Annotated in this window: 36 protein-coding genes and 1 riboswitch; of the genes, 6 read left to right on the top strand and 30 right to left on the bottom strand. The window is 37.8% G+C overall.

Translation table 11 applies throughout. From position 1 onward, the window contains the following. Positions 1-76 precede the first annotated feature (76 nt). Positions 77-679 carry a dihydrofolate reductase family protein gene (locus tag DLJ74_RS06720; RefSeq protein ID WP_109983890.1) on the bottom strand — a complete coding sequence of 201 codons (603 nt, stop codon included), beginning with the start codon at positions 677-679 and terminating at the stop codon, positions 77-79. A gap of 129 nt (positions 680-808) precedes the next feature. Further along, a complete protein-coding gene (locus DLJ74_RS06725; RefSeq protein ID WP_054861512.1) occupies positions 809-1513 on the bottom strand; it encodes a hypothetical protein in 705 nt (234 codons plus the stop codon). A 204-nt stretch (positions 1514-1717) separates the two neighbouring features. Beyond that, positions 1718-1818, top strand: a riboswitch (SAM riboswitch). Positions 1819-1890: 72 nt separating this feature from the next. On the opposite strand from DLJ74_RS06725, the gene DLJ74_RS06730 reads away from it, so the two are divergent. After that, complete coding sequence (locus DLJ74_RS06730) at positions 1891-2655, top strand: SDR family NAD(P)-dependent oxidoreductase (protein WP_054788909.1); 765 nt, start codon at positions 1891-1893, stop codon at positions 2653-2655. After that, positions 2651-3976: a Na+/H+ antiporter NhaC family protein gene (locus DLJ74_RS06735; RefSeq protein ID WP_281269907.1), complete on the top strand. Its 1326-nt coding sequence runs from the start codon at positions 2651-2653 to the stop codon at positions 3974-3976. The genes DLJ74_RS06730 and DLJ74_RS06735 overlap by 5 nt, the downstream gene beginning before the upstream one ends. 43 nt (positions 3977-4019) lie before the next feature. On the opposite strand, the gene abc-f is transcribed toward DLJ74_RS06735, so the two are convergent. The 4 genes from abc-f to DLJ74_RS06745 form a co-directional block, all read right to left on the bottom strand. Beyond that, positions 4020-5654 (bottom strand): ribosomal protection-like ABC-F family protein, encoded by a 1635-nt coding sequence (gene abc-f, locus DLJ74_RS06740; protein WP_109983892.1) that lies wholly within the window; start codon positions 5652-5654, stop codon positions 4020-4022. A 173-nt stretch (positions 5655-5827) separates the two neighbouring features. Next, positions 5828-5944 carry an RAxF-45 family protein gene (locus DLJ74_RS20890; RefSeq protein WP_281269905.1) on the bottom strand — a complete coding sequence of 39 codons (117 nt, stop codon included), beginning with the start codon at positions 5942-5944 and terminating at the stop codon, positions 5828-5830. A gap of 141 nt (positions 5945-6085) precedes the next feature. Then, a complete protein-coding gene (locus tag DLJ74_RS20390) occupies positions 6086-6244 on the bottom strand; it encodes a hypothetical protein (RefSeq protein WP_181397454.1) in 159 nt (52 codons plus the stop codon). Between the two features lie 121 nt (positions 6245-6365). After that, entirely contained in the window at positions 6366-7961 is a 1596-nt protein-coding gene (locus DLJ74_RS06745; RefSeq protein WP_109983893.1) for a xylulokinase, read from the bottom strand. A gap of 333 nt (positions 7962-8294) precedes the next feature. Here DLJ74_RS06745 and DLJ74_RS06750 point away from each other — a divergent pair, with 333 nt between their 5' ends. Further along, entirely contained in the window at positions 8295-9209 is a 915-nt protein-coding gene (locus DLJ74_RS06750; protein WP_109983894.1) for an iron-hydroxamate ABC transporter substrate-binding protein, read from the top strand. A 542-nt stretch (positions 9210-9751) separates the two neighbouring features. After that, positions 9752-10903 carry an AI-2E family transporter gene (locus DLJ74_RS06755; RefSeq protein ID WP_109983895.1) on the top strand — a complete coding sequence of 384 codons (1152 nt, stop codon included), beginning with the start codon at positions 9752-9754 and terminating at the stop codon, positions 10901-10903. Positions 10904-10947: 44 nt separating this feature from the next. Here the strand turns inward: DLJ74_RS06755 and DLJ74_RS06760 are convergent, their stop codons facing one another. Beyond that, positions 10948-11295 carry an ASCH domain-containing protein gene (locus DLJ74_RS06760; RefSeq protein WP_054788915.1) on the bottom strand — a complete coding sequence of 116 codons (348 nt, stop codon included), beginning with the start codon at positions 11293-11295 and terminating at the stop codon, positions 10948-10950. Between the two features lie 377 nt (positions 11296-11672). On the opposite strand from DLJ74_RS06760, the gene DLJ74_RS06765 reads away from it, so the two are divergent. Continuing rightward, on the top strand, positions 11673-12557 hold the full coding sequence (locus tag DLJ74_RS06765; RefSeq protein ID WP_109983896.1) for a glycine betaine ABC transporter substrate-binding protein: 885 nt from the start codon (positions 11673-11675) through the stop codon (positions 12555-12557). A 250-nt stretch (positions 12558-12807) separates the two neighbouring features. On the opposite strand, the gene betA is transcribed toward DLJ74_RS06765, so the two are convergent. Both betA and betB read right to left on the bottom strand, forming a co-directional pair. Beyond that, positions 12808-14493: a choline dehydrogenase gene (gene betA, locus DLJ74_RS06770; protein WP_109983897.1), complete on the bottom strand. Its 1686-nt coding sequence runs from the start codon at positions 14491-14493 to the stop codon at positions 12808-12810. Between the two features lie 93 nt (positions 14494-14586). Further along, the gene (gene betB / locus DLJ74_RS06775) at positions 14587-16053 is read right to left on the bottom strand and encodes a betaine-aldehyde dehydrogenase (protein ID WP_109983898.1); all 1467 of its coding nucleotides are present in this window, start codon (positions 16051-16053) and stop codon (positions 14587-14589) included. A gap of 212 nt (positions 16054-16265) precedes the next feature. Here betB and cudC point away from each other — a divergent pair, with 212 nt between their 5' ends. After that, complete coding sequence (gene cudC / locus DLJ74_RS06780; protein ID WP_425454568.1) at positions 16266-16853, top strand: choline uptake/conversion transcriptional regulator CudC; 588 nt, start codon at positions 16266-16268, stop codon at positions 16851-16853. Positions 16854-16915: 62 nt separating this feature from the next. On the opposite strand, the gene DLJ74_RS06785 is transcribed toward cudC, so the two are convergent. From DLJ74_RS06785 to DLJ74_RS20625, 21 genes are all read right to left on the bottom strand, one after another. Next, positions 16916-17893 carry a tRNA dihydrouridine synthase gene (locus tag DLJ74_RS06785; protein ID WP_109983916.1) on the bottom strand — a complete coding sequence of 326 codons (978 nt, stop codon included), beginning with the start codon at positions 17891-17893 and terminating at the stop codon, positions 16916-16918. 456 nt (positions 17894-18349) lie between these two features. Further along, positions 18350-18955: a TetR/AcrR family transcriptional regulator gene (locus DLJ74_RS06790; RefSeq protein ID WP_109983899.1), complete on the bottom strand. Its 606-nt coding sequence runs from the start codon at positions 18953-18955 to the stop codon at positions 18350-18352. A gap of 33 nt (positions 18956-18988) precedes the next feature. Beyond that, a complete protein-coding gene (locus tag DLJ74_RS06795) occupies positions 18989-19609 on the bottom strand; it encodes a GNAT family N-acetyltransferase (RefSeq protein WP_109983900.1) in 621 nt (206 codons plus the stop codon). A gap of 635 nt (positions 19610-20244) precedes the next feature. After that, the gene (locus tag DLJ74_RS06800; protein WP_109983901.1) at positions 20245-20457 is read right to left on the bottom strand and encodes a polysaccharide deacetylase family protein; all 213 of its coding nucleotides are present in this window, start codon (positions 20455-20457) and stop codon (positions 20245-20247) included. A 125-nt stretch (positions 20458-20582) separates the two neighbouring features. Then, entirely contained in the window at positions 20583-23027 is a 2445-nt protein-coding gene (locus DLJ74_RS06805; protein WP_109983902.1) for a glycoside hydrolase family 38 N-terminal domain-containing protein, read from the bottom strand. A gap of 18 nt (positions 23028-23045) precedes the next feature. Beyond that, entirely contained in the window at positions 23046-23936 is an 891-nt protein-coding gene (locus tag DLJ74_RS06810; RefSeq protein ID WP_245902290.1) for an ROK family protein, read from the bottom strand. A 27-nt stretch (positions 23937-23963) separates the two neighbouring features. After that, positions 23964-25685 carry a class I mannose-6-phosphate isomerase gene (locus tag DLJ74_RS06815; RefSeq protein WP_109983904.1) on the bottom strand — a complete coding sequence of 574 codons (1722 nt, stop codon included), beginning with the start codon at positions 25683-25685 and terminating at the stop codon, positions 23964-23966. A gap of 112 nt (positions 25686-25797) precedes the next feature. Continuing rightward, positions 25798-26526 (bottom strand): GntR family transcriptional regulator, encoded by a 729-nt coding sequence (locus DLJ74_RS06820; protein ID WP_054861526.1) that lies wholly within the window; start codon positions 26524-26526, stop codon positions 25798-25800. 134 nt (positions 26527-26660) lie between these two features. Beyond that, entirely contained in the window at positions 26661-26822 is a 162-nt protein-coding gene (locus tag DLJ74_RS21015) for a fibronectin type III-like domain-contianing protein (RefSeq protein WP_425454569.1), read from the bottom strand. 784 nt (positions 26823-27606) lie between these two features. Next, positions 27607-28998, bottom strand: coding sequence for a 23S rRNA (uracil(1939)-C(5))-methyltransferase RlmD (gene rlmD, locus DLJ74_RS06825; protein ID WP_109983906.1), 1392 nt, complete (start codon positions 28996-28998; stop codon positions 27607-27609). A gap of 223 nt (positions 28999-29221) precedes the next feature. Next, a complete protein-coding gene (locus DLJ74_RS06830; protein ID WP_109983907.1) occupies positions 29222-30139 on the bottom strand; it encodes a diacylglycerol kinase in 918 nt (305 codons plus the stop codon). Between the two features lie 232 nt (positions 30140-30371). Continuing rightward, the gene (gene gatB, locus DLJ74_RS06835) at positions 30372-31805 is read right to left on the bottom strand and encodes an Asp-tRNA(Asn)/Glu-tRNA(Gln) amidotransferase subunit GatB (protein ID WP_054861528.1); all 1434 of its coding nucleotides are present in this window, start codon (positions 31803-31805) and stop codon (positions 30372-30374) included. Further along, positions 31802-33274, bottom strand: coding sequence for an Asp-tRNA(Asn)/Glu-tRNA(Gln) amidotransferase subunit GatA (gene gatA / locus DLJ74_RS06840; protein ID WP_054861529.1), 1473 nt, complete (start codon positions 33272-33274; stop codon positions 31802-31804). Before gatA ends, gatB begins: the two co-directional genes overlap by 4 nt. Before the next feature lie 12 nt (positions 33275-33286). Continuing rightward, on the bottom strand, positions 33287-33577 hold the full coding sequence (gene gatC / locus DLJ74_RS06845; protein ID WP_109983908.1) for an Asp-tRNA(Asn)/Glu-tRNA(Gln) amidotransferase subunit GatC: 291 nt from the start codon (positions 33575-33577) through the stop codon (positions 33287-33289). Positions 33578-33727: 150 nt separating this feature from the next. Beyond that, the gene (locus DLJ74_RS06850) at positions 33728-34879 is read right to left on the bottom strand and encodes a CamS family sex pheromone protein (protein ID WP_109983909.1); all 1152 of its coding nucleotides are present in this window, start codon (positions 34877-34879) and stop codon (positions 33728-33730) included. Then, positions 34880-36892, bottom strand: a complete 2013-nt coding sequence (ligA, locus tag DLJ74_RS06855) for an NAD-dependent DNA ligase LigA (RefSeq protein ID WP_109983910.1) — start codon at positions 36890-36892, stop codon at positions 34880-34882. Positions 36893-36908: 16 nt separating this feature from the next. Beyond that, the gene (gene pcrA / locus DLJ74_RS06860; protein ID WP_245902289.1) at positions 36909-39137 is read right to left on the bottom strand and encodes a DNA helicase PcrA; all 2229 of its coding nucleotides are present in this window, start codon (positions 39135-39137) and stop codon (positions 36909-36911) included. Between the two features lie 31 nt (positions 39138-39168). Further along, positions 39169-39852 (bottom strand): heptaprenylglyceryl phosphate synthase, encoded by a 684-nt coding sequence (gene pcrB / locus DLJ74_RS06865; protein ID WP_109983912.1) that lies wholly within the window; start codon positions 39850-39852, stop codon positions 39169-39171. A gap of 163 nt (positions 39853-40015) precedes the next feature. Beyond that, positions 40016-40615 (bottom strand): YdhK family protein, encoded by a 600-nt coding sequence (locus tag DLJ74_RS06870; protein ID WP_425454570.1) that lies wholly within the window; start codon positions 40613-40615, stop codon positions 40016-40018. Between the two features lie 24 nt (positions 40616-40639). After that, positions 40640-41164, bottom strand: a complete 525-nt coding sequence (locus DLJ74_RS06875) for a CueP family metal-binding protein (protein ID WP_109983913.1) — start codon at positions 41162-41164, stop codon at positions 40640-40642. Positions 41165-41280: 116 nt separating this feature from the next. Then, on the bottom strand, positions 41281-41626 hold a 346-nt coding region (locus tag DLJ74_RS20625; RefSeq protein WP_219987220.1), incomplete at its 5' end, for a hypothetical protein.

The following is a 41626-nucleotide window of genomic DNA, read 5'->3' on the forward strand; positions in this document are numbered from 1 at the left end:
AGCCATGCATGGAAACCATACATGGCACAAAATATTTTGTTTATTTACCTGTCTACTTGACAGGGGGCAGTTCAAATTAATACAAGAGACTGTATTTTAGATGAGTCACATTATCAGCAGCAATCGTTTCTATATTTTTAAGCTTTACTTTGCTATTTTGCTCAAATAAGCGAATTCCTCCACCAAGCAGAACTGGCGATACATGTAGTAGCATTTCATCCAATAGACCTTCTTGAATACATTGCTGTGCAATATGTGCGGTCCCGATACTAATATTTTTATCCTGCGCTGCTTTCTTCGCTTGCTCAACTGCACTTTTTATCCCATCTGTAACGAAGGTGAACGTTGTATTCTCTTCTATATAACTATCTGGTTTTTGATGTGTTACAACAAAGATAGGAATACCTTGAATTGGATGACTTCCACCCCATCCTTTTACAATATCGAAGGTTCTCCTCCCAACTATCATCGCGCCTGTATTAGCTACCGTATTGTCAAAAACTTTTTTATTTGTACTAGAAAGCTTGAAGAAATCGTTATAACTGCTTGATTCATTACCATCAAATAACCAATTTTGAATAAACTCTCCACCATCACCTAATGGCTGGATCTGACTATCATTTTGACCACTAATATAACCATCCAGAGACATCGAGATATCTAAAACAACTTTGCCCATTATCCTCCACCTTTCAAACAAAACTTTATCTTTAGCTTAACATATATTCCGAGGAGAAATTTCTTGTATCTTGCTAATAGTGACAGAGTTAGCTAAACAATAAAAAAGCAAGAGGTGTACTCCTGCTTTTTAAAATGCTGAAAAATCAATTCCATTCAATAAATGTGTAGCAACAATTAAGACTAATAGGTAGCCCGCAATTGTCCAGTACAAATCAAATTTCGGTTTTCTCATATGTACAAGGTAAAGATAAATATGAATTACCCCATAGAGCATTAAGGCAAAAACATATGTAACGACAAACAAATCTACCATTAAAAATCCGAAAAATAAAATCACTAAACAAAAAACTAATGTAAAAGGAATATTCACAATCGCATATTTCGTTAACAATTCTTTATGATCCATTTTACGATCTCCGAAATACATTAAAAGTAAGTAAAGAGAAAAATAGCCGATTGCAAAGGTAATCATCCAAGATAAGATGCTCGTTATGATAAACATTACGCCCACATCTGCAAATAAGCTGAGCATTCCCTCAAATCCAAATTTATAGAAAAGAAAATAACAAATACCTATCAATAATGATAATGATAATAAAATTAGTGCACTCGTTTCCATACGGATTGTTCGAGTAGAGCTCACGATAGCATGTGGTCTTAAAATCGCATCCTTCAGAATACCCTTTGTCTCTTTTACACTTTCTCCAAAATCAAAATTTATGGAGGAATTGTTCTCTTTTTTCTCCTCATTTGAAACAAATCGTTCCTTTTCTGTTTCCTGTTCCTCTGCTACTTCCGTTTGTTGTAAATCTTCGGTGTTATGCTTCTCCATTCCATCACCTCTTAAAATAATATATTATATCACTCTTATAACCTACCATTAAATTGTCATTCATTCAATATTTTTCCCATCGTTTAGTAGCAGAGAGAATGATTAACGAAAGAATGGCAAATTTTACAGGTGTAATTCCTAGTGAAACACTTGACTATAACTTGTTTCTAGTTGTAAACTAAAGAGCATTAACTTTCCTATATGTTCTTATCTAGAGAGGGGGAGGGACTGGCCCTATGAATCCTCGGCAACAACTCTTAAGAGTAATGTGCCAATTCCAGTAGCAAATAGCTAACAGATAAGAAGAGACATTCATCTTACTTCACCCTCTTCTTGCTTTTGAAGAGGGTTTTTTATTATAGAAAAGAGGTTATTCTATGCTCAAAGTTGATTTATCTGGAAAGGTCGCCATCGTTACAGGTGGAGCAAACGGTATTGGAAAGTCTATTGTTCAGGCTCTTTTATCATCTAACGCAAAGGTTGCCGCTATTGATATTCAAGAAACCAAGCAGACAGATGATGAAAATTTATTCTATTTCCAGGCAGATGTCTCTAACAAAAATGATGTCCATAATATGATAAAACAGGTTATTCATCATTTTGGAAAAATAGATATCCTAGTGAACAATGCTGGCATTTCGACAATGGATTACTTTACGGAGATAAAAGAAGAAGATTGGGATAAAACAATGGATATAAATGCTAAAGGTGTGCAATTATGTAGCCAAGTCGTTGCGAATAAACTGAAGGATCAAGGCTTTGGAGGTAAAATTATCAATATTGCTTCACAGGCTGGAAAAAACGGCTATCGCCTAATGGGGAGCTATGTTGCCTCTAAGCATGCAGTCATTGGGCTTACTAAAGTGATGGCTCTCGAGCTTGCGCAAGACCAAATTAATGTGAATGCCGTCTGTCCTGGTATTATTGAAACGGACATGAAACGTAAAGAACGAGTGATTGGTGGTAATTTGAGGGGTTTGAATGAAGAAGCAATTAGAGAAGAGGACTTTTCACAGGTGCCACTTGGAAGAACAGGAACTCCTGAAGATGTCGCATATGTGGTGGTCTTTTTAGCCTCAAAATATTCGAATTACATGACAGGACAAGCAATTAACATAACTGGTGGCATGACCATGCATTAACCTATATAAACAGGAGGAATACAACATGACTCAACAGACTAAAGGGAAGGCCTCGGCATTATTCCCCTTACTCATATTTATATTGTTATTTATCGGCACAGGAGTGTTGACAAAGGATTTTTCTAATATGCCACTGAATGTGGCGGTCATTATTGCGGCAGCTGTTGCCATTTTCATGAATCGCAAAGTAAAACTAGCTAAAAAAATTGAAATCTTCACAAAGGGGGCTGGGCATGAAAATATTATGCTAATGTGCATCATTTTTGTGCTTGCAGGTGCCTTTTCGGAAGTAGCAAAAGGTATGGGCGCAGTTGATGCGACCGTGAACCTTGGGCTTTCCCTCCTACCTGCAAACCTTTTAATGGTAGGATTATTTTTAATTGGTTGTTTTATCTCCATTACAATGGGGACATCGATGGGAACTGTCGTCGCACTTACTCCTATTGGAATTGGTATTGCTGATCAAACGGATATTCCTATGGCATTAGCAATGGCTACTGTGATTGGTGGGGCTATGTTTGGTGATAATCTATCGATGATTTCGGATACTACGATCGCTTCCGCACGAACCCAAAACACTTCGATGAGCGATAAGTTTAAAACAAACTTTTTTATCGTTCTTCCCGGCGCATTGATTACTGCACTTATATTATGGTTCATTACTTCAGGAAGTCATATCAATCAATTGGAGGACTATTCTTATAATCTTGTGAAAGTTATACCTTATCTTGCTGTATTAATCGTAGCCATCTTAGGAGTGAATGTGGTAATTGTGTTAATCGGTGGGATTATCCTTGCTGGTGCGATTGGTATCATAGATGGTTCCTACACTGGTACAACTCTGCTCCAGGCTGCATCACAAGGCGTATTGAATATGGAGGATATTGCAATTGTAGCATTGTTTATCGGAGGAATAATCGGAATTATTCAATACAATGGAGGGATAGATTATTTACTTCATGTAGTTTCTAACAAGATCAAATCGAAAAAAGGGGCTGAATTTGGTATCGCTGGGCTTGTTAGTGTAGCAGATATTAGTACTGCCAATAACACGATTTCCATTATAATGACGGGGCCGTTAGCAAAAGATATTGCAAGCAAGTATAATGTTGACCCAAGAAAATCGGCAAGTATTCTTGATATCTTCGCCGCTTGTTGGCAAGGGATCGTACCATATGGTGGCCAAATGCTGGCAGTGGCAGGACTTGCTTCGATATCACCTATAAGTATTATGCCTTATTCCTTTTATCCAGTATTGCTTGGAATTTGTGGAATTACTGCCATTTTGTTTGGATTCCCTCGTAGAAAAGTTAAACAGTAAATTTAGCCGCATGAAGTCTTTACTCATGCGGCATTTATTTTTGCTAAGTTCTTTTCTCACTCATTTTTTGCTTAGCCCAGTCATAGTTTCCTTCCCATACATGTACACGCCCATCTTCGATCCAGAAAATCCTATCAAATAATTTATTTAGAAAGTAACGATCATGGGATATTGCAAGAATGGTGCCTTCGTATTGTTCAAGCGTTTCCTCTAATACTTCCAATGAATCTATATCTAAATGGTTCGTAGGCTCATCTAAGATCAATAAATTGGTATCCTGATACATAAGCTGGGCCAATCTCAACCTCATTTTTTCTCCACCACTTAGCTGGGAAACCTTTTTAAATACACTGTAGCCGTAGAATAGAAATTTTGCTAATATCTGTCTTGCCTCCGCTTCTGTTACTTTCACTTCGTCACGAAAGACATCGATTGCCGTTCTGTCTACCATTTTAGAAAAAGTATGCTGTGACAGGTAGCCAATCTTCACATTACTCCCGATCCTTACCTCTCCTTTGTCTGCTTTAAGATGTCCTAAGATTAACTTTAATAACGTAGTTTTTCCTGTTCCATTATTTCCGACGATTGCGGTTCTTTGTTGATACTGAACATGGAGATTGACATCTTGAAAAAGCTGGTTATCAAAAAATGCTTTCGAAACTGCCTTCAGCTGTATCACATCCTTACCACTTCTACTTCCTGCATCGATTTTCAAGTTCATTTTCTTCCGATTTAACACAGGGCGATCCAATTTTTCCATTCTTTCTAATGCTTTTTCCATATTTCTAGCTCTTTTATGGAGACCTTCATTTGGAGGTTTTGCCCTATTCGCCCATTCTCTTAGTCTTTTTATCGTTTCTTTCATTTTCTTCCTTTTCTTTTGCTGTTCTTCATATGCATGAAATTCACGAAGTAAACGAGCTTCTTTTTCCGTTACATAATCAGAATAATTGGTGTCAAAGCTCTCTAGGTCGCCATTCTCGACATGGACAATTCTATTCACCGTTTCATCTAAAAAATACCGATCATGGGATACAATCACCACGGTTCCAGTGAAATTCTTTATATAATTTCCAAGCCATTCTATCGCTGAAACATCTAAATGATTAGTAGGTTCATCCAATAACAATAAATCTGATTCTTTTAATAATATATAGGCCAACCCAGCCTTCGTTTTCTCGCCACCACTAAGTGCCCCTACCGTCTGATCTAATATTCCCTCAATATTTAACCCTTTTGCCACTTTATCGATTTCACTATCGATGGCGTACCCTCCTTTGGATAAATATTGGTCTTGAAATACTCCATATTGCTCGACAAGCTTCTGTAAATCTTTCTCATCCATTTCTTGACTCATACTTTTTTCTAAGTTCCCTATCTTCTTTTCTAATTCAATCAATTCAGAAAAAGCTGTCCGTAAAGCTTCCCTTACAGCTATATCTGGTTGAAACATAGAAAATTGAGCAAGGTAGCCAATTCGTGATCCTTTTTTCCAATGGATTTGTCCTTGGTTTGGTAGTTCCTCGCCTGCCAGTAATTTTAGAAGGGTTGATTTTCCACTACCGTTCGGCCCAACCAGCCCTACTCTTTCCTTTTCATTTAATTCCAATGATATATTTTCAAAAATCATATGACCGCCATACATCTTCGTCACTTGATTGATACTACATGCAATCACGATGTCTATCCTCCTGTTCCTATTTTCCCAACAAAAAAAGCCATAGGACATCCCATGGCTTTTTAAAAGCATTGACGACGCATTAATTTAAAAGAGAGCACGAAAAAGACCACTCCCTAGCGTCATCTATATATAATGTGGGTAAGAGATGTTTTCACTGTTTTTGTTACTATTTAGTTGTTAAAAAAGGACATACGTATCCCGTTAACAACTAAAACAGCAAATTTTGCACGGCAAAAATATAGGAATTCAGTCCAAAATCCGTGCACAAAAACAGTATCATTCAACACCTCTATCCACCTCCGCTTCGACTTAAGTTGCTACTATTTTAATATGAATAGCTTATTATTTCAAGCCTTTCTTATTTTGGTTATGAAAAGGTTGGCCAGATGAAAAAGGAGTCTATCCATCCCCTGAATAGACTCCTAATTTTATCTTTGATGGATAATTTGCTTGAGTTCCGCTTGTTCTTTTCGCAGCTCTTTTACTTCCTGCTCCAATAAACCAATCTTATCCGTTAGTGGTTGAAGAGCTTCCTCAAGCATTGATTTCAAACGTAATGCTTTATCATTATTCGGTGATTCCGTCATAGTTGAATCCTCCTCAAGTGTAGACTTTGTGCGTTTCCTTTATCTTTATTTTACCATACAATAAAGGTACTCCCCCACACTTGAAATAAATTCAATTATTTTTCACAATTGGATTTATTCATTAAAGGTTCTCTACTGCTGCTCTTTCTATTGTAAGACCTTTCTTGTATCGTTCCATAAATTGTTCAAATCCTTTAACATCTTTTGGATTAGGGGACAGTGTTTTCACTACCTGACCTGCAAATACCTTGTCATTTAGAAATTCTTCTAGGGATTGATTATCTTCTTTATTGAGCATATAAGAACCAAGTAAGGCAATTCCCCATGCACCACCTTCTCCGGCCGTTTCCATCACGGAAACTGGAACATTAAGTGCAGCCGCTAGCACACTTTGGCCAACACCCTCTGTTTTAAACAAGCCACCATGGCCAAGAATTTCATCTAGTTTTACGCCTTCTTCCTTAAGAAGAATATCCATTCCTATCTTCATTGCACCAAAGGCCGTAAATAACTGAACACGCATGAAATTAGCAAGATTGAAATTACTATCAGAAGAACGAGCAAACAACGGGCGTCCCTCTTCAAAATGGGTCATATGCTCTCCTGATAGATAGCCATAAGATAGAAGTCCGCCACCATCGGCATCACCTTGGAGAGCTTGATTAAATAAAGCACCGTATAATTGATTTTTATCTAATTTGTTCCCCATAACGCTTGAGAATTCTTCGAATAGACTAACCCATGCATTCAAGTCTGAGGAACAGTTATTAGAATGAGCCATCGCCACCAAATTACCTGTAGGTGTAGTAACGAGATCAATTTCAGGGTGTACTCTAGATAATTCCTTCTCTAAAACAACCATAGCAAATGCAGAGGTACCGGCCGACACGTTTCCAGTGCGTTTGGCTATACTATTCGTAGCAACCATACCTGTTCCAGCATCCCCTTCAGGAGGACATAGAGGAATTCCTGCTTCTAATTCACCACTTATATCGAGTAGCTTTGCTCCCTCATCAGTCAGTACACCCGCATTTTCCCCAGCAACTAATACCCTAGGTAAAAGCTCCTCAAGCTTCCAAGGTAGATTTCTAGATTCAATTAAGCTATTAAATTGTTGTATCATTTCTTGATTATAATTTTTCGCCTCTAAATCAATAGGAAAAACACCAGACGCTTCACCAATACCAAGTACTTTCTGACCTGTTAGCTTCCAATGAACATAACCCGCTAACGTTGTTTGAAAATGTATATCCGATAGGTGATCTTCTTGATTCAAAATGGCTTGATAAAGATGAGCAATACTCCATCTTTGTGGAATATTATAGTTAAAAAGTTCTGTTAATGCTGTGGAAGCCTCTTCGGTTATATTATTTCGCCAAGTGCGGAAAGGTACAAGAAGTTCTCCATCCCTACCGAACACCATGTAGCCGTGCATCATCGCACTAAAGCCAATAGCTCCAATCTTTTTTAGAGAAATTCCGTATTGCTGCTTTACACTTCGTGCCATCTTTTGATAGCTATCTTGTATCCCCTTCCAAATTTCTTCAACACTGTATGTCCACATATTGTCTATATAACTATTTTCCCAATCATGGCTCCCGGAAGCAATTGTCTCATTATCCTTTCCGATAAGAACTGCTTTAATTCTAGTAGACCCAAGCTCGATTCCAAGCACCGTCTTGCCTGATTGAATAGCATTTTTCACTTCTTGACTCATACTGTTTCCCCCAATAGATAAGTTTATTAGTAGATGACCAAAACAAAGATTCTCTTATTATTCGAAAACTCGTCTGTACAACTAATGCAATACTATTAAATAGCCGTTTTTAATCGTATTCGTTTAGTGATAGTTTTCTAAAATATATATTTCTATCATATCATCATGGGTATGTAGCGTCAATCTGCATTTGTCCGTACGTGTTCAAAAATCGCTATTTAATGTGAATTAGGTCTATAAAGTATATTGACATTCCTCTTATTTATGATTAGTATATTTTATGAAGCAATTGAAAATGATTATCATTACTAATTCGAAAAGGAGCCGATCATATTGAAAAAGCTTTTTATACCAATTATAGTTTTATTGACCCTGTCCCTTGGTGCGTGCAGTGGCACAGAGTCTGCCAATACAAGTAATGCATCTGACACAACTAAAGAGACCATTACATATGAATCTGAAACTGGCCCCGTTGAAGTTCCAGATGAACCGAAACGTATTGTGGCACTCACAAATGGTCCAAATGTTCTTTCCTTAGATGGTAATATTGTAGGGATTGATCAATGGACAAAAAATAATCCTCTCTTTCAAGAAAAATTAGAAGGTGTGGAAGTCGTTTCTGAAGAAAATCTTGAGAAAATTCTTGAGCTTGAACCTGATCTCATCATCGCCGGTGCTCAGACTAAAAATATAGACAAGCTGAATGAAATGGCACCAACCGTTGTTTATACTTGGGGTAAATTAGACTATTTAGCTCAACAAATGGAAATCGGAAAACTCTTAAACAAAGAAAAAGAAGCGAATGAATGGGTAGAGAATTTCAAGGACCGTGCTAGTAAAATTGGGGAACAAATCAAGGACAAAATCGGAGAAGATGCCACTGTTTCTGTCATAGAAAGTGGTAATAAAGAATTTTATGTTTTTGGAGATAATTATGCTCGTGGTACAGAAATATTATACCAGGCTATGGGATTAAACATGCCAGAAAAGGTAAAAGAAATGGCACTAGAGTCTGGAGTTCATACATTCTCTACTGAACTACTACCTGAATTTGCAGGTGACTATATTATTCTGAGCAGGGATCCAGAAAAGGAGAATTCGTTCTTAGAAACGGAAACTTGGAAAAACATACCTGCTGTTCAAAATGATCATGTCTATGCAATTGATACAAAAGCTTCTACTTACAGTGATCCTATTACACTAGAATATTTGTTAGAGTTTTTTGAAAAATCCTTCCTTACTAATTAATAGCTTAAGAGTGTTAGGTTCGAGAAATTAATAATAGGATTTGGAGGCTGGGACGAAAGAGTAAGTAAAGAAAGGAAAATCCGAACGTTAATATTTCTGCACGGATACCGCTCCGTCAAAATACTCCGCTTTCCGGGGGCACGGCTTCAGCTCGTGCTGTTCCCACAGGAGTCTCCGTATTTTGACTACGCTAAAGCAGAATAATGTTCGGATTATAGCGCTTGCTGTTTAGTTATGTCCTAGCCCCTTTCTTTTATTCTATTGTTGTAAGTTTTGTAGTTCCTCTAGACTGACAATCCGAGTACTACTTTTCACATCTTCTGGTACGGTAAACCTCGTTAATTTTTCCTATCCATTCTATAGTAGCATCCATATCAATCAGCATGTCACATCTTCTATAAGGTATCGATCACCTTTTTTGTTTAAAATCTTAAAGTTATCAATAGGAAATATAGCAATATTATGGTACATTACTAATGGAAAGACATCGAGATGGCATGTTAGCAAGGTTATATTGTATGATAAGGAGCTGGAGACAGAGAATGGAATCATCAAATAGATTTTTAAAATTTATTGGTGGAAAAAATATTTTTTACATATTAGGTATCTTCATACTTATTGGAATAATGATCTATATTTATACAAAAATTTCGTTTATTTTCTATCCATTGGAGGTTATTTTATCTACGATTGTCCCTCCTGTGATTCTCGCTTTTATTGCCTACTATTTGTTGAATCCGATTGTTAACCTACTGGAACAATTTCGTATCAAGCGTATTTGGGGAATTGTAATACTCATTCTCGGAATTAGTGGGGCTTTAACAGGTATTATTTTGTTAACCGCACCAGCTATCGAGGCTCAGGTGAAGGATTTAGTCCAATCCTTTCCAAATTATTTAAAACAATTTGGGGAAAGCTTTACGAATTGGGTACAAAATTCGTTTTTAGGGCCTTATTATGATGAAGGCTATCAATGGTTAATGGATCGTTTAAGCGAGCTGCCACAGTTAATCGGCACTTATATTTCTGACGGTTTTCAAGGCGTGCAAAATGTTGCAAGCAAAGTAACTAGTACAGTTGTGGCCATTGTCACCTTCCCAATTATTTTATTTTTCTTATTAAAAGATGGAGAAAAATTCAAAAACTTTATGATCAAGGTGTTTCCGCCGAAGTTCCGAGATGATACGAAACAAATTCTAAGTAATATGGATACACAAGTTGGTTCTTACATTCAAGGTCAAATCATCGTAGCTACAGTTATTGGGATTCTATTATTCATTGGTTACTTAATTATTGGATTAGATTATGCCTTTACACTAGCTATTGTTGCCGCGATTACGAGCGTAGTTCCTTATTTAGGCCCAACCATCGCGATCATCCCTGCTGTTATTATTGCGATTGTAGACTCGCCATTTATGCTACTAAAGCTAGCGATTGTTTGGATTGCTGTTCAATTTCTAGAAGGAAACTTTGTTTCACCGAACATTATGGGCAAAACCATGCAAATCCATCCATTAACCATTATCCTAGTATTATTGATTGCTGGGAATTTATTTGGAGTCATCGGGGTAATACTAGGTATTCCAGGTTACGCTATTTTAAAGGTTCTTGGCTCGTATCTGTTCTACAAATTCAAGAAGCGATATAACCAATACTATGGCGAAGACCGTGGCCGCTACGATCTAGAGGATTAAGAAAAAAAGCATCTGCTTTTCAGATGCTTTTTTATGTTGTGTGATCATTCCTCAAGTTCACTAAACTCATGTACCCAAACTTCCATTTTGGGCAGCCAAGGCATCCCTGGATGCATGGATAAAATTGATTCCTTATAGGCTTCTAGGCTTTTATAGCCTTCACGCTGCGCATCCTCATCGCTCAATTCTCCAAGAGTTTGTTTATATACGTTATCTATCCGATACTTCTTGTTGTTTAATTCCATAATCTCACCGATATCTGCATATCGTCCATTACGTCTTGTTGCCGTCTTTCTACCCATTAATACTTTTTCCACATCTGCTGGAATGGTAACTAATTTATCAATTGTACAGGTTTTAGGTGGCAATGATGGATTATATTTTTGTTTCATTTTATAACACCTTTCCTTTCTCCTTCTATTTTAGCCTTAAATAGAAAGTTCAGCAATTTTCAAGTGTATGGTTAAGGGAAACGAGCATCATCTAAAAGCTCCTAAAATCACTATTTTGAATTCCTTGCTTTTATAAGAATTAACTAAAATCACGTAATACCTCTTGACATTTAATCTGAACACGTTAAGATAAAAGTATAAAGAACGTTTAAAAAAAATTTAACAAATTTACCAATTAAAATAGACGTGCTTACTAATTAGATTGGCCTATTGTTCTTTTGAGCAGAATGTTATTCGGTATAATGATTAAAATATTTCTAAACAATTTATCAATTTGAAATATTTTTAATAAATATATAGAAAAGGAGTTATTTTCAATGAAGAAATCAAAAAAAGCACTCAGTATTATTTTAACACTTTTCGTGATTACTATACTGACAGCATGTGGAGACACTAAGGGTGATTCAGAAAATGGATCAAGTGGAAAAAAGGAAGAAATAACAATTGGGCAAATTAACTGGGCAGAGAATATCGCCGTAACAAATATGTGGAAAGCAATTTTAGAAGATAAGGGCTATAATGTGAAATTAAATGTATTGGATATGGGCATTATGATGGAAGCCTTAGAAAATGCTGAATTGGATGTTAATTTAGAAGTGTGGCTACCTGTCCAAGATGCCAATTATTACGAGAAATATAAGGATACGGTTAATTTTTCTGAGAATACTTGGTTTGACAATGCTAAAGTAGGGTTAGTAGTGCCAAGTTATTTAAATGAAGTGAATAGTATAGAAGATTTAAACGACCATAAAGAACTGTTCGATGGTGAGATTGTTGGCTTTGATCCTGGTGCAGGAACAATGGAAGTGACAAACGAAGTTATTCAAGATTATCATCTTGAGTTTGAACTTTTACCAAGCTCAGAGCCTTCCATGTTAGTTAAGATAAGAGATGCTGTCGAAAACGAAGAACCGATCGTAGCACCGCTTTGGACGCCACATTCCGTCTTCTCCAAATATGATTTAAAATTCTTGGAAGACCCACAAAACACTTACGGAGGAGTAGAGAAAATTCATCATGCTACTAGAGATGGATTTAATGAAGATTATCCAGAGGTTAGTGAATGGTTTAATAATTGGAAGATGAATGATGAACAAATCGGACAACTTATCGACTATGTGGAAAGTGCCGATAAACCACTTGATGGTGCGAAGAAATGGATCGATGAGAATCAAGAATTAGTCAATGAATGGGTAAAGTAAAGGTCAGTGAGGTTCTCACATCTTTAAACAAATGCTTAGCGGCTGTTATGCTTTATCTTTTCGAGGCTTGAGGCAGAGCCTTTTACGGACATTGATTACTATAAATATAAAAATTTTATTCATATCATGCAGAGGATGTCGTCCTCTGCATTTCTTTATATCCTCTTAAAAGTAGATAGGTATTCTAATAAAAAAGCATCTAATTGCACTACATTTGCAACTAGATGCTTCTTTTTAGTAATTTATTATTTTAGTTCGTTATGGTACCTGCATGAGCGGGATCTAAACCATGACGGTAATAGCTAGCATAAATAGGCTGTAACGGCTGTTTACCAAGAATTAAGTCTGCTGCTTTCTCTGCTAGCATTAACACTGGTGCATGAATATTACCATTCGTAACATAAGGCATTGCAGAGGCATCAGCTACTCGTACATTATCAAGCCCATGAACCTTCATCGTATTAGGATCTACAACAGCCATCGGGTCTGATTCTGGACCCATTTTTGCCGTACATGATGGGTGAAGTGCAGTTTCAGCATCCCTAGCCACCCAATTCAGTATCTCTTCATCCGTCTGGACGGAAGGACCAGGGGAAATCTCTCCTGAATTATATGGTGCCATAGCGGGTTGGGACAGAATCTCCCGAGAAACTCGTATTGCTTCAATCCACTCACGTCGATCCTGCTCAGTAGAAAGGTAATTAAAGACCATGCTTGGATGTTCTTTCGGGTCATTTGACCGAATCTTTAAGGATCCTCGTGCATCAGAATACATAGGTCCTACATGTACTTGGAATCCATGATCTGTGTCTGCCTTTTGTCCATCATACCTTACTGCTACGGGAAGGAAATGAAACATCAAGTTTGGATAATCAACGTCATTATTCGAACGTACAAAACCTCCACCTTCAAAATGGTTAGTTGCCGCTGGACCTTTACGACCGAATATCCATTGTAAGCCGACCCAAGGCATTCTCCATTTCTTTAAGTTAGGCTGTTCAGATACTGGTTTAGGACAAGCATGTTGAATATATACTTCAAGATGATCCTGGAGGTTCTCCCCCACACCAGGAAGATTAATTTTCGGTTTGACTCCAACTGAACGTAGATGTTCTGCATCGCCTACACCTGATAGCTGAAGTAGCTGTGGCGTGTTAATCGCACCACCTGCTAAAATCACTTCTCCCGCTTTTACATGATGGATCTTTCCATTGCGTCGATAGGTTACACCTTCAGCTTTGTTCCCATTTATTTCAATATTGGTCACGAAGGCACGTGTTCTTATTGTAAGGTTCTTACGATTCTTAATCGGATGTAAATAAGCACGAGAAGCTGACAACCGTCTCCCTTTATACACATGCTTATCAAACGGGCCAAACCCTTCTTGACGATAACCATTGACATCCTTAGTCCTGGAATAGCCAGCCTCAACAGCTGCGTCAAAGAAGGCTTGAAATAATGGATTAGTTGCTGGTCCTCGTTCCAATTTGATCGGGCCATCATGTCCACGAAGCTCATCATCTGCATCTGCTGCTAGAGCATTTTCCAATCGTTTAAAATAAGGAAGACAGTGGGCAAAGTCCCATGTTTCCATACCGGTGTCTGCTCCCCATCGTTCATAGTCCTTCGGATTTCCACGTTGGTAGATCATTCCATTAATAGAGCTTGAGCCTCCAAGCACTTTTCCGCGTGCATGCTTGACGCGCCTTCCATTCATATATGGTTCAGGATCGGATGCGTATTTCCAGTCGTATAAGCTTTTTCCAGCTGGGAATGGAAGTGCTGCTGGCATTTGAATTAATAGATCCCATGGATAGTCACTACGTCCTGCTTCTAATATAAGAACACTGTTTGTTCCATCCTCACTTAAGCGATTACCGAGTACAGAACCTGCACTACCTCCACCGATGATTACATAGTCAAATGTTTCGTTCATTTCACGAACCTCCTTAAGATATTGCTTAGCAACAATAATTGGGCAAGGATATCGTACTACTTGCCCAAAGTCTCCCCTACGTTTATAGTAAAATCACTTAAACCAATGAAGCGGTGTTGGTTTAAGGTTGCGATAAATGTGTTTCGTTTCTGTATACTCTTCTAATCCAAGCTTCCCTAATTCTCGCCCTATACCTGACTGTTTATATCCACCCCATGGGGCTTGAGCAAAATATGGATGGAAATCATTAATCCACACGGTTCCCATCCGTAATGCAGCTGCAACACGCTCTGCTTTATCAACATCCTTGGTCCATACTGCACCAGCTAACCCGTAAATCGTGTCATTAGCAAGTCGCACTGCCTCGTCTTCATCTTTAAAGCGTTCAACCGTTAAAACAGGACCAAATACTTCCTCCTGTACGATGCGCATAGTAGAATGACAGTTCGTTAATATTGTAGGCAAATAGAAAAAGCCGTTTTGCAGTTCAGGTTCTTCAGGACGTGAGCCTCCAACTAACACATTTGCTCCTTCCTGCTTTCCGATGTCCACGTATTTTTCTACTTTCGCTCGATGCTCTTCGGATATTAATGGTCCAGATTGAGTTTCTCCATTAAATCCATTTCCTAATTTAATTCGTTTTGTCCTTTCAGCAAGTGCTTCAACAAAACGGTCATGTATAGAATCTTCTACTAGCAACCTAGCACCAGCTGAGCAAACTTGTCCTGCATGAAAGAATACAGCATTCATAGCCTGATCAACTGCTGTGTCAAAGTCAGCATCCGCAAAAACAATATTCGGGTTTTTCCCTCCAAGTTCAAGCGCAATTTTTTTTACATTTTCGCTTGCAACCTGCATGATTTTCTTCCCTGTAGAGATTCCCCCAGTGAAAGATATAAGATCAACATCATTGCTCACGGCTAGTTCGTTACCAACTGTATTCCCTTTACCGAGGACAAGATTGACTACCCCTTTTGGAAAACCTACTTCCTCCATTAGTTCTGTCACTTTAATGGTAGTTAAAGGAGTGATTTCACTTGGCTTGATGACAATCGTATTGCCCACAGCAAGTGCAGGAGCTATCTTCCAAGCTACTTGTAAGAGTGGGTAGTTCCATGGTGTGATTTGACCACAAACTCCGACAGGTTCTCGAACAACCTTACTCTGGCTATTCGGAATCGGTGAATCAATGATTTCACCACCATCTTTATCCGCTAAACCAGCAAAATAGCGGAAAACTTCCACGATATCGTCCATATCTGCACGACTTTCTGTGATGGTTTTTCCCGTATCCAGTGATTCTAATTCTGCTAGTTCTTCTTTATCCCTTTCAATCAAACTTGCAATTTCAAGTACTTTTTTCCCACGTTCATTTGCAGGTGTATATTTCCAATCGCCATAATCAAAGGCTTCTCGAGCAGCTGATATAGCTAATTTTGCATCTTCCTCGTTTCCTTCTGTTACTGTTGCAATAATTTCTTGATTAAACGGGTTGATGATGCTTCTCTTCTCCCCGGAGCGAGCTTCTGTCCATTCCCCGTTGATGAACATTTTTTTCATAAAGTTGCCCCCTTTATTAATTTTGTTAAATTATTTCTTAACGTATTTAACAAGTTAAATATATCATATTCGTTTTTCATTGTAAACAAACCACTATTTTTAGTAAAATTAATTTTGATTTTCACGAAAGATGCGTTATAGTTAAAATTAAAGTAATTAAAATTAAATTTAACTATTTTAATTTATATAATAAGAAGAAATGAGGGTTAACATTGGAAGATAAGTATGGTGCAAAACAGCAGAAGGCAGAAGAATTGCTAGAGGATGCAGAACGTGAAGTCATTAACTCCATTGCCGAAACAATGGATCTCTATGGTGTCACACCATCTATCGGAAGACTTTACGCAACGATGTATTTCAAACATGACCCATTGACTCTCGATGATATGAAAAATGATCTTGGCATGAGTAAACCAAGCATGAGTACTGCTGTAAGAAAGCTACAGGATATCAACATTGTAAAGAAAGTCTGGAAAAAAGGTTCTCGTAAGGACTTATTTATGGCTGAAAAAGATTTCTTTCAATATTTCTCTAACTTTTTCGGGGATAAATGGGAAAGAGAAGCTAAATTAAATCTATCCTCTATTAATGATGCAATCAAAAAATTACAAGAAGTACTTCATGATGAGGAAGTTAATGAAAAATTAAAGCAGCGGGCACAACAAGATTTGCAACAACTTGAGGAATACAAAAGCTATTGCCACTGGTTAGAGCGACTTGCTCATTCCATTGAGACTGGTGAGATTTTTGAATTTTTGCCGATGAAAGAAGCTAATCGCGAAGATCACAATGAATCTTAATTTAATTTCAAAAAAACAGTCTCCCATTTAGAGACTGTTTTTTATTGAGACAAGGTATATTTTCACAAAGTCTCATCCATATTCTTTTGTTCAAAATCATCAAGCAGTTCACGCACTTCATCCGTTGATTCTGTGCTCATCAACTGATTTCTTAATTCACTTGCACCTCGAAATCCACGAACATATATCTTAAAAAAGCGACGAAGAGGCTTGAACAAACGAGGTTCTAATTTCGAATACTCATCAAAGAGATCCAAGTGCAGTCTCAAAAGATCGAGCAATTCTTTACTACTATGGTCCCGCTGTTGCAGCTCAAAGGCAAATGGATTGGTAAAAACACCACGTCCAATCATCACCCCATCCACCTCGTACTGATGAGCAAGCTTCAAGCCTGTCTGACGGTCGGGTATATCTCCATTAATAGTTAAAAGTGTATCTGGTGCCACCTTGTCACGAAGTTTCTTAATTTCTGGAATAAGCTCCCAATGTGCGTCTACTTTGCTCATTTCCTTTTTTGTACGGAGATGAATGGATAGATTCACAATGTCTTGTTTCAATAGGTGTGTCAACCAATCCTTCCATTCCTCTACATAGGTGTAACCAAGCCTAGTTTTTACACTTACAGGTAACCCTCCTGCCTTTGCTGCTTGTATGAGCTCTGCTGCAACTTCAGGACGACGGATAAGGCCACACCCCTTGCCATTCCCTGCCACATTAGGTGCAGGACAGCCCATATTGATATCAATCCCTCGAAAACCTTGCTTCGCCATCCCAATACTCATTTCTCGAAAGTATTCAGGCTTATCTCCCCATATGTGGGCTACAATTGGTTGTTCATCTTCTGTAAAAGTCAAACGCCCACGAACGCTTTGATTACCCTCTGGGTGACAATAACTCTCCGTATTTGTAAACTCTGTAAAAAATACATCAGGTCTACCTGCTTCACTTACTACATGGCGAAACACGACATCTGTCACGTCCTCCATTGGTGCTAATATAAAAAACGGTCGTGGTAATTCACGCCAAAAATTATCTTTCATATTTAAAATTCCAATCCTCTCATCTTGGGGTAACAGGCCAAATACTTGTCCAACATAAATGTCTCTGTTAACACTTTTTAACATTAAAAATTACCTTTTACTACTTCATTCCAATAAAAATCTCAGTTGGTTTTCTAAACCACCTTATGGAGTAAAAGGAAAAAAGAAAATCACTTGGAACGAAAAGATTCCAAAATCACCAAAGACTATTTTATCCGAATCAAGGTCCAAATATCAAGGGTTTGATATATTAGTAACTTGAACTTTATTGTTAACAAAAATCAACGGTCGAATTATTCGACAGCTAGAACAATCTACGTTTCGTTCCTATTAATCGTTTTTCTAATAGGTTATTCTTTTTGTACAACCGTAATGGAGAGAAGAAAAAACCGAGTTTTAGTTAGATAGTAGAATAATGAGTTCTAGAGTTAAGAGAAATATTTTTCTGTCAATTTTTTATAAGTCCTCCTTAACTATAGCGGATGTGACTAAGTTTAAGCTCGGTGTAATAAATTGTTCGCCTAATAATAATTTCATCATCGCTAACCCTTGTATTGAAGCAAAATAGTAATAAGCCATTTCTGTAGCATTTCCATTTTTAAACTGACCTAGTTTCTGACCTTTTTCAATAAGAACCGCGGTTTGTTTTATCATAGCTTCACTTTTCTTTTTCAGTTGTTGAACTTGATGTGATGAATTATCCATTGTAAAAGACTGGTTCATAATCATAAGAAAGTTTGCGAATTCATCATCCTTCTTAAAATCATTTAAAATTTCAAAAGTAAATTCTCGGAAAACTTCATTTGGAGACAAGTCGCTCTTAAACCGCCCTATAATGCGTTCAATGCCTGCAGTAGCATAGGAAACAAGATCATTAAATAGATCATCTTTCGTCTTGTAATGACGATATAATAGACCGATGCTGATGCCAGCACTTTTTGCAATATCTTGAATTCCAGTTGCCGCAAAGCCTTTTTTGGCAAATAGTTTAATAGCAGCAGAATGTATTTTTTCTTTAGTAGCCAATCTCATTGCTTCAAATTGTTCTTTTGTTCTAGGCAAGCGTTCTCCCTCCTCTAACAAGAAATTCTATCTTTATTTTTTCATGTACCTTAATGATAATAGGTTGTTGATACCGTTTCTCTTCGCTATCTTTACTGGTATAGGCTTTTTCTTGTATTCTTCAAATCCTAACTTCTCATACAGATGCATTGCTGGGATATTCGTGTCAGCAACCTCTTCTATTAAATAATCATTATAAGGTGTGTTTTGAATAATATACTGAATAATTTGTGAAGCTATGCCCTTACCTCTGAAATCAGAAGCTGTTCCAACAAACTCGATAGAACCTGTGTTGGCTGGAAAATCCTCATAAGGGGATTCAAATTCCTTTTTAAGAAAGATACTTGCCATGCTCCCCTTAATAAAACCTAAATGCTTTCTCAACTCCTTTTTATTTAATCGTACGGATAGTCTGCTTCCATCTGTACATGCAGTCATTCCGGCGACTTTCTTATCCACTATAGCCACATAAAATTGGTCTAAAACAAACATATGTGCAAAAGCCTTCGAAAGGATGCTTTTATCCTTTGAAAAATAACCAAGCCATTGTGCAAATCCCTCAGCAAATATTTGGCTCATCTGAGTTCTTACATCAATATCTTTATCTATTTTACCAGCTTTAGTAATCGTTAGCTTATAATCTCTAGTTAGCATTTGGATCCTCCTTTTATAATGAATGAATATATTTTCATTATAAAATTTATAATAAAAATGTCAAATATAACTACACCGAGAATGTTACTTTGAAACCAAAATAAACATTCCTTAAAACACATACCTCGAGCCCGGCTTCCAGCATTTCTATGCCCTTTGCCGCCTGTTTTTCACTTTTTTCCGTTTTAAAATAAAGTTTTCAGGTCAAGGGATGGACGTGAAACAGACCCAGAAATCGGAACAGTTATTTTCACAAAAATCGGGTCTGAAATGGAATTATTTATTTTTACTGAGAGATGTTTATTTTAGTTAGAAAAATCCAATTCCAACCAAGACATACATTAGATATGTGTTGCATTGTGTTAGTGAGGAAAGTTCATCCCTGTATCTGAATCAATTTCTAATACTCTACCCATCACTTGGCTAACAAGTGTTTTTCGTATTTTCTTAAATTTAGTTTTTTTAAGCAGTTTCATTACCATATCGTATATAGATGGAAACTATTTTTCCCTTTCTTCATTCAACTCATCTTAAGATGGGATTTCTCCAGAACTGGACATATACTACGGCGTATTACCATGAATCGGGGGAATGGGGGAATTTCTCGCTTTTATTTCGCTTGTTTACATCATTCTCTAAAACAAAATTGAGATCGAGAGGCTGCATTCAAACAGCTCTCGATCCATTAATTCGGTATGGAAAGTTACAGGGAGGCCATGCCACTTAATTGTTCCTGCTTTAATTGCTGATCTCAATCGTTCTTTTGCTTCTTCAAATACATCAGGATGATTTAAATAATGTGCAATGAGCCATGGAACCTGTGTTGTCCATGTGAACTTGTCTGGCAAGTCCTACCCTATCTCAATCGCTCTTGGGATAAAATCATAGAGATAGGTATCCATTACTTTCTCGACAAGGTCAGTAAAACCAAGATCTAAGTGTGTCTTAAACACGACATGCAATTTTTTCATCATCAAGCTCCTTCCCTACTAGGGTTAACCGGGAATGCAAGCAGGCCTTGATTTAATTGTTGACACTTTTCCAATAATCGTTTTGGATTCTGCTGCTCAGAAACAAGATATAATTGATAGTCAAACTCATAGAAACCTGATAAATCAACCTTGAAATTTGTTTCCCAGAAATTATTCATAATCCAAGAATAAACGGGTTGTCGATTCTTGTCATGCTGCTGATCATTTGCTAATTCAATAGGATGATGTGCTAAAGAATCTAAGGTAATCAGTGGTGTATCTTTGATTGCTATTAGAAGTGAACTGTCTGTTCCTGTAAAGGCAAGCCCATTCTGTAAGCAGAAAAACTCCGTATTAGTTCCTGGCAGTTGATCAATTGCCGGTCGAAGCACTGCACCAGTCTTTTCAATAAATAGTTCACCATCTTTGTCCGCACTAAATGGCAGTGGAATATAAAGATTTTCCGGTGCCCACTCATTCTGCTTTTGAATTCTAACCGTTACAGCAATTTTCGGCAGTTCTTTATAGACCTTAAGGATCACCGTGTACATCTGTGTACCTTCTAGTTCAAAATCCATTTGAACGGCAGTAAATAAATCTCCGTCTTTAGTTATATCGATATGTTTTAGACTAGCAGTATAACGATCTGCCAATCTCCCTTTACGATTTCGTCCCATCAATCTTCTTTCAGTACAGGCATCCGTTGTAATTGGTGTCTTCTCATATACTCCTGTAAAAGGTGCATATAGTGCTTCTGGATGGATCAATTCTCTTTTATTTTTCTTATCTCGTAAGGATGTAATTCCTGATTGCTGATCAAAAGCTAATCGATAGTGTTTGGTTTCTACTACATGAGTATCCGGTACACCTTCATAACCCGGATAAGGAGCAATATCTTCTACTCTGTCAGTGCCAATATGTGCATGGTTAGCGTGTCGTGGATTCTTTGGTGCTTCACCTTTCACTAATTTCAACAGCTTCTCTTCCTTTGTCGCTAAAGAAATGGCAAATTCAATGACATCACCATTTGGTATTGGTGTAAACTGGGCAGCAAGTTTCTCATTTGTTTCACAATCGATCACATCAATATAATTGTCTCGATCCCATGCTAAATACCTGCCATCGATATGTTCCCAATGTTTTATCGGTACAGTAGCATAATCTGTCACTGGATAATCATGGGGATTGACTACTTTAAAATACTTTACCCGATCAATTGTTGGTGGCACTTCTCCCAAGTGACCAAGTATCTGATCCAAATGTTGTGAAATAAGGCGATTGGCGTTAATAGCATAGGCTGCCTTACGATAGTCTAAATCATTCACAAGCGTATTCCACGGTTCACTGACGGAAGAGGCATAACCCCATGTATGCTCTGCATATAACATCAATTGATACTCCGCTTCTTGCAAAAGAGATTCACGCCCCCATTTACCTTGTGGATCTAGTTTCTGTGATAAGTGATACTTCTGTTGAGCATCCCGATAGATCTTAGTTGGGGCAGGGGTGGAGCCAACTCCATCTGACCACCAGTCTGTCCAGTCACCTGCATACACTGGAAGATCAAGCTCCTGTTTACGTAGAAAATCAAAGAACTGATGTAGAGTAGTTAATTCAATCTCCACTTGACCGCCATGCTTATCATTCCATTTATGAATCATTTCAATTAGCCGAGGATTAGGTGGTGAATTATCGGTTACAATCCCTGAAATCATATTAGGAACAAAATCGAAGGGATAGTCTTCTGCTTCCAGGTTCTCCAAATATTCGAAAATACGCTGCTCTGCAATGGCCATTTGATCATCTGATGTAACTATCTCTGTCCCATTATCTATGCGATAGCTATTTGGAATCAACATAAAATCATTACCAATTTGATAATGGTCACCATTCCAAACTAAAATCTTGTTTCCATTTGGTGTTTCCCACCAGAAGGGGATCTGTTTCTTATAGAGCGGGAACATGCCATGATGAGTATGTAAACAGGAATAGAGATTTACAATGCTGTTCTGATGCATTGTTTCTGCATATCCCCATGAAAATCCATTGATATCTGCTGTCATAGCTGAATCCAAATCAAGCTGATGTTCATTAGAGAATTTTCTTCCTTTTTTAAACATAGCATCTAAAATGTCATTATCGACAAGGTCAGTCATATTCAAATAGGTTAAAGAGATATCAATCTGACCTGACTGTACATATTGGATAAATTTCTGTTTGTCACTATCACTACTTTGCTCAAAGAACCGCTCAACCTGCCAATAGTTTTCACATGTCCATTTATACCCTTTCCATTCCGGTCTAGAGCCATTCTCACTCGCTTCTAATATATCAAGGACCGATTTGATATATTCTACATGGTGACGTTCAATCTTTTCTTGTCGATCGGTATAGCCAATATCAGTGTGCGAATGATGGATCAGTTGTAATTTCCACTTTTTCTTCATCTTTCATCCTCCTATTATTTACAGTTGCTTTAATTGGTGACATAAACCTTTATATGTACTCCTTGAACCATACGGGCTTGCGATCATATCCAGTGATTTTTGATAATCCATACCTGCTTCAATACCTTTTTCCATCCAGGTAAAACTCTTCGAAATTTGTCCACCGAAGACGATACAATCTGGCGCAAAGGCATGTACATAAGGGTGGAGTGCTATTCCAACCATTACTCCAAATTGGTGAAACACCTGCTGGGCTTCATTAGAGCCAGCAGCTGCTGCCTTTGATACGCTTAATCCATCCCAATCTTCCAACGAAAATTGCTGAGCAATGCTAGCTAGACCATTAGCCGATAAGTAATTCTCAATTACACCATCTAAGAAGGGCTGTTGATAAAGCATACCACTGTCTGGCAAACCATACTGACTGCGAACTACTCGCCCCTGCTCAATAAAAGTGGAACCAAATCCTGTCCCAAGAGTAAGGCAGATCATTTTCTCTGCTTGCTTGGCAACACCTTCCTGATACTCTCCGATGGCAAAAGCAACCGCATCATTTTCAAAGCAAATTGGAAACCCACTTGTGTATCTTTGAGATAGCAGCCATTGTTGAACAAAGTTAGCTATATTTACTTGATAGAGCGACTCAAACTTCCCTAATCCTTGCATTAAACTAACCCCATGGAAATAATCAAATGGACCAGGGAAGGCAAAGCCAATTCCTTGTATCGAGCCTTTGAAGTTCTGTAATTGTTCCTCCAAAATTACTGTAAAATGTTTGAGAATCTCTTGTTTGCTAGATTGTGCCTTAGATGGGTAATGATAATCTTCTGGATAGAAACATTGATAATTTTGATCTAGTATATTCACCTTTATTTCGGTACCGCCTATGTCTAAACATAGATAAAACATTTGAGACACTATTCCCCCTCCTATGATTTAGCGCACAAATGCCTTAATTGTCATTAATTGTTTACCTATACTCCTGCCATACGGCTGGATCGTATATTGTTTCACTGATTCCGGAATAATAAAGGTTTCTCCATAGTGCACCACAAACGGATCAAAACTGTGATCAAGGCTCTCAATAATTGCCTCTTCCCCTTCGACCAAATTCAACATATTGACGCTGCCATGAGTTTGATGCAAAACCTTGCCAGTAAAGGTATGTCTTCTCGTTTCAATAAATTCCGTTTTATGAAGCCCTGTACGTTCTTCCTGCCATTCTGGATATTCAGCGATAAGCTCCATTTGATTGCATAATTCTTGTTCTACCCAGTCTTGATCACGTGATATCACAATATTAGGCTCTCCATGATTTAAATGGACAGGACGAGGCAAGCCATCTAAACCAAGCCGACCCCAATCCCAAAGTTTAAAGGTAAAACGATTAGGAGTAGCACTTATTTCTAATACCACGGTGTTCGCACCCGCACTATGAATAGTTCCTGCTGGAATGGAATAATGATCATGTTTTTTCACTGGACGCTGATAAATATATTGTTCATCAGGAAAACGCTCACCGCTTGAAGCTGAATGTTGCAACGCTTTCATTAATTCTTTTTTATTGGTACCATTTTTAACCCCTAAATAGAGTGAGGCCTGATCCTTCGCCTCTATAATGTAATAACTCTCATCTTGCGTATAGGTCATGCCAAATGTCTTCTGTACATACTCTACTAATGGATGCACTTGCAGGCTGAGATTACCGCCCCCTACTGTATCCAAGTAATTAAAACGGATTGGAAATTCTTTGCCTAATTGATCATAGACTCGTTCGCCCAATAAAGCTGCAGGTTGATAGAATACAAGATTATTAGCTGGGATTTCCATCTGAATTGTATTTGTTGCCAGCAATAAGCTGTTCTCCTCTGGAACACCATCAAAACTCCATGCCAAATTGTCCTTATACTGTTCCACTTCAAAGGTTTCCTGCATCCAGTTACCACCCCAGACTCCAGGATCAAAGAATGGCACTAAACGAAAAGGCTGTCTGGCAATCTGCTCTAATGCTTCAAAATAAGCCGTTGCCTCTAACATTACAGGTTGATTAGCTTGATGAGTGTCCAGGAAATAATCAATCGAATTAAACAATTGCTGTTTGAGCCTGTCCGCCACACGCCACTCAAAGAAGTAACCACGTTTGATCATACGTAAAGGATCTTCTCCAGCATTATTGGCTTGCCAATTACTATAGGTGCCAGATTGATATCTTTTTTGAATTTCCCATCTGGACAGATCTGCATAGATCAATAGATCAGCTGGGTAGAGCAAAGAAGCTCCAACTCCATATACCACCACAGATTGATTACTTGCCAAAACAGTTTGGATTTTTTGTTGTAATATCTCTTGTTGTTTTCCATCTATAAAGTCTTGCAATTGATGATGACTAACTACACCAAAAATTCGATCTTCTGTTAAGTTTTCTTCAATCATGGTTGTGACTTTTTCCACCGTATAGAACTGTTCTGTAGCTTGTATAATTAACCCCGGTTCTAGCGGTGCTATTAACCGCTCTAGAATTTCCTCTTCATTTATAGCAGGATAACATTCCACAGCTATAACATTACTCTTGGTTCGTCGTATTTCTGTCTGAATTGCTGAATATCCATTAAACCCTCCTTGTACTTTTACTCTTGTTTTTGGAAAAGCATCATACATAACATACCTCCTTTATTGTTCTTTTGTCATAACATTATAGCACAAGAAATGGCGCTAAATTGTCTTTTTCAAAGAGCGCTGTCTCTAGGGTTGAAGGGCTTTGTTATATAATTCAGCTTTGATGGAAGTCTAAATAATAACGATATTTCTTACCTATATAGAAGCATTCTGTATATTCATAAAAGTTTTCTGTAATTTGTGAAGTAAAGCGGACACGTTTTAATACTGGTTCTGATTCTTTGATTTTTAACTTTCGCTGAACTTCCCGATTCGGTGAGACAGCCTCCACATACTCTCGTTCTTGGTTAACGATAATATTTTTTGTACGTAAATAAGCATAAAAAGAAGTATAGTAATCTCTCGGGTCTATTGAATAATCACGATCATAAGCAATATAGGTAATAAAAAAGGCAAATACAGCGTCCTCGTCTCCTCTAACACGTTTCAAGATCAATATCTGACTGCCTGTTTCAATATTAAGAAACTTTGCGATTCGTTTATCTGCATTAGCTAACTGAATTTCAACATCTACTGTTTTTGCATATTTTCCTCTCTCTTGTAATTCTTGGGTAAAACCTTTAATAACTGTAAAATGGTCTTCTTCCTGAAAAGCTTCTTTAACAAATGTACCTTTTGAACGAATGCGAACAAGCATATCTTCCTTCATTAGCTCATCGATTGCCTTACGTATAGTAATTCGACTGACATGATACATCGAACAAAGCTCCATTTCAGTTGGTATCCGCTCTCCCTCGGGCCACTTTTCTGTTTGAATATTTAAACGCATATCATCTGCAATTTGAGCGTATAAGGGATATGCATCTTGACTTTTTACCTTCATGCTTAACCTGCTTTCTTTTGCTAACATTCTTAAAGACAGTGTCCGTTTTTTTAGTAAAAAAGTCAAGAATTATTCGAGTCAAGGGCATGTTTAATTTATATATATCCTGAATTGTTTAACGTGGTGCTAATCATTCATAATATCATCATTATGATAAATCTATTGGATGATTCGACAGCCATTAACCTTACGTTCCCATGTTCAACTGTCTGGTTCATGTCTAAATTCCAAATAGATAATTTTTCAAAACCTAGTTGTAACCTCACCCTCTTAGTTTTTCCGGCAGGTAGTGGCACCTAGCTCTTTTTTCCTCAAATCGTTGCACTCTATTTAATTTACGAAACCTTTATTATCATTTGTAAGGAAAATACTAAAATTCTAATTTTTTAAGAAATGTATTTGTCTGCTACTGTTAATAGTACATTTTGATATATATTCTCCATTTGATTGTGATAAAGTCCAAATATCACAATCATCTAAATCAAATTTCCATCCATACTCTAAAGTTGGTTCAGAGTCTAAAGCAAGAAATCAAAATCATACGCTACACGACCTTTAGCTAATTTGATAATAATATTTTCAAATCTCTCTTTATCAAAATACAAAACTTTTCCCTTTCCCCTTGCAAGCCCCATTCCACCGTATCAGTTAAAATAAAGTTTTGCTACGGAACCCCCATTATTAGACTTTTTCGGATCAAAAATGACCGTTTTTCGGACCTTTTTCGGCTGTTTTTTCACGTTTTTTTCGGAGTTGGAATAAAGTTTTGGTAATAGAATGAAAAAATAGGAGAGAAAAGATAGTGGAGTTAAGAGGGATAGAATAAAGAGAAAAATAGTGGATGAGTATTGATTTGTTATTGAATTGAATCATGGATGAGATATTGAAAAAACACAGTAATGACAAGAAATAACGGAGATAAGAATGATCGAATAAGATTCTTTCCTCCTCCCTCTTTACTCTATTATGGGCATGAAAAAACTCGGGCTCCATTTGAGGAAAACCCGAGAAATTATTAGATTTCTTATTGGAAAAGCAAATGTTTATTCTTACAGAATTGGTGGTGAAATTAGCAAGAGTTTATTTTTGATCTACAAAATCCAATTCCAACCAAACCACACATTCGATATGTGTCGTCTGCGGAAACATATCCACAGGCTGCACTTCCTTCGTCTCATAACCACCCTCATCCAAGATCTTTAAGTCTCTTGCCAATGTGGATGGATTACAGGACACATATACAATTCTTTTTGGCTTCATGTCAATCATTGCTTGCAAAAAGGATTCATCACAGCCCTTTCTTGGAGGATCGACAACAATGACATCAGGACGTAATCCTTGAGCTTTCCACCATGGCATAACCTTTTCGGCTTGCCCTACAAAAAATTCGGCATTTTCTATCTGATTTAGTTTTGCATTTTCCTTCGCATCTGAGATCGCTTCAGGCACCACTTCTACTCCATAGACCTTTTTCGCATTTTTCGCTAGAAACAAGGAGATGGTACCTATTCCGCAGTATGCATCAATTACTGTCTCTTTTCCTGTTAAAGCTGCATATTCTAATGCTTTGTCATATAATTTTTTCGTTTGGACAGGATTGACTTGGTAGAAGGATTTGGCGGAGATAGCAAAACGAATACCACCGATTTCGTCATAGATATAAGGGTCTCCCCAAAGCACCTTTGATTTCTTACCTAAGATGACATTCGTCCGTTCAGGGTTGATATTTTGCACGACTGACTTTACTTCTGGATATGTTTTCACTATCTCATCTACAAGCTTTTCTAATGCCGGTATTTTTTCCTTCTTCGTTATAAGAACAATCATCGTTTGTTTAGTTTCTTGACCAGAACGAACCATAATATGTCGTAATAGACCACGATTTTTTTCTTCATCATAGGCAGAGATCCCCAGCCTGTTGGCAATCTCTCTTACAGCATCAATCATTCGATCATTGACTTCATCGGTAATGATACACCGTTCCATATCATCGATAATATCATGGCTTCTTTTGCGATAAAATCCTGTAATAAGCTCGCCATTTTGCGATCCAACAGGAATTTGCACTTTATTCCGATAACGCCATGGATCCTCCATTCCGATTGTTGGATGGATAGGAATATCCACTATATGCCCAATCTTTTTCAGTGCATTTTGCACCTGGTTTCTTTTCATTTCTAGCTGCATCTCATAGCTCATATGTTGTAGCTGACAACCACCGCATTTGTAATAAACATTACAAGGAGGGTCTACTCTTGCAGGACTTTCTTCGACCGTTTCTACCAATTTACCAAATCCAAAGTTTTTCTTTACATTAATCACCTTTACTTTGGCTTTTTCACCTGGTAGAGCGTATGGAACGAATAATGGATAGCCTCCTATCTTTCCAACACCTGCGCCTTCATGTGTTATATCTTCAAATATAAGCTCCACCAGCTCATTTTTCTTTACAGGAGGTGTTTTTTTCGTCATTTTATCTACATCCTTCTTGGAGATATATTTGTTGTCTGATCGTATGCTGTCAAAATTTTATCATAGTAAGAAGTAAATAGGAAATTCCTTGTCTAAATTCATCATTTCCTGGGAAATAATTACCTCATTCGTAGAAACATTAGATGCGTTAGCTTTCCTTATCCTTTATAATTTCCTAACGTATAAAAAATACGACATCTATCTTATAGACATCGTATCCTTCCTATTCTGTAATTTGATCCTGTTTTTCGATAAACTCTTTCGAAACAAAAAATTCAATATGACGATACAAATTGACAAATTCACCAGGCAATAGCCCACCATACTCCCCATCTAAATTCAACTGCATTTTCTCTTCTGAGTGTACTTTAATTCGATTGGCCTTTGTATAGAAAATATGTTTGTCTTCTAAGTGAGCTCCTCTTGTCGCAAGGGTAGCAATACGAATAAATTCTGCTAAATTCGCTTTTTTAAGAATTACTAAATCAAAATATCCGTCATCCATTTTCGCTGCCGGTGCTAGTTTTTCAAATCCACCAACAGAGTTTGTATTTGATACTAAAAATAACATGATTTCTTCTTCTAAAACCTTACCATCATATTCAATTTTTACTTTCGTTGGCTTTAGTGAAGGAAGCATCTCAATTCCTTTTAAATAATAAGCTAGCTGACCAAGCATTGTTTTAAGTTTACTTGGCACCTCATAAGTAAGCTCTGTCAATTTACCTCCACCAGCAATGTTCATAAAGTATTGGTCATTCACTTTTCCAATGTCAAGTGACCTAACATTATGTTCTAAAATCACGTCAACCGCCTTCTGAATTTCCCTTGGGATCCCGAGCGCACGAGCAAAGTCATTCGTCGTACCAACTGGAATAATTGCAAGTTGAGGCCGATAATCCTGTTCAGCTATACCTTGTACTACTTCATTAACCGTCCCATCTCCACCAGCAGCTATGATTAGATCGAATTTTTGTTCCACGGCATATCGAGCAGCTTGAACCCCATCTCCTTCACATGTGGTGGCATGTGTCGATGTTTCATAACCTGCTTGCTCAAACCTTTTCAATACTTCCGCTAGTTCTCTTTTAAACACTTCACGTCCAGAAGTTGGATTGTAAATAATACGCGCACGTTTCATGTTCATATCTCCTCTTAAGTAAACCTTCTATCTTACATCATAAGCGATTTAATCATAATTGCAAAGAAAAACTACTATTTTTTGTAAGTGCCCAGACAAGTTGACGTTTATACAAGTATTATCTCTAAGGTTGTGTTCAATATTATTTTTGCTTCGATGAGTACTTTATCAACATGTAAAAAGGACTGAGCGACTATGCCACAGTCCTTCTTCTTTCGCTATCAGACATGGATTATCTTTTGTCGATTTCTTCTTTAATGATTTTATTTACCATTGGTGGGTTTGCTTGGCCTTTGGTAGCTTTCATTGTTTGACCAACTAAGAAGCCAAGTGCTTTATCCTTCCCATTTTTGAAGTCAATGATAGATTGCTCGTTCGCATCAAGAATTCCGACAATAATTTCACGAAGCTGACCTTCATCTGAAATTTGTACAAGTCCTTTTTCTTTGACGATTTTTTCTGGATCTCCGCCTTTGTCTACTAATTCAGCAAAGACCTTTTTAGCCATTTTGGAGGATATCGTTCCATCCGCAATCAACTGTATCATTTTCGCTAAAGCTTCTGGTGTCATCTTTAAATCTGTAATTTCGATTTGATGTTTATTCATATATGCTGAAACTTCACCCATTAGCCAGTTAGAAGCTTGCTTAGGATCTGCTCCTGCGGCAATCGACGCCTCAAAGAAATCAGACATTTCTATCGTACTTGTTAACACTCCTGCATCATAGGAAGGGAGATCTAATTCCTTCACATATCGTTCTCTACGTGCATCTGGTAGTTCTGGAATTTCTGCACGAATTCTTTCCTTCCATGCATCGTCAATATAAAGTGGTACAAGATCTGGCTCAGGGAAATAACGATAATCGTCAGAACCTTCCTTCACACGCATGAGAATGGTTTCTTTTGTTTGTTCATCATAACGGCGAGTTTCCTGTAGAATTTCCCCACCATTTAATAGTACTTCTCGTTGACGCTTTTCTTCGAATTCTAAACCTTTTTGCACGAAGGAGAAGGAGTTTAAATTTTTCAGCTCTGTTTTTGTACCAAATTCTTTTTGGCCAACTGGACGAATAGAAATATTGGCATCACATCGCAGTGAACCCTCTTCCATTTTACAGTCAGATACTCCTGTATACTGAATAATATTCTTTAATTTTTCAAGATAAGCGTAAGCCTCTTCTGGTGTACGAATATCTGGTTCTGATACGATCTCAACAAGTGGCGTACCTTGTCGATTATAATCGACTAATGAATAGCCATCATCATTATGTGTTAATTTTCCAGCATCTTCTTCTAAATGAAGGCGGGTAATTCCTATTTTCTTTTTCTCTCCATTCACTTCAATTTCGATCCATCCGTTTTCCCCAATAGGTTGATCGAATTGTGAAATTTGATAGGCTTTAGGATTATCTGGATAAAAATAGTTTTTACGATCAAATTTGGTATCTGTTGCGATTTCACAGTTAATCGCCATTGCTGCCTTCATCGCATAATTTACTGCTTCTTCATTTAAAACTGGTAAAACACCAGGGTACCCTAAGTCAATTGGGTTCACATTAGCGTTCGGTTCGGAACCAAATGCATTGGGACTTGGACTAAAAATCTTAGAATTCGTCTTTAATTCCACGTGAACCTCTAAACCAATGACTGTTTCGAAATTTGTCATGATAGGTCACCTCCTAGGTTAGGACGTCTATTATGATGATCGGTAGCTTGTTCAAAAGCATATGCCGTACGATAAATCGTGGACTCATCGAAATGTTTTCCGATAATTTGTAGTCCAATTGGTAATCCTTCACTTGAAAACCCACAAGGTATGGAGATGCCCGGAACACCTGCTAGGTTTACTGGAATAGTTAAGATATCATTTGCATACATGGTTAAAGGATCATCTATCTTTTCGCCAACTTTAAATGCTGGTGTTGGAGTAGTTGGGCCAACAATCACGTCATAGTCTTCAAAGACTTTTTCAAAATCATTTTTGATTAATGTCCGTACTTTCTGAGCTTTTTTGTAGTAAGCATCGTAATATCCAGAGCTTAAAGCAAACGTACCAAGCATAATACGACGTTTTACCTCATCTCCAAACCCTTCAGATCGTGAGTATTTAAACATATCTAACATATCAACACGCTTTTCTGTACGGACACCATAACGTACCCCATCAAAACGAGCTAAGTTCGCACTAGCTTCTGAAGAGGAAAGAAGATAATAAGCAGCTACAGCATATTTAGAATGTGGTAAGGATACCTCTTCCCATGTTGCACCTAATTCTTCGTATTGTTTTAAGGCTGCTAATACAGCTTCTTTCACCTCTGGATTAACCCCTTCTTGCAAATACTCTTTTGGTACCGCAATACGTAATCCTTTTACATCCTGCTTTAAAGCATCACTATAATTTGGGATATCCACATTGGCAGAAGTAGAGTCCATTTTATCTTGCCCAACAATGGCCTGTAATAAATGTGCATTGTCTTCTACCGTACGAGTAAGTGGTCCAATTTGGTCTAGTGAAGATGCAAATGCAACTAATCCAAATCGTGATACTAAACCATATGTAGGCTTTAAGCCGACCACTCCACAAAATGCAGCAGGTTGACGGATAGAACCACCAGTATCAGAGCCTAATGAAAAGAACACTTCACCAGCTGCAACAGATGCAGCTGAACCACCACTAGATCCACCTGGAACATAATCTGTATTCCATGGATTGCGTGTTTTCTGGTAGCTAGAATTTTCATTAGATGAACCCATCGCAAATTCATCCATGTTTAGCTTACCAACAGTTACTGTATTCTCTGCTTTAAGCTTTTCCACAACGGTAGCATCATATAATGGATCATTTAGGTTGTCCAAAATTTGACTAGCACATGTTGTACGCAAGCCTTTTGTTACAATATTGTCCTTGATTCCAATCGGAAGTCCGTATAAAATCGATGCATCAGAGCCTAGTTTTTCGTCTAGTTCTTTTGCTTGTTTTCTAGCTTCTTCTTCATTCAAAGTAAGAAATGCTTGGATTTTGTCATCTACTTCATGTATGCGAGTATATGACGCATCGACAAGATCGCTAACTGTAATTTCTTTATTATGTAGCTTTTCTTGTAATTCCTTTAATGTATAATCGAAAAGTGACACTAGCCTTCCTCCTTAATCTAAAATAGACGGTACTCGGAATTGACCATCCTTTTGATCTGGTGCATTCTTAAGTGCATCCTCTTTACTAATCCAATCTCTCGGCTCATCCTTACGCATCACGTTTTTTAAGTCTAATACGTGTGTTGTTGGCTTTACATTCTCCGTGTCTAACTCATTCAAGAGCTCTGCGTAATTAATAATATCACCTAGTTGTTTAGTCATTTTCTCTACTTCTTCGTCAGTTAAAGCAAGGCGTGCTAAATTAGCAACATGCTTTACCTGTTCCTTTGAGATATCTGCCAAAATATTCACCTCCAAAAAAAGTCCCATTTATAAACTGATTGAAAAAATCCAAAGCGCCAATGATAGGCGCTAAGAATCTACAAATACTAAAATCCATAAGGTCTATTTTACCATTAAAACACTAATTTCAAAACAGATTTGTATCATAATTTAGTTATAGATATGAACAAACCCTTCCTCTTCACCCGCTTCACGAACAATTAGTGCCTCTTGATTTTGACCTGAGGTAATATTGATCTCCAAATTATAATGATTCGGAAAGCCAGATAGAACCAAGCCATAAACATATTGGGTAAAACCGATTAACTCTGACTTCCCATAGAAGGAGACTGGTATATCAATCGTTAAATCTCTCAATTCTTCACCTTGATAGAAGCCTTTTCCTATCACACTTACATAGTTAGGAAAATAGGAAGCAACATCTGCTTCAAAGTCTGATAAGGTTGCGGAAGTATCTGAATAATTTTTCTCGGCATTGTTTGAAGGAAACAGTACATAGTTCTCATCCACTTCCTTCCAATCTCCTATTGATGATTCATCTCCAGCTATATTCGTTTTGGCGACAAAGTTACCTGGTACGAGTGAGCTTTGTGGAGCTTCCCGATAAATCATCATCATGACAGGAACCTTCTCCAACCCTTCTATCTCTCTAATTCTCTTCAACACTTCATCCGCTATTTTATTTGCTTCACTTAACATTTTGTTCTTTGATATCTCCTGGTAGTAATAAGGTCCGCCGACTTCTGTTTGAAATCGATAAACAGATTTCATGGCGATCGCAATCGAAATCCCGGAAAGCTTCACCATTTCACCATCTGTTTTCGTCAAGTAATTTTGTTCCACAATATGTGATAAGTATTTTGGATTTTTTCTCTCCGCTTCTTCTGATGTCTCACCCTCACCCAATGCAGGATTTAAACCAAGTGGATGCTCTTCTTTATCATAGCGTTCTAGCCATGAATAAAGTATATCCTCTGTCAAATATTGGCCTTCTTGAAAGAAATACTTGTCTGGGTCATAAACACTAGTGGAATGTCTCCGCAATCCTTCCTCTAACTCATCAATATCTAATCGATTGGATACTTGGTTGGTGATAACCCCTCGAGCCTGACTAAGACTTGAATCGACTAAGACACGATAAGTATCTTCTGATAAATTATGTGTCGGAATAATCGCTGTTTCCTGTTCCGCTTCTTCCGTTGAATCATCTACTATCGTTTCCTCAGGATCTTCTCCAAATTGTGGCGCACAACCTGCCAGAAGAAGCACGATGATTAACAGACTATACTTGATTCTATTCATTTATGCTTCCCCCTCTAAAACAGTTTGTAGCTTTTCCTCGTCCCATACCTGAATCCCGAGCTTATTCGCTTTATCTAGTTTTGATCCTGCATCCTCACCGGCAATGACAATATCTGTTTTTTTACTAACACTTCCTGTTACATTTCCTCCGAGGGACTCAATCTGTTGTTTTACTTCCTGACGAGTATAGATCGACAATTTTCCAGTTAAAACAATCGTCTTACCAGCAAATACTGCGTCTTCTGCAACATCTGTAGCCTTTGGTCCCTTATAGGTAAGATTCAATCCTAGGTCCTTTAGCTCTGTTAAAAGATATTGTACCTTATCATCTTCAAAGTAACGCACAATAGAATCAGCCATTTTATCTCCGATTTCATCGACAGCTGTTAATTCTTCAAAGGATGCTTGTTGTAAATTCTCCACTGTTTCAAAATGTGCTGCTAATGTTTTGGCAGCTTTCGATCCAACATAGCGAATTCCAAGCCCGAATAACAACCGCTCCAAGGAATTTTCCTTTGATTGTTCAATCGCTTGAAGCAGATTCGAAACGGACTTTTCTCCCATTCTTTCCAGCTGGAGTAGCTCTTCTTTTTCTAATCTGTATAGATCTGCAATTGTATGAATGAGCTTCTCACGGAAAAGCTGTTCCACCACCTTTTCTCCAAGCCCATCAATATTCATAGCAAGTCTTGAAACGAAATGTATCAAGCCTTCCTTCAGTTGGGCAGGACAATTCGGATTGATACATCTTAAGGCAACCTCTTCCTCTAATCGAACAAGCTCATTACCGCACGACGGACATTCAGTTGGCATCGCAAAAGGTTTCCCTTCCTCTATTCGTTTATCCATCACAACACGAACAACTTCTGGAATGATGTCACCAGCCTTTTTTATAACCACTGTATCCCCAATACGAATATCCTTCTCTTTAATTAGATCCTCATTGTGTAAGGAGGCCCTTTGCACAGTAGTACCTGCAACTTTCACTGGTTCAAGGATTGCCGTCGGAGTTATCACACCAGTTCTACCGACACTCAATTCGATATCGGTTAATTCCGTTACCGCTTCTTCTGCTGGAAATTTATAAGCAATAGCCCAGCGCGGACTTTTCGCTGTAAACCCTAGTTGCTCTTGTGCTTCTAAGTTATCTACCTTGATAACAATTCCATCTATATCATAAGAGAGTTCTGCTCGTTTTTCTACCCAATTCTCAACATATTCTAAAACCTCTTCGATGCCCTCACATTTTCGCCATTCTGGGTTTGTCTTAAACCCAAGCTGTTGTAAATAAGTAAGACGCTCACTATGTGTGCTAAGCTCACCTGATTCCCATTCTCCTACTGCATAGAGAAATATATCAAGGTTTCGTTTGGCTGCAATTTTAGGATCTAGCTGTCGAAGCGATCCTGCAGCAGCATTTCTAGGATTAGCAAACGGTTCTTCCTCCATCTGTTCTCTTGCTTCATTCAATGCTAAAAAGGACTTTTGTGGCATATAGGCTTCCCCGCGTACTTCAATCGGATTGTCATCCTTAATTTTTAACGGAATACTACGGATAGTTTTTAAATTATTCGTAATATCTTCACCAGTTGTTCCATCACCACGTGTTGCTCCTTGAACAAAAAAACCATTCTCATATCTTAAAGAAATCGCCAGACCATCAATTTTTAATTCACATACATATGTTACTTTGTTTACGTCTAACCCTTCACGTACTCGGCGATCAAAATCCTTTAAATCCTCTTCGTTAAAGGCATTGCCTAAGCTAAGCATCGGCACACGATGAGTCACTTTTTGAAACCCTTCTAACGGCTCACCTCCGACACGTTGGGAAGGAGAGTCTGGGGTGATCAAATGAGGGTATTGCTCTTCTATTTGTTTCAATTCTTGCATTTTTTGATCATATTCGGCATCAGGCACACTAGGTTTGTCTAAAACATGGTATTCATAATTGTATTGTGCTAACACCTCGCGTAAGCTTTCTAGCTTTTTTTTCGCCTCTTGTTCGGTCATTGAGACACCCTCCTTCTTATCCTTTCGTAATCGGAGCGAATTTTGCCAATAGTCGTTTAATTCCAGTTGGTGCTGGGAAAGCAATATCTAACTCCAATCCTTCCCCTTCCCCATTCACTTTAACAACAGTTCCTTGTCCCCATTTGTTATGCTTTGCTTTATCGCCAACCTTCCACTCCTGCTTCTCGCCACCACTTGTTTGTTGTACGATTCTTCTTGGTTTACGTTTTGGCTGATCAAACGGAAGCTCACTATCCTGGATATCTACTCGGTTAAAGCCAAACATAGAATCTTCTACTTGTTCTTTTCCTTCTAACAGTTCTTCAGGAATTTCATTAATAAAACGACTAATAGGATTCATATTGGTTCTACCAAATAGTGTCCGCATTTTCGCATGAGAAACATGCAGTAATTCTTCTGCTCTAGTTATCCCTACATACGCGAGCCTACGTTCTTCCTGCATCTCCTCTTCATCCATCATCGATCTACTATGTGGAAAAACATTTTCCTCCATTCCGATTAAGAACACGACCGGGAATTCCAAACCCTTCGCTGCATGTAATGTCATCATAGTGATTTTATCATCTGCAGTTGGGTCATCATCCATACGGTCAATATCAGAGATTAAGGCTAAATCGGTTAGAAAATTAACTAAGGTTTTGTCTTCATTTGTCTCTTCAAAGTGCTTCGTAACTGTTTTAAATTCCTCAATATTTTCAAGTCTTGTTTGGGCTTCAATACTTCTTTCATTGATTAGCATTTTCTCGTAACCTGTCTTCTCAATTACCTCTTCCACCATATCTGTAGCAGTCAGAAATTCCTGCTGTTGTTCCCAATTTTTAATCATTTGACCAAATTCTATTAAAGATTTTGCCGCTTTGGCACTAACACCGACAAAGTCTACCTCCTGCACAGCTGTATATAAGGAAATATCATTTGCCGCAGCATATGCTTGTAATTTATCAATCGAGGTCTTGCCTACTCCTCTTTTCGGTTCATTGACTACCCGTAAAAAGCTAATATCATCTTCAGGATTGACGATGAGACGTAAATAAGCGAGCATGTCCTTTATTTCTTTACGATCATAGAATTTGGTTCCCCCGACCATCTGATAGGGGATATTTGCTTTCATAAAGGTCTCCTCAATCGCACGGGACTGTGCATTTGTTCGATAAAGGATCGCAATATCCTTATGGGAGTATTTCCCTTCACGAATATATTCTTCGATCTTTTCTGCAACAAACAATCCTTCCTCTCGTTCTGTGGAAGCATGGAAATAATGAATCTTATTTCCTTCCTGGTTGTCCGTCCATAAGTTCTTCGGTTTTCTTCCAGTATTATTTTCTATCACTTTATTAGCAGCTTGCAAAATAGATTTTGTCGAACGGTAATTCTGCTCCAACATGACTACCTTTGCAGTTGGATAATCTTTTTCAAAGGAAAGGATGTTCGTGATATCTGCCCCTCTCCATGCGTAGATAGATTGGTCAGAATCCCCAACAACACAAAGATTCTGAAAACGTGCTGCAAGTTGTTTTACCAAATAATATTGGGCATGGTTTGTGTCTTGATATTCGTCCACATGAATATATTGAAAGCGTCGTTGATAGTACTCTAGAACTTCTGGAACACGGTTAAATAGATGAATAGTTTGCATAATCAAATCATCAAAATCTAATGCTTGGTTTTTCCTTAATCGTCTTTGGTATTCTGCATACACCTCAGAAATTTGTCTACTGTAGAAATCTGCAACTGATTCTGCATATTTTTCTGGTGTAATCAGTTCATTTTTCGCACTGCTTATCGCTCCTAGAAATGCTCTAGGCTCGAATTTCTTCGGATCTAAATTCTTCTCTTTTACGATATTTTTTATGACGGTTAATTGGTCACCACTATCTAAAATCGTAAAGTTTCGACTGTAGCCGATACGATCAATATCTCTTCTTAAAATACGGACACACATAGAGTGAAAAGTGGAAACCCACATATCATTACCAACAGGGCCCACTAAAGCCTCCATCCTATCCTTCATTTCCCTTGCTGCTTTATTCGTAAAGGTAATCGCTAATATACTTCTGGGGGATACTTCTTTTTCATCCAATAAGTATGCTATCCGGTGTGTCAATACTCGGGTTTTCCCACTTCCCGCACCTGCCATGATCAGTAATGGGCCCTCTGTATGTTTGACAGCCTCTTGTTGTTCTTTATTTAAACCATTGAGTAGGTTATGCTTGATCGGACTCAATGTTAACACCATCCTTTTATTTCAGAAAAAATTACTTCTTAACTGCTTTGACTGTCTTTAATGCTTCTTTTGGGTTTTCATAGATGGCATTTCCAACAACAATCATATCGGCAAATTGACTCATTTCTTCTGCCTGGGATTTTGTTGAAATACCTCCACCATAGATAAGCTTGGTATTTGATAATTGATTGCTTATCGCTTCAACGAGATTGGGATCTCCATATTTGCCACTATACTCTACATAATAAAAAGGTAATCGAAATAAATGTTCAGCCATCCTCGCATAAGCAATCGCCTCATCTTCTGTAGGGAGACTACAATCTGTATGCTGAAATACCTTTGATTCGGGGTTCATGATACAATATCCTTCTGCATACATTTCCTCCCAATTAATGACATCTCCATATTCCACAACTGCTTCATGCTGTTTATCCACTAGCCATTTTTTATTTTGACTGTTAAGCACCATTGGCACAAAATAGTAATCAAAGCCTGGAGTTACAGATTCTAGATTCGAAATCTCTAAAATAACTGGAACGGAGTAGCGACGAATATAGCTGAGCAACTGTAGTACTCCATCTAATGTCACTTCATCTGTTCCACCAACTATAATCGCATCTGTTCCTGATTCACAGATTTGATCCAACACCTCATCTGAAATATCCTTTGCTGGATCTAGTTTGAACACATGCTTCCACTCATCCATATTATACACAATAATTAATCCTCCAATAATGACGATTCTATATCCATTATTTCATTATAGCAAAAATCCCGTCCATTTCAGAGTGATATAGAGAAGAAAGAAGGAAAAAATCTGAGGATAGTTCCAGGCTATAGGAAACCCCCACTAGTAAAGTGAGGGCTTAAAAATTATCCTATTCTACTGGAGAAAGCTCGTCTTCCGTCACCCATTTGTGATTTTTGACTACTTTCTTCGTTTCTGTATCTTTATAGCTAACCATATAAACAGTGGTATTTTGTGCAGAGTCGATTGTAGCATTCGCTCCATCCATGCCATTCATATGATCTGCCTCGAGAACCACCTCATCTCCTTCAGCGTATGGCGCTTCCTCTGCATTTTCAAGTTCTTCATGGATCACCCATTTGTGATTTTCTACTTTTTCACCACCAGTCGTTGGCTTGTAGGTTACTGCATAAACTGTAGTGTGATAGGCACCTTCAATTGTTGCTACAGCTCCATCCATTCCTTTCATATGTTTTGCACTCATTATCGCTTCACTTCCAAGAGGATATGTCGGATTATCCTCCTTCGCTAGATTTTCTGGAACTTCTCCTGAGCTAGAATGATCCATACTAGCATGTTCAGTAGAATCTGATTCCTTTTCCTGCTGGGATTCTTCATTCATATTAGAATCATTCTTTGTGTCACTAGGCTCTGTCTCATTATTTCCACCACAACCTACTAGTAAAAATACCATAAAGGTAACTATCGTTATTAGTATTTTTTGATTCAAAACTATACCTCCATTATTATTGACTTATATTAATTGCATAGTGGTGATGCAAGTATTGTCACCATCGAAAGTAGTAATTTTAGATTCCGCCATTTTTCCGTTATGTTCAATTTTCACCTCGTATGTCTTATCCCTCTTCAGCCAAAGATCAAGGAATCCATTTTCCAAAGATGTCATTCTTTCATTAATGATTACATTTCCATCTTCATCCATAATATGTACTTCGAATTCTTCTTCCTTCAGCTCTCCTTGACAGCCAGTTAAGCTGTGATTTTCACAAGGATGAGTGTTTTGTATAAAAGGAGCAATCGAAACAAAAAATTCATCATTAGGCAGTTCATAAGTAGCTTGGTTTTTATTACCATTTGTCACAATAAGCTCCTGGGAGGTGATAGAAGCGGACAGATCTTCAAAATCTCCTGCACTATAGCGTTCTACCATTTCTTTAATATCCCGTGGTTCTTTTTCCTTTGAAGCCTTATCATCACATCCCACCATTGCCAAACTAAGCAACATTATCCACATTATAACCACTATACTTCTTTTCATATACTTCACCCCTAATGTTTCTTATTCTCTCCTACTATTATCCGGTCCATAGTTGCTTTGGTCAATCTATAGGGGGCTATAGCTATTGGGAATTAATAAGGACTTGCTGTCTGTTATCATTTAGATGAAAAACATTTTGTGGGTCGGACTGGCCGGAGGTGTGCGTTATCCCTTGGATAAAGAATATTTCGGACAGGCGGTAGCTTAATATGTACGTTATCTCTTGGATAAAGAACATTTTGGACAGGCGGTAGCTTAATATGTACATTATCCCTTGGATAAAGAACATTTTGGACAGGCGGTAGCTTAATATGTACGTTATCTCTTGGATAAAGAACATTTCGGACAGGCGGTAGCTTGATATGTACGTTATCTCTTGGATAAAGAACATTTTGGACAGGCGGTAGCTTTGATATGTACGTTATCTCTTGGATAAAGAACATTTTGGACAGGCGGTAGCTT

This window comes from Gracilibacillus dipsosauri (assembly GCF_003176895.1).
In the GTDB taxonomy this organism is placed as follows: Bacteria; Bacillota; Bacilli; order Bacillales; family Amphibacillaceae; genus Gracilibacillus; species Gracilibacillus dipsosauri.

What these genes read in the sequence shown, in the direction of transcription:
- DLJ74_RS06805 (WP_109983902.1), bottom strand. Translation starts at nt 23,027, where the DNA reads ATGAAGAAAAAGTGGAAATTACAACTGATCCATCATTCGCACACTGAT.
- DLJ74_RS06850 (WP_109983909.1), bottom strand. Translation starts at nt 34,879, where the DNA reads ATGAATAGAATCAAGTATAGTCTGTTAATCATCGTGCTTCTTCTGGCA.
- DLJ74_RS06875 (WP_109983913.1), bottom strand. Translation starts at nt 41,164, where the DNA reads ATGAAAAGAAGTATAGTGGTTATAATGTGGATAATGTTGCTTAGTTTG.
- DLJ74_RS06795 (WP_109983900.1), bottom strand. Translation starts at nt 19,609, where the DNA reads ATGCTAACTAGAGATTATAAGCTAACGATTACTAAAGCTGGTAAAATA.
- gatB (WP_054861528.1), bottom strand. Translation starts at nt 31,805, where the DNA reads ATGACAAATTTCGAAACAGTCATTGGTTTAGAGGTTCACGTGGAATTA.
- DLJ74_RS06720 (WP_109983890.1), bottom strand. Translation starts at nt 679, where the DNA reads ATGGGCAAAGTTGTTTTAGATATCTCGATGTCTCTGGATGGTTATATT.
- rlmD (WP_109983906.1), bottom strand. Translation starts at nt 28,998, where the DNA reads ATGACGAAAAAAACACCTCCTGTAAAGAAAAATGAGCTGGTGGAGCTT.
- ligA (WP_109983910.1), bottom strand. Translation starts at nt 36,892, where the DNA reads ATGACCGAACAAGAGGCGAAAAAAAAGCTAGAAAGCTTACGCGAGGTG.
- DLJ74_RS20390 (WP_181397454.1), bottom strand. Translation starts at nt 6,244, where the DNA reads ATGACGGAATCACCGAATAATGATAAAGCATTACGTTTGAAATCAATG.
- DLJ74_RS06830 (WP_109983907.1), bottom strand. Translation starts at nt 30,139, where the DNA reads ATGAAACGTGCGCGTATTATTTACAATCCAACTTCTGGACGTGAAGTG.
- DLJ74_RS06725 (WP_054861512.1), bottom strand. Translation starts at nt 1,513, where the DNA reads ATGGAGAAGCATAACACCGAAGATTTACAACAAACGGAAGTAGCAGAG.
- betB (WP_109983898.1), bottom strand. Translation starts at nt 16,053, where the DNA reads ATGAAAAAAATGTTCATCAACGGGGAATGGACAGAAGCTCGCTCCGGG.
- DLJ74_RS06810 (WP_245902290.1), bottom strand. Translation starts at nt 23,936, where the DNA reads ATGTTTTATCTATGTTTAGACATAGGCGGTACCGAAATAAAGGTGAAT.
- DLJ74_RS06745 (WP_109983893.1), bottom strand. Translation starts at nt 7,961, where the DNA reads ATGAGTCAAGAAGTGAAAAATGCTATTCAATCAGGCAAGACGGTGCTT.
- DLJ74_RS06755 (WP_109983895.1), top strand. Translation starts at nt 9,752, where the DNA reads ATGGAATCATCAAATAGATTTTTAAAATTTATTGGTGGAAAAAATATT.
- DLJ74_RS06760 (WP_054788915.1), bottom strand. Translation starts at nt 11,295, where the DNA reads ATGAAACAAAAATATAATCCATCATTGCCACCTAAAACCTGTACAATT.
- DLJ74_RS06730 (WP_054788909.1), top strand. Translation starts at nt 1,891, where the DNA reads ATGCTCAAAGTTGATTTATCTGGAAAGGTCGCCATCGTTACAGGTGGA.
- DLJ74_RS06785 (WP_109983916.1), bottom strand. Translation starts at nt 17,893, where the DNA reads ATGAAAGATAATTTTTGGCGTGAATTACCACGACCGTTTTTTATATTA.
- DLJ74_RS06815 (WP_109983904.1), bottom strand. Translation starts at nt 25,685, where the DNA reads ATGTATGATGCTTTTCCAAAAACAAGAGTAAAAGTACAAGGAGGGTTT.
- betA (WP_109983897.1), bottom strand. Translation starts at nt 14,493, where the DNA reads ATGAACGAAACATTTGACTATGTAATCATCGGTGGAGGTAGTGCAGGT.
- DLJ74_RS06765 (WP_109983896.1), top strand. Translation starts at nt 11,673, where the DNA reads ATGAAGAAATCAAAAAAAGCACTCAGTATTATTTTAACACTTTTCGTG.
- DLJ74_RS06820 (WP_054861526.1), bottom strand. Translation starts at nt 26,526, where the DNA reads ATGAAGGTAAAAAGTCAAGATGCATATCCCTTATACGCTCAAATTGCA.